Source organism: Brevundimonas sp. NPDC092305, assembly GCF_044755415.1.
Classification (GTDB): domain Bacteria; phylum Pseudomonadota; class Alphaproteobacteria; order Caulobacterales; family Caulobacteraceae; genus Brevundimonas.
This window is the reverse complement of the sequence record NZ_JBIVQY010000001.1, coordinates 1-54,348: the sequence shown is the minus strand read 5'-3', so window position 1 is coordinate 54,348 and position 54,348 is coordinate 1. Positions and strand designations below refer to the sequence as shown.

Here is a 54,348-nt window from a genome sequence, read left to right as displayed (position 1 = left end):
ATCCGCTCTCCGTCGGCGTCCGCGCCGTCCTGCGGCACGGCCTCGCTCTTGCCCAGCGTCAGCAACCGGCACAGCCGTCCGTAGGCGGCCCGATCGCGTGGGAAGACGATCAGCTCCGTCCCGTCGGTGAAGCGCAAGCGGGAGCCGACGACCAGAGGCATGTCCACCTCCTCCGCCCCCATCAGCGCCCGCACCATACCCGCCATCGTGTTCCGGTCCGCCACGCCCACGGCGGCCAGACCCAGCGATCTGGCCTGATGCATCAGCTCGGCCGGATGGGACGCCCCCTCCAGAAAGCTGAAGTTGGTCATGGCTCCCAGCTCGGCGTACCGGCCCGACCACACGCTCACGGCAGCATCCCGTGCATCCACCACGACGGCGCGCGTTCGTCGGGCTGGCCTGTGTAATCCCAGCCGTACAGGCCCTCGCGGAACAGCCAGTAGCGGGCGCCGTCGGCGTCCTCGACACGGTAGTAGTCGCGCGTGCGGGCCAGTCGATCATCGGGTCGGGGCCGCCACCACTCCGGCGACAGACGCTCCGGCCCGTCCGAGCGCACCACCCGCCGCGACAGCCGCCGCCAGGTGAAGCGAGCGGGCGCGCCATCAGGCAGTTCGGCGATGGCCTCCACAGGTTCCGGCGGGTCCAGCATCAGAATGGGGCGGCGGCCGACACCGGTCCGGTCAGGCGCAGGCTGGCGACCCAGAGCCGGCGTCAGTCGCTCCGCCCGCTCAGGGATCCATGTGTCCACCGGCTCCGGCGTCAGAACCCGCGCCTCGCCCAGACGGGCGGTCAGGCGGTCGATCAGGTCGGCCAGACTTTCCGCCTGACGCGCCTCGGCCTGGTTGGCCATCGTCGCCTGTCGCGCCGCCAGCGGCTCCGCCTCGTCCGCGGTGAGCATCAGGGCGTCCAGACCGAAGCCCAGCTCCAGCCGCCCCAGTCCCGCCTCGCGGAACAGCCGCAGCCACGGCTTCATCTCCCGCCCCGGCCGACCCATCCGCACCGACAGCCGCGTCGCCCCGCCGTCCGTGCGGAAGCCGGTCAGGGTCAGAGCGGTCGCGCCATGGCCGTCGCGCTCCAGCGGCCGGATAAGCTGGTCCGCCAGCTCAGGCAGGCGGCTTTCGACGCCTTCGATGTCGCCGAGCGGTTCGGCGTAGGCCTCCCACGCCCGGTATTTCGGCAGGGGACGCAGGGGTGTCAGCGCTTCGCCGACGAAGCCGAGCGCCTGATCCAGCCGCCTGACCAGCCCGACCCCGTCCACTTCGCGGAAGCGTCGGGCCAGACCCCCGCGGGGCATGGGGTAGAGATCGCCGATGTGTTTGAGGCCGAACCGGCGGGCGGCCGTCAGGGTGCGGTCGTCGACCCGAAGCGCATCGACCGGCAGGTCCGCCAGCAGGTCGCGCACGGTCTCGTCCGCAGCGATGGAGGCATGGCCTTCGCCGTAGCGCGCAAGGGCCCATGCTGCGCCGGGCGTGGGCGCCATGGCCACCCGCGCCGTCGCCCCCGCCTCCGCCAGACGGGAGCGGATCTGTTCCAGAAGCTGCGCCTCGCCCCCGAACAGATGCGTCGCGCCGGTGACATCGAGGAACAGACCTTCCAGACCGTCGCCGGACGTATCGACGCTGACCGACGGCGACCAGCGCTCGGCCCACTCCGCCAGCGCCGTCAGCGCGCGCAGGTCGGCGGCGGGATCGGCCGGCTGGGCGATCAGATGGGGGATCATGGCGCGGGCGTCGGCCTGGGCCTGACCGCGCGACAGGCCCGCCACCCGCGCAGCAGGATTCAGGGCATGCAGGATCGCCGCGCCCCGGCTGTTCTTCAGGATCAGGGCGAAGGGATTACGAGGGTCGAGCGCGGGGTCAGGCGGCGAGGCCGGACGCCGCACCCGTTCCAGCGATCGGCGGCGGACCGAAATCGGCCAGTCGATCAGCCAGACGGAGACGATGCGTCTCATCATCCTGCTCCAGCATCCATGCGCCGGGCCGTTCTGCCCGGGCGCGTACAAGGTCCGCGATCAGCCGCACCGGGCCGGGCGCGCGCGGATCGTCAGGGTCGACTGCGCTGGGCGCCGTCGCGATCCGCCAACGTCGGCTGGCGGCGCTGAGCCCGTCCAGCGTCCGGGGGATCAACAACCCTGTCGCTTCTCCCTGTGTCGCCGCAAAGCCCAGCCGACGGGTCTGGGTCAGGGAAGCCCCATCCACCGCCCCGAGGGCCAGCGACACGGCACCGGACCGCAGCCCCTGTTCCAGCACCCACAGCGCCTCCGCCGGTGTGGCCGTCGGGGTCAGCACGAAGGCGATGTCCGGCAGACCCGGACCATAAGGCCGGCCATGCTCGATGAACCATGCGCGCGGGGCCGCCATAAGCACGGGCCGGTCATCGCCTTCCCGTCTTCGGGACAAGGCGAACAACAGCATGGCCGCCACGTCTCCCGGTCCCGCCACACAGGCTTCCTCCAGCGCCGCAGGGGCGTCGGGAAATGGAGCTTTGGAAAGGGCGGGAATGGAGGTCATGAGAGTCTGGGAAACGCAGTTGTTCCTTGTTTGTTCTCACCGTTTGAAAGAGTCAAATCACGAGCCGCGACTCTCCGGATCACGGCGTTCGGCTGGCCCGTCTTCTGCATCGCGGGCTCGCATTGGCGCGGAGCGGCCCGAAACGGCACGGAACCTTGACCGCATGAACCTCAGACCTGTCCTGCTATCGGACCTTGCAGGCGTTCAGGCCCTGCACCGTCAGGTCGGCTGGCCGGCACGGTCGCCGGCCGGGTGGCGCTGGCTTTTCGACAATCCGGCGCGGACGGAATTGGGCGCGCCGGCGGGCTGGGTCGTCGAGACCGGAGACGGAGCCCTGACCGCCCACGTCGGCAATCTGGTTCACCGGTTCCGGCTGGGAGAGCGGACCCTGCACGGCGCCACCGGCTTCTCGATCATCGTCTCGCCCGCCGCCAAGGGGGCCAGCCGAAAACTGATCCGGACCTTCCTGAGCCAGCCGGGCGTGTTCGCGGCCTACACCCTGAACGCCAACGCCCTGTCCCAACCCATCTATCCGCTGTTCGGCATGCAAGCCTGGCCGGCGGAGACCCATGCCCTGAAGCTGAGCTGGCCAGTCGATCTGGCGCCGCTGGCCGTCAGTCGGGCGCTGAAGCTGGCCCTGAAGATCGCGCCCGGCCCGGTGTCGGGAATGGGCGAGCAGTTGATGAACGGAAGGCTGGGGCGAGAAGCCCGGTTCTCCCTGCCCGAAGGCGTCACCCGCCTCGACCGGCCGCACGAGAGCTCCCGGTACGCAGCCTTCTGGGAAGCGCTGGCCGCCGACGGAGCCCTGCTGGCCGACCGCAGTCCGGCGGCCCTTGCATGGCGGCTGGCCGATCCCGACCAGACCCTGCCGCCACTTGTGCTGGCTTTCGAACGGGCGGGCCGGATCACCGGCTACGCCATGGCCATGCTGGCCAAGACCAACATCCTTGAGCCGCCGGTGCTGGAGATTCTCGACCTTCAGGCGCTGGCGGACGAGCCCGACGCCATTCCGACCCTGATGACGGCGCTAACCGGCGCCGCCCGGCCGCTGGGCGCGGCCAAGGTGCGGCTGCAGGTCATGTCGCCCCGTCTGCTGGAGCGGCTGGGCCCATGGACCGAAACTGCACGGCGTGAGGGCGGCTGGGGGCACTGCCATGTTCAGTTCGCCCCCGATGCACCGGTGAATCTGTGGTCGCCCACGCCTTGGGACGGCGACTATGCGGCCTGCCTCCGTCCCGTGCCGATCGGCGAACAGGTCCGGGCGAGACGCGGCGAACGCGTCCAGCCCTCGATGGCCAAGGCGTGAGCCCTCAGGGGCGTTTTTTCAGCTCGTCCCGGATTTCGGCCAGCAGGGCCTCGGTCGCGGTCGGCGCGGCCGGTTCCGCCGGGCTTTCCGCCTGCTGACGGCGCAGCTTGTTGATCGCCTTCACGACCATGAAGATCACGAAGGCCACGATCAGGAACTGGATCAGGGTGTTGATGAAGGCGCCGTACTGGATCGCGACCTTCTCGACGACATCCGCGGTCGCCGGATTCTCGGGCACCAGAACCCATTCCAGATGCGCGAAATCGACCCGCCCCAGCAGGAGACCGATCGGCGGCATCACCACCTGTTCGACCAGGCTGGTGACGATCTTGCCGAAGGCCGCGCCGATGATGACGCCGACCGCCAGGTCGATGACATTGCCGCGTGAAATGAATTCCTTGAACTCGGTCGCCAGACCCATGCGGAGCCTCCTTGTCTTCAGCCGTCGGCGTTCAGTCGCTCGCGCAACTCCTTGCCGCTCTTGAAGAAAGGCACCGATTTCGCGGGTACGTCAACCGTCTCGCCGGTGCGCGGATTGCGTCCCGCGCGCGCCGGACGGCCCCGTACCGAGAAGGCTCCGAAGCCGCGCAGTTCGACCCGGCCGCCCTCGCCAAGCGCATCGACCATCTGGCCCAGCACGATATTGACCACGCGTTCGACCTCGGCATGGGTCAGGTGCGTGTTCTCCGCAGCCAGCCTGTCGATCAGTTCCGACTTGATCATCCCAAGGCCCCCGCCCTGTCAAAAACCCAGACCCTGAAGCCCATTGGTGCGCATCCCCATGGCTGCCCGGACACCCTAACCCCCGGCGTCGTCGGGAAAAAGAGTTAACGGCGAAAATTACGCTGACGGACGTTCGCTGAACAGTTTGACGCACGAAAAAGGCGGCCGGATCGCTCCGGCCGCCTTCTTTTTGTTGCGCTATCGCGGGACGCCGGTGTCCCGCTACTTCAGCGCCTACTCCTTGGCGGCGTTCTTCAGGGCTGCGCCCAGAATGTCGCCCAGCGAGGCTCCGGAGTCCGACGAACCGAACTGTTCGATGGCCTCGGCCTCGTCCTTCATCTCCAGGGCCTTGATCGACACCGAGACGCGGCGCGAGGCCTTGTCGATGCCGGTGACCATGGCGTCGACGCGGTCGCCGACCGAGAAGCGCTCGGTGCGCTGCTCGTTGCGGTCGCGCGACAGGTCCGACTTGCGGATGAAGGCGGTCGCCGGAGCGTCGTCTTCACCGAACTTGACCTCGATGCCGCCGGTCTCGATCGCCGTCACGGTGACGGTGATCTGCTGACCCTTCTTGAAGGTATCGCCTTCCATCGGATCGCCGCCCAGCTGCTTGATACCCAGCGAGACGCGTTCCTTCTCGACGTCGACGTCCAGCACCTTGGCCTTGACGGTTTCGCCCTTGCGGTAACGTTGGATCGCCTCTTCGCCCGACACGTTCCAGTCGAGGTCCGACAGGTGGACCATGCCGTCGATGTCGTTGTCCAGGCCGATGAACAGGCCGAACTCGGTGGCGTTCTTGACTTCGCCCTCGACGGTCGAGCCAATCGGGTTGTTGGCGACGAAGGCGTCCCACGGATTGTCCTGGGCCTGCTTCAGGCCCAGCGAGATGCGGCGCTTGGAGGCGTCGACATCCAGCACGACCACGTCGACTTCCTGCGAGGTCGAGACGATCTTGCCGGGGTGGACGTTCTTCTTGGTCCACGACATTTCCGAGACGTGGACTAGGCCTTCAACGCCGGCTTCCAGCTCAACAAACGCGCCGTAGTCGGTGATGTTGGTGATACGGCCCGACATCTTGGCGCCGACCGGATACTTGGCTTCCACGCCGTCCCACGGATCGGCCTGCAGCTGCTTCATGCCCAGCGAGATGCGCTGGGTGTCCGGGTTGATCTTGACGATCTGGACCTTGACGGTGTCGCCGACGGCGAGAACCTGCGACGGGTGCGAGACGCGCTTCCACGACATGTCGGTGACGTGCAGCAGGCCATCGATGCCGCCCAGATCCACGAACGCGCCGTAGTCGGTGATGTTCTTGACCACGCCTTCGCGGACTTCACCCTCTTGCAGCTGGCCGACCAGCTCGGTGCGCTGTTCGGCGCGGGCTTCTTCCAGAATGGCGCGACGCGAGACGACGATGTTGCCGCGCGGACGGTCCATTTTCAGGATGGCGAAGGGCTGTTCCTTGCCCATCAGCGGAGCGACGTCGCGCACCGGACGGATGTCGACCTGCGAGCCCGGCAGGAAGGCCGAGGCGCCGCCGAGGTCGACAGTGAAGCCGCCCTTGACGCGACCGACGATGGTGCCGTTGACCGGTTGGCCGTCGGCGAACACGACTTCCAGACGGGTCCAAGCTTCTTCGCGGCGAGCCTTGTCGCGGCTGATGACCGCTTCACCCAGGGCGTTCTCGACGCGCTCGAGGAAGACTTCGACGTTGTCGCCGATGGTCGGAACCTTGGCGTTGTCGCCGGCGGTGAACTCGCGAACCGGGATCCGGCCCTCGGTCTTCAGACCGACGTCGATGATCAGGATGTCCTTTTCGATGCCGACGACGCGGCCGTGGACAACCTGGCCTTCGCCGAGGTCGCGGGTGCCGAGGGTTTCGTCGAGAAGCGCCGAGAAGTCGTCGCGCGAGGGGGTCAGGGTATCGGTCATGTAACTCTTGGGTTGGAGGAAAGGCTGTGGCGCGCGACCGGACGGCCCCGCGCGAGGTGGTTTGAAAGGAGAGTCAGGTCGTCGGGATGCGAGGCGAAATCGGCCAGGGCGCCCGCGGAAGCCGAGGATGGGAGCGTTGGATTTGCGAAGACGATCTCAGAGACCGTTTTTCGCGCGCGCCGCCTCGACGATACGGCGGGCCGCATCGAAGGCGGCGTCTATAGACAAATCGGTGGTGTCCAGCAAGACCGCGTCGTCGGCCTGCACCATGGGGGCGGCGCCGCGCCCGGCGTCGCGCTCGTCGCGGCGGATGATGTCGGCCAGCATATCCTCGTAGGCGATGGTCTCGCCTCGCCCGGTCAGCTGCTTCCAGCGACGGGTCGCGCGGACCTCGGGGGTGGCCGTGATGAACAGCTTGGCCGCGGCGTCAGGAGCGATGATGGTGCCGATGTCGCGGCCGTCCAGCACCGCGCCGCCGGGCTGTGAGGCGAAGGCCTGCTGCAGCTCCAGCAGGGCGGCGCGCACTCCCGGATAGCCTGCGACCCTGCTGGCGGCCTCGCCGGCCTCGCCGTTTGTCAGCCGCTCGTCAGCCGTGATCGATGCGGCGTCGAGCGCCCGGGCGACGGCTTCAGCCGCCTGCTGGTCATCCAGCGATCCGCCCTGCTCCAGCACCCCAACGCCCACCGCGCGATACAGAAGCCCGGTGTCGAGATGCGGCAGGCCGTAATGGTTCGCCAATCGCGCTGCGATGGTGCCCTTGCCCGACGCGGCGGGGCCATCGACGGCGATGATCAGGGCGCGCGTCATGCGATCTCCGCCCCCAGACCGCGCATCATCTCCACGAAGCCGGGGAAGCTGGTGGCGATCATGCCGGGCTCGTCGACCCGGACCGGCTGATCGGCCGCGAGACCCAGCACCAGATGGCTCATGGCGATGCGGTGGTCATGGGCGGTGTGCACCGTTGCGCCGCCGGCGACCGGACCGCCCGAGACGATGAAGCCCTCCGGCTCCTCTTCCACCGCGACGCCACAGGCGCGCAGGCCCGCGACCATCAAGGCGATGCGGTCGCTCTCCTTGACCCGCATCTCGCCAACGCCGCGCATAACTGTCTCACCGGAGGCGAAGGCGGCGGTGGCGGCGAGTATCGGATATTCGTCAATCATCGAGGCGGCACGGGCTTCTGGCACGACGATGCCTATCAGGGTCGAGTGGCGGGCGGTGACGTCGCCGACCTCTTCGCCGCCCGACTGACGCCGGTTCGTGATGGTCAGGTCCGCGCCCATCTCAAGCCACGTCTCGAACAGGCCCGTGCGCAGCGGATTGAGCATGACGCCCTCGACCGTCACTTCCGAGCCCGGAACGATGAGGCCCGCAGCCAGCGGGAACGCCGCAGACGACGGGTCCCCCGGCACCGCCACGAACGTCCCGGTCAACGGCTGCCCGCCCTTCACCATGACGCGCCAGCCTTCGCCGACATCCTCGACCCCGACCTCGGCCCCGAAGGCGCGCAACATGCGCTCGGTGTGGTCGCGGCTCTTCTCGCGTTCGGTGACGGCGGTCACGCCCCCGGCGTTCAGACCCGCCAGCAGGATGGCGGACTTCACCTGCGCCGAGGCGACCGTCTGCTCATAATCAATCGCCCTGAGCGCGCCTCCGGTGATTTCGACCGGCAGCCGGTCCTCATCGGCCAGCCAGCCAAACCCCGCGCCCATCTGCGCCAGCGGGCCGGTGACCCGCTTCATCGGCCGCTTGCGCAGCGATCCGTCTCCATCAAACGTCGCCGTCAGCGGATAACCCGCCGCCGCGCCCATCAGCAGCCGCACGCCGGTGCCCGCGTTGCCGCAATCGATGACGCCGGACGGCGTGCGCAACTCGCCCCGCCCCTTCACACGCCAGACGCCGTCGCCGGTACGCTCGACGACCGCACCGAACGCCTCGACGGCCCGGGCGGTGGCCAGAATGTCGTCGCCCTCCAGCAGCCCTTCGATGCGCGTCTCGCCCGTCGCCATCGCGCCCAGGATCAGGCTTCGGTGCGACATGCTCTTGTCGCCGGGAGCCCGCACGCGGCCGGACAGCGCGGGGCTTCGGCGGGCGGTCAGATGGGAGGGGGTCGTCACCCGGCGGTCTCCGAAGGCGAAATCTGGCGCGGGCGTCGCGGAGAACGCTTTTGACAGCGGCCCCATAGGGTGGCAAGGGAGCCGCCCGAATTCCCGACATCCGTGAGAGGCGCCCCCGTGGCCAATCCCGAACTGGGCCAAAAGCAGGTCTGCCCGAACTGCCAGGCCAAATTCTACGACCTGAACCGTCGTCCCGCCCACTGCCCCAAGTGCTCGACGGACTTCGATCCTGAAGAAGCCCTGAAGCTGCGCAACCGCCGCGGCCGCCCTGCCGGCTATCCGGCGGACGACGAGGCCGAGGATCAGGTCAAGGACAAGTCGGCCGACGGCGAGGACGAAGAGGAAGACGATACCGTCAAGACGCCGGAGATCGACGAGGAAGGCCATGAGCCGATCCTGACTCCGGACGACGAGGACGAGGCCGCTGTGGACCCGACCGAGGAGCCCGGCATGGGCGAGGCGGGCGAGGACGACGACGTGCTGGGCGACGACGACGAGGACGACGACTCCGTTCCCTTCATCGAGGACGAGGACGACGACGGCTTTGAAGAAGATCTCGTCAAGCCGGCCGGCGACGACGACTGATTTTCGGGGGTTCCCGGACCGTCTTCGGGCGGTTCGGGCGTCCTGAAAATAAATGGCTGAACCGGGCTTGATCGGGGAAATCCCCTGACATAGGTTCCGCCGCCTCGCCGGGGGCCGCATTCTCCGGTGACCGACCGAAAGGTTCGGGGCTTTAGCTCAGTTGGTAGAGCGCTTGCATGGCATGCAAGAGGTCAGCGGTTCGACTCCGCTAAGCTCCACCATCGAAGGCCTCGCGGGACCGCCCGCGGGGCCTTCGTCCTTTCCGGATGGCAGTTGAAGCTGACGCTCGAAGCCCCCATTTGACCCACTGGCCGACGCGTCGCCGATCACGGGGCGCGGGACGGCTCCATAGCCTGCCTCGGGGGCCATGACGTGACCACGCGCACCATCCTGTTCGACAGTCCCTTCCTGCTGGGCTTCGACCACACCCGCGCCCTCATCGATCGCGCGGCCCGCGCCGCCGCCGACAGCTATCCGCCCTACAATGTCGAGCAGGTCGGCGAACATGCCGTCCGCATCACCCTGGCCGTCGCCGGTTTCGGCCCCGATGACCTGACCGTGACGCTGGAAGGGCGACAGCTGACCATCCAGGGCAAGCGTGAACCGGTGGAGAAGGCCGACCAGGCCTTCCTGCACCGCGGGATCGCCGGGCGCGGCTTCGTCCGGTCCTTCGTGCTCGCGGACGGGCTGGAGGTGGATGCGGCCCGACTGGAGCACGGCCTGCTCCATGTCGAACTGACCCGGCCGGAAGACGCCGTCACGATCCGGCGCATCCCCATTACGACGGGCTGACAGCCGTCGTTTCCCCGACCGCGCCGCGGGCGGTCGAACCAAGAACGCCGTCGCGGCGTTAGTTGAAGTGTAAGGAGGCGGTCAGATGACGCCGACGATGATGATCATGACCAAGGAAGACCTGAAGGGGCTCGGCGCTCCGGATCTGGTCTATGTGCGCGAGATCCGGGCTTCGGACGTTCTCGCCGACGCGGAGGTGACGACCGCCCCCGGCTTCACCATCGACCCTGACTCCGTGCTCTACGCGGTGCATGGCGCGGACGGAGAGCGGCTGGCGGTCATGATGGATCGTGAGACGGCGTTTGCCGCGGCCGTGGCCCACGAGCTGGAGCCCGTGTCCGTTCACTGACCTAGGCGGCGGTGGCCGGCGCCTCGTCCTTGACGAACAGGGCGCGGATCGCATCGACCGTGCGGGCCTGACGAAGCTGTTCCCTGATCTCCGGATTGCGCATCGATCGCGACACCGCGGCGAGAGCACGCAGATGCTCGGCGCCGTCACGCGGCGGGGCGAAGAGGGCGAACAGCAGATCCACTGGACGGTCATCGACGGCGCCATAGGCGACCGGCGTATCCAGACGCACGAAGACCGCCGTCACACGATCGATGCCCTCGATCCGGGCATGAGGCGCGGCGACGCCTGAACCTAGCCCGGTCGAGCCAAGTGCCTCGCGTTCCAGCAAGGCCTCGAGCACGCGCCCTTCCGTCGCCCCCAGCAGGGGCGCGGCGGCTTCGGCGACCACATGGAGCGCCTGACGCTTAGATGACGCGCCGCTGCGCAGGACGACTTCGCCCTTCGCAAGCAGATCCGCGATGTCCATGGGTGATCCCCGACTCAATCCCGACCGGTCCGGTCAGGCGGGCGCCGTTTAGACGACCCGCCCTTCCGGGGGAAGCCTTATGCCGTAACCGTGTTCTTGGCCGACCCGTTCAGCGACTTTGTCGTCCGTTCCGGATCGATCCAGCCCACATTGCCGTCAGGTCGACGATAGACAACCGACACGCCGCCGTGGGCTGCGTTGCGGAAGACGACGACCGGGTAGCCGGTCATGTCCAGCTCCGCGACCGCACGGCCGACGGTGATGGTGCGGATCTCGGTTTCGGTCTCCGCGATGACCATGCCGACGGGCGGAGGCTCGTTCGGGTTGCCGGCGTCGCCGAAGGTGTCGTCCTCGACCTCGTCAGGGTTCCGCAACACGATGCTGCGGGCGACGTCGCGGGCGGCGTTTTCGGTCTTCTCGGGCGAGAGCCCCTTGGGACCGATGTGATGATCCTTAAGCCGGCGCTTGTAGCGACGCACCCGCTTCTCGAGCTTGTCGAGACTGTCGCTGAAGGCGGAATGGGCGTCACCGCCCAGTCCGGTGGTGACGAGGCTTTGCCCCGACGCCAGGCGGACCCAACAGTCCACCTTGAAGCCGTGGCCATCCTTGGACACCACGACCTCGGCGTCCTGGCCGCCGCGTTCGAAGTATTTTCCGACTCCGTCTTCGAGTTCCTGGGAGATGCGCGAGCCTAACGCTTCGCCGACATCTACGTGCTTGCCGCTCACTTGGACTTGCATGCTCATAGAACGCGACCGCATGCGTTTGGTGTCAACGCCGATCACCTATTTGTGGTGAAGCTGCCTGCGACAGATCAGCCGGTGCGCGCCATGCGCTTGCGCTCGACGGACGAGGGAATGCGCAAGGCTTCCCGATACTTGGCCACGGTGCGGCGGGCGATATCGATGCCGGCTTCCTGCAGCAGCTCAACGATGCGGTCGTCGGACAGGATGTCGCCGTCCCCGCCCTCGCCGTCGATCATCGTCTTGATCCGCCGCCGGACGGCTTCGGCCGAGTGGCTGGCGCCGCCGTCGGTCGCCTGGATGGCGGCGGTGAAGAAGAACTTCAGCTCGAACACGCCGCGGGGGGTGGAGACGTATTTGTTCGAGGTCACCCGGCTGACCGTCGACTCGTGCATGCCGATCGCGTCGGCGACGGTCTTCAGGTTCAGGGGGCGCAGGAACTCGACGCCGAAGGCGAGGAAGGCGTCCTGCTGGCGCACGATCTCGGACGAGACCTTGAGGATGGTCTTCGCCCGCTGGTCCAGCGACTTGACCAGCCAGCTGGCTTGGGCCGCGCATTCGGCGACGAAGGTCTTGTCGCCGTCCGTCCGCGCGCCGGTCGAGACGGCGGCGTGATAGCGCTTGTCCATGATCAGGCGCGGCAGGGTGTCGGCGTTCAACTCGACCTTCCAGCCGCCGGCCGGATCGGCGCGCACCTGCACGTCGGGGATGACGGTCTGCGCCGGCTCGCCGCCGAAGCCGGCGCCGGGGCGCGGCGTCAGGGCCTTCAGCTCGCCGATCATCTCGGCCAGATCCTCGCCGTCGACGCCGCAGACCTTGCGTAGCGCCGGCAGGTCGCGCCGGGCCAGCAGGTCGAGGTTGTCGAGCAAGGCCTCCATCGCCGGGTCGTACCGGTTTCGCTCCACCAGCTGCAGCTTCAGGCATTCCGGCACGGAGCGGGCCATGACGCCGGTCGGCTCAAAGCCCTGACAGACGGTCAGCACCCGTTCGACCCGCGCGAGGTCGACGCCGAGGCGTTCCGCCACCTCGGCCAGTTCGCCACGCAGATAGCCGCCCTCGTCCACCGCATCGATCAGGGTCAGGGCGATGCCGAGGTCGGCCGGAGAGAAGCCGGCCTGTGACGCCTGCAGCTGCAGATGTTCCCACAGGCTGAGCTCGCGCGTGTCGGGCTGTTCGCGGCCCTCACCATCGACCATGCCGGCGCCGGAGCCCGAGCGGGACCAGTCGTTGAGGCCCGGCTGGGCCCCGTCCTCGGCGCGGTCGGAGCTGCGCTCGCCCGGTGCGGCGTCGCCATAGATCTCGTCGGAGCGGGCGTCGACCGCGTCGGCCCCGTCGGAGGCGCGGCCGTCCTCGAAGGTCATCTCGGCGCGATCGGCCGGCGCGGCCTCGACCGGGGCGTCGCCCGCGTCGCCGCCGGGTTCGGCGTCCTCGCGGCTGAGCAGCGGATTGCGCTCCAGCTCGGCCTCGACGAAGGCTTCCAGCTCAAGGTTCGACAGTTGCAGCAGCTTGATCGCCTGCTGCAGCTGGGGCGTGATGACCAGCCCCTGCCCCTGTCTGAGCTCCTGCCTTTGTCCGAGCACGCGAGGTCCCCTCGTCCGGACCAACTGGCCCGAAACTTGCTACGGCCACTGTGTGGCCGAACCGGTTAACGGCGATTGAAGCGGTCGCAGCGACCGCGCATGGCCTGCTCAGGGCGGCCCGATGTCTTTCGACGGCGCGTCGAGACCTTCGTCCCGGTCATCATAAAAAAGCGAGTCCGGAGAGTCCGGATCAGGGGCGCCCGCCGCAACGACTGAACCGCCCACGCTCTCCGCACACCGGCGATTGAACGCCGACATCTCGTCGAAGCGGTCCTGGGACAGACCGCCGCCGGTCAAGGCCTGTTCCAGCGCGATCTGGGTCTTGGCGGCCGCGGCGAGAACCTTCATGCGCTGGACAGGATCGATCGCGACGGGCGTGGAGGCCGAGCCGCGCGCCTGATCGATCCGCTCGCGCCGCCGGACCCGCTCGCGCTGCGCCTCCAGCCGGTTCTCCAGTTTCTCGTGCAGCCGCATCCACGACGCCGCTTCGGTCGCCCGGCCCTTTCGCAGCGCCCGACGCACCCGCGTCAGCGCGTCGTCGGACAGGGCCTGGCAGTCGACGGGCTCGGCGTCATCGGGATCGTCGTGCTCGACAGGCGGCAGCGGCGGCTCGGGCTGATCCATCCGCCGCCATTTCTCCTTCCTCGCCCGGTCGCGGAAGGTCGTGATCGCCAGACCGTAGCGATCGCAGACCTGCTCGGCCGTGTCGCCCTGCAGATAGTCGTACTGCGCCACGGCCCAGATAGTCCGGGTGCGGAGGCGGTGACCCTCGGTGGTGTCGTCGGGCGGGATGTTGAGGGCGGGGTCGGGGGTTTCCAAGGCGCGGTCTCCGGTTCGGGCGGAGACTGGCACATGGGTGCGTCAGAATCGGTCGCACAAAACGGCTCTAGATTGCACTCAGTTTCCATCGCAGATTTGCTAACATCTACGAGCTGTCGTTGCGGGGGGATTTATAGGTGACTGCCGAACATAAATTTGGAGGCGCGTGGACTGAGCAGAAACTTTCTGCCGTTCAATATTATGCGGAGTTCTACACGGGCGCGTTGCGAGGCCGCCGAGACGCGCCTTACCAGTTTGACCTCTGGTACATCGATGCTTTCGCTGGAAGCGGAGAGCGCACGGAGACCGTCCTGACAGGAGGCCTGTTCGAAGGTACTCCAACATCTTGGGAAACAGTTCAACTTGACGGCTCAGCCAAACGAGCGATGGCGGTCAGTCCGCCATTCAAGCATTTGATATTTATGGAGCCTGATCCGAAACGCTTCGCAGCTCTAAAGGCTTTGGAAGCTGTGGATGCGCGTGTCAGCTGCGTTCAGGGTGACGCCAACATCGCCTTGCCGGAACTGTTCTCACGGCCGATCTGGCGAACAAGTGGTGCAGGGAAGGGCCTACAGCGCGGGCTAGTCTTCCTAGACCCGTATGGGATGCAAGTACCCTACACCACTCTCGAGTTACTTGCGTCCACAAAGCGTGTGGATGTGTTCTATCTCTTCCCGCTTGAGGCCGTCATCCGCCAACTAGCGCACGACTACGCGGCAGTTGATCAGTGGAAACAAGACGCTTTGGATGCTGTCTTGGGTGGCCCTGATTGGCGCGACCAATTTTATGAAGATCGTTTACAGCAAACCGTTTTTGGAGATCTCGAAACCATCAGAAACCGAACCGTTACCCGTCGGGATGTGGAATCTTGGTTTCAAAATCGCTTGTCGAAGACATTCGCATTCGTTTCGCCGCCACTGCCACTCGGTGATGGGAACTTGCAGAAATTCTCTCTTTTTCTAGCTGTAGCTAACGACAGTGCGAAGGCTGTGCAGCTCGCCAAATCTGGCGTTCGGGACATGCTTAAGCGGCAAGAGTACGCGGCATCTCGTCAAATGTCCGGCCTTTGAACGAACGCCCGGTGATCTTCTTGTTTCGACCACCCCATTGTTTGAAGAAGAATGCAGTATTTGCACCCAAACACGCATCGTAAATTTCTTCGACCCATTCCTCAGCGATTGGCCGCGCTTTTGGTCCGGACTCTCCACCGACTATTGCCCAATCAATTTCAGTCAGATCTGCTTGTGCGACAGACCCGATGAGTGGTTCGAACGAAACAAACCTCACCGCCGCCGGGGTCGCTCGAAGGTCGTCAAGCCGGGCAATCACTGCCGCGTTCTCGACACTTGTGCCGAGCCAAACGTTGCCTAGGACGGGAAAGTCGGGATGAGATAAAATCTCCGCCATCCTGTCGGGCCGCTTGGTCAATATTTGATACGTATGGCGGGGCGTGGCTTCCATCACTCCCCACACTCTGCGAATGAAGTCCGCAGGGACTTCGTCATGGAACATGTCCGACATCGAGTTTACGAATATTTTTCGTGGCTTTCGCCACTTTTCCGGAATAGCCAACGCCCTCTCATCCAAGGCAATTTTCCCGGTCCAAACGTATCGGTCGCCGCTTTTGCGTGTCAGGCCTCGATACTTCTCGACATCCATCGCTTGTAACCGCGCCGCCATCCGCATGGCGTAGCAGTTCGTGCAACCTGCACTAAGAACCTTGCAACCAGCTACCGGATTCCAGGTAGCGTCGGTCCACTCAATCGTCGTTTCAGCCATGCCAGCTCCTGCGCTGCCAATAACATGTGCAGCAATGGCGCCATCCCCGTTGCTCCAATACACAGGAAATAATTCCTTCGCAATCCTAGGTTCTCCAAGCTTACGGTCCGAGCGCGACCGGTTGGCTTGGGTCTTGCGAACACAGTCCATTGTTGGATGAGCGGTAGTGTGTCCGGACACCTTGCCCGCTCTGTCCGGACACAGAACTGTTTCAGCACCGGCACATTCGATGTCCATGCTTCGCGCATGATCCAGCCCTCCTCTCCCCCTCCCCGCAAATCCCTCGCCCGCGAGGCCGTCGAACTCCTCACCACCCTCGCCGTTGGCATGGTGATCGCCGGGAGCATCCACGCCGTGCTGTTCCAGCCCTTCACCATTCCCTCGTCGTCGATGGAGCCGGGGCTGGTGACGGGGGACTATGTGGTGACGTCGAAGTTTCCGTACGGCTGGAGCCGGGCGTCGTTGGCGTTCAATCCGCCGTTGCCGGGCGGGCGGCTGTTCGGGCGGGATCCGGCGCGGGGGGATGTGGTGGTGTTCCGCCTGCCGCGCGATCCGCAGCAGATCTGGGTCAAGCGGGTGATTGGCCTGCCGGGGGATCGGGTGCGGGTCGAGGGCGGGGTGGTGTTCGTCAACGACCGGGCGCTGCCGCAGGTCGCGCTGGGCGAGGTCGCGGATCAAGACATGCCGGAGCGGCGGGTGATGCTGGCGCGCGAGACCCTGCCGAACGGGCGAGTGCATGAGATCTATGACGGCGGGCCTGGTCTGCCGGGGGACGATACGCGGACGCAGGTCGTGCCGGACGGCCACTATCTGATGATGGGCGACAACCGCGACAACTCGCTGGACAGCCGCTGGCCGGCGGCGACGGGGGTCGGGCTCTTGCCGGCGGAGAATGTGGTCGGGCGGGCGGAGCTGATCGTCGCGTCGTGGAAGCCGGGGGCGAGCCTGTTCAAGCCGTGGACCTGGCTGGACTTACAGCCGGGGCGGTTCCTGAAATGGGTGAGGTGACGCCTAGCGCCCGAACTCCGCGAAGGTGACGACGCCGTCGCGGTTCGCGTCCATCCGCTCGAACGCCGCGCGGTCGGCCGGGCGGGACTGGGCGAGCGAGGGGGCGGCGACGGCGCCGACGGCGAGGCCGGCGACCGCGGCGGCGAGCGCCTGCCACAGGCGGCCGCGGCGGGGCCGGGCCTGTCCGATCTCGGCCTCGATGAAGCCGCGCATGACGTCGCTGGCGGTCGCGCCGCGCGCCTGACACCGGGCCATAAAGGCGCGCTTGGCGTCGTAGGGCAGGCGGATCTCGAGGGTTTCGCTCTTCTTGGGCGGTCGGGTCATGGGTGGTCTCGCGGTGACGACCCGATGAAACGCCGGACGCCGAGCGGGCGCCAGTGAATAATCAGACATCCGGGTGTCGATGCGATCCCGTGAACGCGACGCCGGTTGCCTTGGCCCCGGCGCCCGTGGCACCAGCGAGCCTCACCGGAGCGCCGCCTTTTGTCCACCGCGAGATTTCATCTGAAGGCCGCGACCGCGGAGGCGCACGATCGGCTGGATGCCCTGTTCTCGCGTTTCGACCTCTCCCTGGCAGACGACTATGGCCGCTTCCTGCAGGCGCAGGCCGGGCCTTTCCTAGCGGTCGAGACGGCGCTGGACGCAGGCGGCGCCGGGCGCCTTCTGGCGGACTGGCCGGAGCGACGGCGAGCGGATGCGCTGCGTGACGATCTGGTCGCGCTGGGACTGCCGGTTTCGGAGCCGGTCGAGCGGCCCGTATACGACAGCGAGGCCGCCATGCTGGGTGCGATCTATGTGCTGGAGGGGTCGCGACTGGGCGGCGCCATGCTGGTCCGTCGGGTCCCTGACACAGCGCCGAAAAGATTTCTGACGCCCGGGAACCCGCTGCTTTGGCGGGAGTTCGTGTCAGTTCTGGACGAACGGCTCAGCTCGGAGGGGGCGCGTGCCGAGGCTGCCGCAGCCGCCTCTGTCGTGTTCGATCTCTTCACCCGCTCAGCCCGCGAACTGACTGGAGCCGACCGACCGTGAACGACGCTACGCCGGTCGACCTGACCAACTGCGACCGCGAGCCGATCCACATTCTCGGCGCCATCCAGCCCATCGGATTTCTGGTCGCCCTGACCGCCGACTGGCTGGTCGCGCGGGTCTCGGCCAATATCGAGCAGTTCATCGGTCAGGCGCCGAACGACCTGTTCGGTCGCCCGGCCCAGGACGTGTTCTCGCCCAAGGCCATTCACGACCTGCGAAATCGCGCCGCCATCCTGCGGGGGCCGGATGCGGTCGAGCGGTTGTTCGACTGCACCCTGATCGAGGGCAAGGCGCCGTTCGACGTCGCCATCCACTTCTCGGGCGGTCAGGTGGTGATCGAGGCGGAGCCGGCGTCGGGCGAGCATGGCGACGCGACCGGCATGGTCCGGTCGATGATCGCGCGGCTGGATCAGGCGCAGGATTTCGCGACCTTCTATCGCGAGGGCGCCCGTCAGGTGCGGGCCCTGATCGGCTTCGACCGGGTCATGGTCTATCGCTTCGCCGCCGACGGCTCGGGCGAGGTGGTGGCCGAGTCCGTGCGGTCGGGCATCGGACAGTTCATGGGGCTGCACTATCCGGCCTCGGACATTCCGGCCCAGGCGCGGGAGCTGTACCGGCGCAACCTGCTGCGCGTCATCACCGATGTGGACGCCGTGCCCGTGCCGATCATTCCGCAGCGGGATGAGGCGGGCCAACCACTGGATCTGTCGCTGTCGGTGCTGCGTTCGGTCTCGCCGATCCATATCGAGTATCTGAAGAACATGGGCGTCGGCGCCTCGCTGTCGATCTCGATCATCGTCGACGGGCGTCTGTGGGGGCTGTTCGCCTGCCACCACTATTCGGCGCGCTGTCCGACGTTCGAGCGGCGGTCGGTCTCGGAGCTGTTCGCCCAGATGTTCTCCATGCGGCTGGAAAGCCGCGAGCGGCAGGAGACGGTGGAGTATGAACGCCGGGCGCGGGACATCTCCGACCAGTTGCTGGGCGCGGTGGCGTCGGACGAGACCCTGCTGAAGGATCCGGACTGGCTGGGCGACATTCTGACCCATGCGATCCCGGCGGACGGCGTGGGGGTCTGGCTGGGCGGCAAGTACGCCTTTTCCGGCACGACACCGCCCATGGAGGCTTTCCGTCAGATCGTCCGGGCTCTGAACGGGACGGCGGCGGGCAAGGTGTTCGCCACGGACAATATCGGGTCGATCGTCCCCGATGCGACGGAGTTCGCGTCGGAAGCCGCCGGGATGCTGGCGATCCCCATTTCCCGGGCTCCACGGGACTACGTCGTGCTTTTCCGGAAGGAGCTGATCCATTCGGTGCGCTGGGCCGGCGATCCGCACAAGCCGGTGACCTACGGTCCCAATGGTCCGCGCCTGACGCCCCGCGAGAGTTTTCAGGAATGGAAGCAGCTGGTGGAGGGTCACTCGAAGGCCTTCACCAGCTCTGAAATCCGTGTCGCCGAGACCCTGCGAGCCACCCTGATCGAGGTCGTGTTGCGGCTGGCGGACGAGGCGTCGGCGGAACGGCAGCAGGCCGGCGCCCGGCAGGAACTGCTGATCGCCGAACTGAACCACCGGGTCCGCAACATTCTTGGCCTCATCCGCGGACTGATCAGGCAGTCGCAGCCGGGGGACGGCGACATCGCGGACTTCGTGAAGATCGTCGACGGGCGGATCCATGCGCTGGCGCGGGCGCATAACCAGATCACGGACGATCACTGGGGGCCGGCGCCGTTCCAGGCCCTGATCGACGCCGAGACCGCCGCCTTCGTCGACGAGCAGGAACGGGTGGTGACGCAGGGCGAGCCGATTCACCTGAACCCCAACGCCTATTCGACCATGGCGCTGGTGGTGCACGAACTGATCACCAACTCGAACAAATACGGCAGCCTGTCCGCGCCCGGAGGTCAGGTGACGGTGGGATGGCATCGCGCGCCCAGCGGCGATCTGGTCATCGAATGGCGGGAGACGGGCGGGCCGACCGTGACCGCGCCCCAGCGCAAGGGCTTCGGCACCACCATTATCCAGCGCTCGGTCCCCTACGACCTCGGCGGCTCGGCCAAGGTCGACTACGACCCCAAGGGCATGCACGCCATGTTCCGCATCCCCGCGCGCCATCTGTCCGAGCCCAGAAACCCGGCCGGGACAACGACTGTCAAATACCCCCGACCCGCCGTCGGCCACCCCCAGCCGACGCCGGAGGCGGTGCTGGCCGGCCACGACATCCTGCTGGTCGAGGACAGTCTGATCATCGCGCTGGACGCGGAGGATATCGCGACGCGTCTGGGGGCTTCGACCGTCGTCACCGCCGCCACGGTGGACGGCGCGCTGGACCTGATCGAGACCGCGCGGCCGACCGTCGCCATGCTGGACATCAATCTGGGCGACCGCACCTCGTATGCGATTGCTGACCGGCTGGTGGAGCTGGGCGTGCCCTTCCTGTTCGCCACCGGATACGGAGAACAGGCCAACCCGCCAACGGAGCATCGCGGCAGGCTGGTGGTGCAGAAACCCTATACGCTCGAGAACATCGCCCGCGCGATTGACGCCCTGCTGGGATCGCCCGCCTAGATCTTGCCATGCGGCCTATAGATAACTACGAAGCATATACAAAACATATATGCTCGGAGGACAGTCATGGGCATCGTCAACATCGAGGACGAGCTGCACGAGCAGCTGCGTCGGGCCAGTCGGGCGTCGTGCCGGTCGATCAACGGGCAGGCGGCCTTCTGGATCAGGATCGGCATGCTGGGTGAGCTGAACCCCGGCATGACCTTTCAGGACCTGGCGGCGCGCGAGCTTAAGGCGGCGGGCGTCGAGGCGCCGGGACTGGTGGCGGCATGACCAAGATGCCGGCCGAGGTCGAGCTGATGGCGGAGTCGGGGCGACTCCTGGCCTCGGTCTTCGAGCATCTGGACAGGCTGCCGCTGCAGGGCATGAGCACGCTGGAGATCAACGACCGGGTCGAGGCCTTCATCGTCGACGACCTGAAGGCGCGGCCGGCCAGCAAGGGTCAGTACGGCTACGGCTTCGTGCTGAACAGCTCACGCAATGAAGTGGTTTGTCACGGCGTGCCGTCGGCGGACGAGGTCCTGCAGGACGGCGACATCGTCAATCTGGACATCACACTGGAGAAGAACGGCTTCATCGCCGACTCCAGCAAGACGTATCTGATCGGCGCGCCGCCGGCGCCGGCGAAGCGGCTGGTGCGGACGACCTATGAGGCGATGTGGAAGGGCATCCGGGCGGTGCGGCCGGGCGCGACGCTGGGCGATGTCGGCCACGCGATCGAGAGCCATGCGAAGAAGGCCGGCTATTCGGTGGTGCGCGACTATTGCGGCCACGGGATCGGGCGCGAGATGCACGAGGCGCCGCAGGTGCTTCACTATGGCAAGCCGGGGCGTGGGCTGACGCTGAAGGAAGGCATGGTCTTCACCATCGAGCCGATGTTGAATCAGGGCCGCCGCGAGGTGGCCGAGGGCGAGGACGGCTGGACGGTGGTGACCGCCGACGGGAAGCTGTCGGCCCAGTTCGAGCACACGGTGGCGGTGACGAAGGACGGGGTGCGGGTGCTGACCTTGAGAGCCGAGGAAAAGAAGGCGGCCTGAGATCGCAAAAAGGCCCGCCGGCGCGAACCGGCGGGCCTTTCAGTCGGATTGGCGTTGGCTCAATCGCTGTCGGAGTCGTCGTCCTGGCCAACGACCACGAAGGCGATGGCGCCGGCGGTCAGAAGGATGGCGGCGAGCGGGACGCCGGCGAATTCACTGGACTCGCCAGCGGGTGCGCCGATGCGGTCGCTGACGCGGGTGACGGCGCTGTTGTTCTGGGCGGCGGCGGCCTGACCGGCCACGAGCAGCAGACCAGCCGTGACGGCTGCGATGGTCTTCTTCATGGGGTGACTCCTGATCGTCGTCGTGCGGAAGGGTCGCGACGCGGAGGGCGGCGCACCAAGGGAATGCGTCCGGCCGCCCTAAGTTGCCTCAGGGTTGTTATAAAACCCGCGTTCCGGGAGACTGGCCCCTCCCCATCGTCCGCCAGCGGACACAGGAACCTTTGCCGGCAGCCGGTCTTGTTGGGGAAACAGCAGGGAAATAGATGAGCCTGATCCTCGAACGCATTGTCTACGTCAGCGACGCGACACGACCCGACCCCGCCCTGCTAACCCTCGCAGACATTCTGGCCGTGTCGGACAGAAACAACCAGCGCGATGGATTGACGGGCGGTCTTCTGGTGACCACGACACAGTTTCTTCAGGTGCTTGAGGGCGCACGTCAGGACCTCGACCGGACGCTGGCCCGGATTGAGAAAGATCCGCGGCATCAGAACCTGCGCATCCTGAACCGGCATGCGATCGAGACTCGCCTCTTCGGCAACTGGACCATGGTCGCCGCCCGCATCACGCCCACCCAGGCCGGCGTCATGAACGAAATCGTCGATCTGTCTGCGGACAATCCGAACGCGGCGTGCGGTCGGGTCCTCCAGCTTGTGCAGGATCAGTTGCGGGCGGCCTGACGGCGCGAAGGAGATCAGGCCCGGAGGATCTTCTCCATCGGCCGGCCCTTGGCCAGTTCGTCGATCAGCTTGTCGAGGTAGCGAAGCTCCTGCATCAGGCCGGGCTCCATGGCCTCGACCCGGATGCCGCAGATCGTGCCGGTGATCTGCTGGCGCGCGGGGTTCAGCCGCGGCGCCTGATCGAAGAAGTCCTCGAAGGTCGTCTTGTCGGCCAGATGGCGCTCGAGCTCGGGCTGGCTGTAGCCGGTCAGCCAGCGGATGACCTCGTCGACCTCGGCCGGGGTGCGGCCTTTGTGCTTCGCGGCCTTGGCGATGTAGTGGACGTAGACGCTGGCGACGCTGGTCTGGAAGATGCGGTGGCCGGCCATCGGGTCCTCAGCCGTACATGTCGCCGAGGTAGACGCGGCGGACCTCGGGGTCGCGGATCACGTCCTCGGCCTTGCCCTCGAACAGGACCGAGCCGCCCGAGATGATGGAGGCGTGGTCGATGATCTCCAGCGTCTCGCGGACGTTGTGATCGGTGATCAGGACGCCGATGCCCTGGCTGGCCAGATAGCGGATCACCTGCCGGATGTCGGCGATGGCCAGCGGATCGATGCCGGCGAAGGGTTCGTCCAGCAGCATGAAGGACGGACGGCCGGCGAGCGCGCGGGCGATCTCGCAGCGACGACGCTCACCGCCGGACAGGCCGGATGCGGGCGCGTGACGCAGGTGGTCGATGCGGAGCTCTTCCAGCAGGCGTGAGGTCTCCTCTGCGACGGCCTTGCCCTCGTAATGCAGCTCGACCACCGCCTTGACGTTCTGCTCGACCGTCATCCCGCGGAAGATGGAGGCTTCCTGCGCGAGGTATCCCAGACCCATGCGGGCGCGCTGGTACATGGGCTGGGCGGTGATGTCCTCGCCGTCCAGCCAGATGGAGCCGGTGTCCGGCGGGATCAGGCCGGTGATCATGTAAAAGCAGGTGGTCTTGCCGGCGCCGTTCGGGCCCAGCAGGCCCGCGACCTGACCGCGCTGGACGGTCAGCGAGACGTCGCGAACCACCTGCCGCTGGCCGAAGGCGCGGGCCAAATGCTCGGCGCGCAGGCCCGTGGGACGCGCGGCCTCGACCGGCGCCGGGGCGGCGGCGTCATGGACGTTGAGGGCTGAGAGTTCCTTGCGGGCCAAGCGGCGGGCTCAGTTTCCGTTGCTCTGGGGGTAGAAGACGCCGCGGATGCGGCCGCCCTGCCCCGAGCCGCCCTCGATGCGGGCGGATTCGGTGCGGACATTGTAGGTCAGGCGCGAGCCGGTCAGGACATTCTGACCTTGGGTCAGGATTACGTCGCCAGTGACCACGATCTGGTCGTTTGCGGTGGTGTAGACGGCGTTGTCGCCCTTGATGGTCTGGGTGGGGGTGACGAAATAGACGTTGCCTCGCGCCTCGATCCGGCTGTCGCCGCCGCGGGTGTTCAGCCCCGAGATCTGGTCGGCGCGGAAACGGTTCTGGCCCTGGGTCAGTTCAGCCGCGCCGCGTAGGGTGACGGTGTCGCCCGCGTACTCGCCGCTGTTGGCGCCGAAGGAGATCGGAGCGTCAGCGCTGCCGCCGCGCGACTGGGCGTCGCCGCTTCCGGGGAAGGCGATCAGGGTCAGGGCTGCGAGGCCTGCCAGAAACGCTGTCTTGGTCATCCGTTCGATCCCGACGGGTTGATGGTCCCGCGCACCTTGTTGTCTGGCCCCGAGCCGCTGAACACGACCCGTTCGCCCTGTTCATAAATGGCATAGGACGATGCGTTGATGGTTCCAAGAGGGCCGGAGCCCTGAACCCCCTTGTTGCCCGTTACGATCCCCGTCTGGGTGTCGACCACCGCCTCGGGCGTGACGAGGGTGAAGCCGGAGCCGCCGTCCGAGATTTTCACGTTCGGACCGATCGTCACGGTGTTGGCGCTCTGGTTGAAGGTGCCGCCGTCGGCCGTCAGCTCGGTTACCTTGCGACCGCCGAGGTTCAGGCGCAGGGCGGGACCGACGAGGCGGAACAGGCCCGTCTCGGGGTCCCGGATCGCGCCCTTGGCCCCGATGACGAACTGGCGGCCCTGTGCGTCCTGTCCGGCGAAGCGGGCGTTGTCGAGCCGGATTTCGCGGCTGCTGTCGGCCTTGCGCTCGGCATCCGACAGGACGGTGCGCAGCACGACCCAAGTCACCGTGCCGCCCGCCAGCACGAGGATAACCGCTGGCAGCACGCGGCGCAGGAGCTGGACCCGCCGCGACCGCTCGCGGAAGGCCCGGGCCGTCGCGGCGACGCGGACCTGATCCTCTTCGTTGCGGACGTCGACGGGGTCGGTCATCAGGCGTGGGCGAAGATGTCGATCTCGTCCCAGCCGGCAAGGTCCAGCGCGGACCGGGTCGGCAGGAAGTCGAACAGTTTCGCCGCCAGCTCGGTGCGGCCCTCACGCTCCAGCATCTCGTCCAGCCGCGCCTTGACGGCGTGAAGGTAGAGGACGTCGGAGGCGGCGTATTCGAGTTGGGCCGGGGTCAGAACGGCGGCGCCCCAGTCGCTGGACTGCTGGGCCTTGCTGAGCTCAACGCCGACGCATTCGCGGACCACGTCCTTGAGGCCGTGACGGTCGGTGTAGGTACGCGCCAGCTTCGACGCGATCTTGGTGCAGTAGACCGGGCGGGTCTCGACGCCGAGGTGAAGCTGGAACATGCCGATGTCGAAGCGGCCGAAGTGGAACAGCTTCAGCACGTTCGGATCGGCCAGCAGGCGTTTCAGGTTCGGGCAGTCGTAGCCGGGACGGTTCAGGCGGACGACATGGGCGTCGCCATCACCGGACGACAGCTGGACCACGCACAGGGGATCGCGACGGAAGCGAAGGCCCATGGTCTCCGAATCGACCGCCACCACCGGGCCAAGGTCGAGATCGTCGGGCAGGTCGCCCTCGTGCAGGTGAACGGTCATGAGGGTGTCTTAGCTCAAACTTGGCCGCGTCAGTAGCCGGGCCGCCCAAATGAAAACGGCGCCGCTCCGGAGAGCGGCGCCGCCAAATCTGGTGCCCAGAAGAGGACTCGAACCTCCACGACCTTTCGATCACTGGCACCTGAAGCCAGCGCGTCTACCAATTCCGCCATCTGGGCCCGGACGATTTCCTGCTTGCGGCAGGTTCCCGTCTGGAAGGCGCGGACCCTTAAGGGAGCAGGCGGTGCGGGTCAACAGGGATTTGAGCGTTTCCGTTGCGGGCGCGAAGGCGTTCGTCTAATCCCCGCCGCAACACCTCCCTGGAGTCTGTCATGAGCGAGTTCGCCCCCGGCCTGGTCACCGTCTTCGGCGGTTCCGGTTTCGTCGGAGGACAGGTCGTCCGCGCCCTGGCCCGCAAGGGATGGCGCGTGCGCATCGCCTGCCGCCGTCCGGACCGGGCGTGGAAGCTTCAGACCTCGGGCGCCGTCGGCCAGATTCAGGCCGTGCGCTGCGACGCGACGCGGGATGAGGACGTCGCCAACGCCCTGACCGGCGCGGACGCGGCGGTGAACCTGATCGGCATCCTGTACGAGTCGGGCTCGCGCACCTTCAACGCCATGCATGTCGAGGCGTCGCGCCGGATCGCAGAGGCCGTCGCGGCGCGCGGTCTGGACCGTCTGGTTCAGGTCTCGGCCATCGGCGCCAATCCGGAAGGCGACAGCGACTACGCCCGCACCAAGGCCGCCGCCGAGATGGCGGTGCGCGAGGTCAAGCCGGACGCGGTGGTGGTCCGCCCGTCGGTGGTGTTCGGCGCCGGCGACGACTTCCTGAACAAGTTCGCCAAGATGGCCCAGCTGGCCCCCGCCCTGCCCCTGATCGGCGGCGGACAGACGAAGTTCCAGCCGGTCTATGTCGGCGACGTGGCGGAGGCGATCGCCCGCGCAGTGACCCTGCCGGAAGCATCAGGTCGGACCTTCGAACTGGGCGGACCTGCGGTGATGACCTTCGAGGACATCCTGAAGCTGGTTCTGCGCGAGACCCTGCGCACGCGTGGCCTCGTGCCCCTGCCGTGGTTCGCGGCGAAGGCGATCGGCGGTCTGGCGCAGCTGACGGCGCTGGTCGGGATCAAGCCGGTGCTGACACGGGATCAGGTGATTTCGCTGCAGACCGACAATGTGGCCTCGCCGGAGGCCGAAGGTCTGGCCGCGCTTGGCATCGAGCCCACGGGCGTCGAGGCGGTGGCCGAGAGCTATCTGTGGCGCTACCGCCGCGGCGGGCAGTTCGCGGAACAGACGGCCTAGGCCGTCCGCCCGACCGGGAGACAGGTCAGGCCACGTGTCCCGTGGCCACCAGCGCCAGACCGATCACGCCGACCACGATCCGCCACCAGGCAAAGGGGGCGAAGCCGTGGCGGGCGACGAAGTCGACCATGGCCTTGACCACGATCCAGCCCGAGATGAACGAGACGACGAAGCCGATGGCGATGATCTCGCCGAAGCCCCAGTCGATCGATGCGCCCGACTGGATGATGTCCCAGGTCGACGCCGCCACCATGGTGGGGATGGCGAGGAAGAAGCTGAACTCGGCCGCCGCCCGCTTGTCGAGGCCCAGCGTCAGGGCGCCGGCGATGGTCGCGCCCGAGCGGGACACGCCGGGGATGACCGAGATGCACTGGAACAGGCCGATGCCTACCGACCGCTTCCATGACAGGGCCATGGCGTCGTGCTCGCGTGGTTTCGGCGCGAACTTCTCGAGCGCCAGCAGGGCGAAGCCGCCGACGATCAGCGCCACGCAGATGATGGTCACGCTCTCGAACAGCACCGCCTTGATGAAGTCGTAGAGGAACAGGCCGACCAGCACCGAGGGGATGAAGGCGACCAGAATGCTGATGGCGAAGTGGCGCGACTTCGGATCGGTCGGCAGGGTGACCAGCACCTTCCACAACCGGGCGAAATAGAGGGCGACCACGGCGAGGATGGCGCCCAGCTGGATCAGGACGATGAAGGAGCTCCAGCGCGGATCCTCCAGCCCGAGCAACTGCTGGGTCAGCAGCAGGTGACCGGTCGAGGACACGGGAATGAACTCGGTCAGTCCCTCGACAAGGCCCAGGATGATCGCCGCCAGCCAGTCCGCCATGATGCTCCTCACAAGATGTTGGGCCTCCCTTAGAGCGATTTCCAGCAGGATGCGACGCGACTTGTGATCCGCGCCTTGGCTTCGCCACGGCGTGGCGTAAACAGGACGGCGATGACCTCCCCCGCCCTCGACGATGTGCACAAGGCCACCCGCGGCGTGACGCGCCTGTCGGTCGGCGTCGCGGTCGTGCTGATTCTGATGAAGACCTTCGCGCTGGGCGCGTCGGGGTCGGTGTCGATCCTCGCCTCGCTGGCGGATTCGGCGCTGGACCTCGTCGCCTCGCTGGCCACCTTCTTCGCTGTGCGTTGGGCTGCGGCGCCGGCGGACGACGACCATCGCTATGGCCACGGCAAGGGCGAGGGACTGGCCGCGCTGTTTCAGGCCGGGCTTGTGGTCGCCTCCAGCGTCTTCATCGGCTGGGAAGCGATCCAGCGGCTGGTCGATCCACGGCCGGTGACGGCGGGCCTCTGGAGCGTGGCCGTGGTGGTCGCGTCGATCGCCCTGACCGGCTGGCTGATCTGGATGCAGGACCGGGCGATCAAGGCCAGCGGCTCGCTGGCGGTCAAGGCGGATCGGGCGCACTACGCGGCCGATCTGGCGTCGAACTCGGTCGTGCTGATCGGCGTGATCTCCGGCGCCTTCCTCGGCGCGCCGGGACTGGATGCGGCGGCGGGCCTGATCGTGGCGATCTGGCTGTTCTGGGGCGCGACCGGCATGTTGCGCGACGCAGCGGATCATCTGCTGGACAAGGCCGCGTCGGATGAGGACAGGCAGGCCATCGCCCGCGCCGTCCTGTCGGATCCGCGCATCACCGGGGTGCATCAGCTACGCACCCGGATGGCCGGCCCCGTGCTGATGATCCAGATGCACGTGGATCTGGACCCAAAGCTGACCCTGCAGGCCGCCCATGACATCGTCGTGGGGGCCGAGACGCGGATTCTGGAGGCCTTTCCACGGGCCGACATCCTGATCCACCCCGATCCGCGCGGGGCGGTGCATCCGCAGGGCGAAGCCGACGTTCCCGCATAGATAACGCGCGCTTAACGCTCGCGGGCGCAGAGGGAGACGATGACGGCCTGCGCGCTCTACCACTTCGCCTTCGACCCCGGCTCACGCACGGTGCGGCTGGCGCTGGGCGAGGCGCGGATCGAGTTCAGCGAAACCCCGGTCAAGCCGTGGGAGCATGACAACCCGCTGGTGGGGCTGAACCCCTCGGGCATGCCGCCTGTGGTGCGGGTGACCGAACGTGACGGCCCGCTGACCCTGTGCGAGCCCGCGGCCATTCTGGGCTGGATAGAGGATCGGTCGCGCGATCCGGTGCTGATGTCGGTCGACCCGGCGGAGCGCGCCGAGACTCGCCGCCTGATCGGGTGGTTCGACCGCCGGTTCACCGACGAGGTCAACGCCGTGCTGCTGCATGAGCGGATGGAGAAACCGCTGCTGCGTCTCGGCTCGCCTGACGCCGTCGCCCTGCGCGAGGGCCGGGGCGCGCTGAAGATGCATCTGGACATGCTGGAGGCCCTGCTGGCCGAGCGCGACTGGCTGGCCGGACGGCGCATGGGGCAGGCCGACCTGACGGCGGCGGCCCACCTGTCGGTGCTGGACTACTTCGGCGAGATGCCGTGGAAGGCGTTCCCGGCGCTGAAGACCTGGTACATGAAGCTGAAGTCGCGACCCTGCTTCCGCCCGCTGCTGGCGGACCGGTTCCCGGGCGTGGCGCCCGCGGCCTGCTACGCGGATCTGGACTTCTGAGCTAAAGGGCCGCCATGGCGGCCGATCCCCGCATCTTCATTCGCGAGCGCGCCGGAGCCCTGGGCTTCGACGCCTGCCGCTTCGCGTCCGCGGCCGAGCCGTGGAGCGCGGGCGAGCGGCTGGCCCATTTCGTTGAGGCCGGACGGCATGGCGACATGGGCTGGATGGAGACCACGCTGGAGCGTCGGGCCCACCCCACCGCCATGTGGGACGGCGCGAAGACCGCGATCGTGCTGGGGCTGAACTACGGGCCGGAGCACGATCCCCTGCCGGAGATGAACGACCGGTCGGCCGGCTACATCAGCGTCTATGCCCGGGGCGACGACTATCACGAGGTGATCAAGGGGCGACTGAAGACGCTGGCGGGCCAGATCGCGGCGCGGACGGGCGAGGAGGTGAAGGTCTTCGTCGACACCGCTCCCCTGATGGAGAAGCCGCTGGCGCAGCGGGCCGGGCTGGGCTGGCAGGGCAAACACACCAACCTGCTGTCGCGGACGCATGGCAACTGGCTGTTCCTCGGCGTGATCCTGACGGCGGCGGACCTGGAGCCGGATGCACCGGAGGGGGAGCACTGCGGGACCTGCACGGCCTGTCTGGACGCCTGCCCGACGCAAGCCTTCCCGGCGCCGTTCCAGCTGGATGCGCGGCGGTGCCTGTCCTACCTGACCATCGAATTCGGCGGCGCGTGGCCGGAGGAGTTCCGCGTGGCGACAGGCAGCCGGATCTATGGCTGCGACGACTGTCTGGCGGTCTGTCCGTGGAACAAGTTCGCCGCGGAGGCGCGCGAGGCGCGGGTGCAGGCGCGGGACAATCTGGTCTCGCCGCGACTGGCCGATCTGGCCGCGCTGGACGATGCGGCGTTCCGGGCGCTGTTCTCGAAGAGCCCGATCAAGCGGATCGGCCGCAACCGGTTCGTGCGCAATGTGCTGTACGCGATAGGCAACAGCGGCGATCCGGCGCTGAGGGCCTCGGCGCTGGCGTTGATGGACGATCCCGATCCGGTGGTGGCCGACGCAGCCGGTTGGGCCGTGGCGCGGCTGGGCTAGAGCCGGCGGAAGATCGGGGCGGCGAAGCTGTCGGCGCGATAGCGGGCGTCGGCCTCGGCCAGGGTCTCGATGACGACCGCGCCCTTGTCGCCGGTCGCATGGATGAGGCGGTCGGCGTCGAGCATGAGGGCGGAGTGGCCGCTCCAGCCGGGGCCGCCCTCGCCGTGCAGCCAGATGACCAGATCGCCGCGGTGGGCCTCGGCGCGATCTACGGCGCGGCCCAATTCGGCTTGCTGATCGGCGTACCGCGGGCCCGGCAAGCCGCAGGCGTAAAGGGCCTGCTGCACCAGTCCGGCGCAGTCGGTGGAGATGGAGGAGCGGGCGCCGAGGCTGTGGGGCGTGCCCAGCAGACTCTCGGCCACGGCGACCGGATCGGCGGCGAACTCTCCGACCGGGGCGAAGCTGGCGTCCTCGCCACTGACGAAGGCGTTCAGCGGCAGGGCGGCATCGGTGCGGACCACGCAGTGGGTCGGCAGGGGCGCGCCCTCGGCCAGATCGGCGGCGGCCATCCAGCCCACCACGCCGTCGCGACGGGCCTGACCCCAGACCTGATCGCCCCGGCGCTCCAGTACGTCGAAAGCCTCGCCGGCCAGCAGCTGGTCGATGCGGGGAGAAGCAGCGTCGGCATCCGCCCGGATGTCGGCCACGGCGACCGCCCCGTGCATAGGCCGGGTGGCGCGCCAGGCCGAGGCGCGGACAATACCTTCCAGCGCCTGCGCGGCCAGATCGGGCCGGGCCAGGGTGGTGCGCGGGTCAGGCGTGGCGGCGGATGCGGTCAAACTGAACTCGTCCGGTTGGTCCGCCTTCATACCGCCTAAGCCCGAAAGGGCCGTTAACGAATTGGGGCGGCTTCGTGTCCGGACGACCTATTCGAAGCGGCGCGACAGCATCTCGAAACAGGCCCGGATCGCCTGCGCCTCGCCGCCTTCGGGCCACCCGGGACGGGCTCGGGGGTTCCAGGCGAAGATGTCCATGTGCGCCCATGCGCCCGTCGTGGGCGCGAACTTCTGCAGGAACAGTGCGGCGGTGACCGACCCGGCCTGCGCCCAGGCGGCGCTGTCGTTCCGGACGTCGGCGATCTCCGTATCCAGCGCGGCGCGGTAGCCGGGGTGCAGCGGCATCCGCCACAGGGGGTCGGCGACGGCCTTCGACGCGGCGAGCAACTCTGCGGCCAGTTGCTCGTCGTCCGTATAGAGCGGCGGCAGTTCCGGTCCCAGCGCGATGCGGGCGGCGCCGGTCAGGGTGGCGAAGTCCAGCGTCAGGTCGGGCTGGTGCTCTCCTGCCCGCGTCAGGACGTCAGCGAGGATCAGGCGGCCTTCGGCATCCGTATTGCCGATCTCGATGGTCAGGCCCTTGCGGCTGTTCAGGATGTCGCCCGGCCGGAAGGCGTCGGCCGACACCGCGTTCTCGACAGCGGCGACCAGCACCACCAGACGCACGGCCAGACCGGCCTGCATGACCATGCGACCCAGCGCCAGCGCATGGGCGGCGCCGCCCATGTCCTTCTTCATGTTGCGCATGCCGGCGGCGGGCTTGAGGTCCAGTCCGCCGGTATCGAAGACCACGCCCTTGCCGACGAGGGCGACCAGCGGCAGGTCGGTCCGGTTCAGGTTCCAGCCGATCTCGATGACCCGCGGCGCGCGGTGCGCCGTCGCGGCCCGGCCGACGGCGTGGACGGCGGGATAGTTGTCTTCCAGCAGGGCGTCGCCGGTCGTGACCGAGAGGGTCGCGCCGTGCGCCTCGGCGATCTCGCGGGCGATGGTCTCGATCTGCAGCGGGCCCATATCGGCGGCCGGCGTATCGACCATCTCGCGGGCGAGGGCGCAGGCGGCGGCGATGCGCGAGACGCGGTCGATGTCGACAGCCTCGTCCACGACCAGCCGGACTGGCGCGCGTTCCGGGCGGCGCTTGTAGCGGTCGAACACATAGGCCCCGAGCAGGAAGGCCAGCGCGGCCGGCTCGGCATGCTCGGGCGCGGTTTCCAGCCGGTAGGTTCCGCCGGGCAGGCGCACAGACAGGCCGCGCACAGACATCGGGTCGAAGGTCGGGCCGACGCTGACGATGACCTGCCCTACCCCGCCGTCGTCGCCGGGAACCGCCAGAACCTGTCCCGGCTTGCGGTCGAACCCGTTGGCGGCGGACCAGCGAGAGGCGGCGGCGTCCAGTGCGCCATCGGGGCCGACGAAGCGGACGGGCACGGCGTTTTGCGCGCCTTCAGCCGAGGCGGGGAGCAGGAGCGGATTGGGGATCGAGGACATCGCCGCCTTTCCGACCCACGCGGGGCCGATATTAACCAACAGTTGACGCGGAAAGCCGATTCTGGAGGCCTCGTTTTCCGGAGCGCCTTCCATGTCGCGCACGTCCGCCTGCATCGCAACCGCTGTCCTGCTCGCCCTCGCCTCTCCGGCGCTGGCGCAAACCGCGCGGTCGCAGCCCGCCGCTCCCGTCGCGGCGGCCCCCCGCACACCGGCCGACGCCCAGACGCGCGCCGCCTACGACCGCGCCGATCCGCTGGCCCGCTCGGTGTTCTGGAGCGACCAGGCCGAGATCAATCCCATGGATCCGATCGCCGGAGTAAAGGCCGCGCAAGCGCTTCGCGAGCTGGGCCGCAACGCCGAAGCGGCCGACATCGCCCAGCGGATCCTGCTGGTCCAGCCAAACAACTATGACGCCATGCTCGAGGTCGGTCGTGGTTATATTGCCCACGGACAGGCGTTCTACGGCATTGAGGCGCTTGAGCGGGCGCGGGATGCGCAGCCCGGCGACTGGCGGCCGTGGTCGCTGCTGGGCACAGCCTATGAGCAGGTCCGCCGCGCCGACGACGCGCAACAGGCGTGGGCGCAGGCGCTGGCCATCTCACCCGAGAACCCCGACGTGCTCGCCAATATGGCGGTCTCGGCGATGACGCAGGGCGACATGGCCGCCGCCGAGCCCCTGTTGCGCCGCGCCGCAGCCCAACCCACCGCCTCGCTGAAGGTGAAGCTGAACCTCGCCATGGCCGTTGGCCTGAACGGCAAGATGGGCGAGGCCGAACAGATGCTGCGCCGCGTCCTGCCTCCGGATCAGGCGGACCAGAATCTCGCCTGGCTGCGCGCGCGCGCCGAGGGCGGCCCCCGCGCGGTCGACAGCGCCAGAACGTGGAACTCGCTTCAGGGCGGGTGATCCCCTATCTTCACTGTCGATGATCGACGAGCTCTACAGCGCGCGCATTCTGAAGCTGGCGGCGAACCTGCCGCATAGCGGCCGGCTGCCCGCACCTGACGGCACTGCCGAGCGGGTCGCGAAGCTGTGCGGGTCCAAAGCCATCGTGGATGTGACGCTGGACGACACAGGCCGGATTGAGACCTTCGCGCAGGATGTGAAGGCCTGTGCGCTGGGTCAGGCTGCGGCCGGCGTGCTGGGCGAGAGCGTGATCGGCGCGACGGTCGAAGAGATCGAGACCGCGCGGGACGCCATGCTGGCCATGCTGAAGTCCGGCGGCGAGGGCCCTGAAGGCCGTTTCGAGGGACTGCGGGCGCTGAAACAGGTGGCCGACTATCCCGCGCGTCACGCCTCCACCATGGTGGCGATCGAGGCCACGCTGGACGCCGTGCGTCAGGCGCTGGGCCGCAAAACGCCGGACACCCGAACTCGCCTCGCCGGCTAGCCAGTTGCTCCAGCCCCTTTCGCAGGGGATAAGCGCGGCGACATGGCTTCCGGCGGAACTCTCTATGAACGCAGCGTCCGGCTGGCCCATCGCGGGTACAAGCTGACGCTGTCGCCCCTGATCGGGCAGCAGTGCCGGTTCGCGCCGACCTGCTCCGACTACGGGCGGGACGCGCTGATCCAGCATGGACCGCTGAAGGGGGGATGGCTCACGGTCAGACGCCTCTGTAAATGCCACCCATGGGGCGGATCGGGATACGATCCCGTGCCCCCGAAAAAGACAGTCTGATGATCGAACTCAAATTCCCCGACGGCGCCGTGCGCGAGTATCCGGCCGGATCCACCGGCCGCGACGTGGCCCAGTCCATCTCGCCGTCGCTGGCCAAGAAGGCCCTGCTGGCCGAACTCAATGGCGAGCAGCGCGACATGTCGCGCGTGCTGGAGACCGGCGGCGACTTCCGCCTGATCATGCGCGACGACCCTGAGGCGCTCTACACCATCCGCCACGACACCGCCCATGTGCTTGCGGAGGCGGTGCAGACGCTGTTCCCCGGTACGCAGGTCACCATCGGACCGGCGATCGACGACGGATTCTACTACGACTTCTTCCGCGACGAGCCCTTCTCGACCGACGACTTCGCGGCCATCGAGAAGCAGATGGCGAAGATCGTGGATCGCGACTCGAAGTTCGAGCGCGAGGTCTGGGACCGCGACGAAGCGATCCTGTTCTTCGAGGGCAAGGGCGAGAAGTTCAAGGCCGAGCTGATCCGCGACCTGCCCGCCGATCAGACGATCACCCTCTACAAGCAGGGCGACTGGGTCGATCTGTGCCGGGGTCCGCACTTCCCGTCGACGCGTCACGTCGGCAAGGCGTTCAAGCTGACCAAGCTGGCCGGCGCCTACTGGCGGGGCGACTCGAACCGCGAGCAGCTGCAGCGCATCTACGGCACGGCCTGGGCCTCGAAGGAGGATCTGGACGCCTATCTGCAGCGGCTCGAGGAAGCCGAGAAGCGCGACCATCGCAAGGTCGGCAAGGCGATGGAGCTCTTCCACATGCAGGAAGAGGGCCGGGGCATGGTCTTCTGGCATCCCAAGGGCTGGGTCCTGTGGCGCGTGCTGGAGGCCTATATGCGCCGCCGGCTGGACAAGGCTGGTTATGTCGAGGTGAAGACTCCGCAGGTGCTGGACCGCAAGTTCTGGGAACAGAGCGGCCACTGGGACAAATACCGGCCCAACATGTTCGTCTGCGAGACGGTCGAGGGCGAGGAGCTGTCCCTCAAGCCGATGAACTGCCCGGGCCACGTGCAGATCTTCGATCAGGGCCAGCGGTCGTACCGCGAGCTGCCGCTGCGCATGGCCGAGTTCGGTGCCTGTCACCGCTATGAGCCGTCCGGCTCGCTGCACGGCCTGATGCGCGTGCGCGGCTTCACCCAGGACGACGCCCACATCTTCTGCCGCGAGGACCAGATCGTCGAGGAGACGGCCGAGTTCATCAAGCTGGCCCGCAGCGTCCACGCCGATCTGGGCATGGAGACGGCCTACATCAGCCTGGGTACCCGCCCCGAAAACCGCGCCGGCACCGACGAGTTCTGGGACAAGGCCGAGGCCCTGATGGCCGAGGCCGCCCGCGCCGCCGGGACCGAACCGGTCGTGACCGAGGGCGACGGCGCCTTCTACGCGCCCAAGCTGGACTTCATCGTCAAGGACGCCATCGGCCGCGAATGGACCTGCGGCACGATCCAGCTGGACTACGTCCTGCCGGAAAGGCTCGATGCGACCTACATCGCCGAGGACGGGCAGAAGCATCGGCCCGTTATGCTGCACCGGGCGATCCTCGGATCGTTCGAGCGGTTCATCGGCATCATGATCGAGAACTACGCCGGGGCCTTCCCGCTGTGGCTGGCGCCGGTGCAGGCGGTGGTGGCGACGATCACCTCGGACGCCGACGCCTACGCCGAAGAGGTCACGGCGAAGTTCAGGGCGGCGGGCCTGCGGGTCGAGACCGATCTGCGCAACGAGAAGGTCGGCTACAAGGTGCGCGAGCACTCAGTCGGCAAGGTGCCGGTCATCGCCGTGGTCGGGCGTCAGGAAGCGGAAGAAGGCAAGGTCGCCATCCGCCGCTTGGGCTCGCAGGCGCAGACCGTGGTTTCCGTCGAGGAGGCCATCCGGATGCTGACCGAAGAAGCGACGCCGCCAGACCTCCGCACCGTCTGAGTCGGCTTTCAGACTTAGGAACATTACCGCCACGGATCGCTTGAGCGGGGGTGCGCAATCGCGCTCGCCCCCCATTCGGAGATTCCCCATGGCCGAGAAAACGCTCGAGACCCTGTTCCACGACACGCTCAAGGACATCTATTACGCCGAGCGCAAGATCCTGAAGTCCCTGCCCAAGATGAAACGCGCGGCCCAGTCGGCCGAGCTGAAGGCGGCGTTCGACAAGCATATCGGCCAGACCGAAGGCCAGATCGAACGCCTGCAGCAGGTGTTCGAAATCATCGGCAAGCCAGCCCGCGGCAAGACCTGCGACGCCATCGAGGGCATTCTCGCCGAGGGCGACGAGATCGCCGAGGAGTACAAGGACACGGCGGCGCTGGACGCAGGCCTGCTGGCCGCCGCACAGGCCGTCGAGCACTATGAGATCACGCGCTACGGCACGCTGAAGCGGTGGGCGCTGGTGCTGGGTCTGAACGACGCCGCCAAACTGCTGGACGAAACCCTGCAGGAAGAGTCGCAGACGGACGAAGACCTGACGGCGATCGCCGATGCGGCGGTCAACGCCGAGGCGATGCGTCCCGCGGCGTAACGGAAGAGGTCGCGGCCGCTTTGGCGGCCGCGACGCCCGTCGTCAGAGCAGACGCTTGCGCATGGCCTGCGACAGCATGTCGATCAGGGTCACCGCCACGACGATGATGATCGCGATGGTCGAGACCGTCCGGTACTCGAACGCCTGCAGGCTTTCGAACAGCGCCTGCCCAATGCCGCCGGCGCCGATCAGACCCAGCACGGTGGCCGCGCGGCTGTTCGACTCAAACCGGTACAGGGCGAAGCTGGTCCAGAGAGGCGCGACCTGCGGGATGACACCCCAGGCGATCTCGTGCAGGCGTCCGCCGCCGGTCGCCTTGACGCCCTCGATGGGCCCCTGGTCGATCGACTCGACGGCTTCCGAGAATAGCTTGGCCAGCACGCCCGCGGTGTTGAGCGCGATGGCGAGCACGCCGGCCAGCGGGCCGAGGCCCACGGCGACGATCACTTCGGACGCCGACGGCTGCGCCGAGGAGGTTACGGCGAAGCTCCGAGCGGCGGGGCTGCGGGTCGAGACCGATCTGCGCAAGGAGAATGTCGGCTACAAGGTGCGCGAGCACTCGGTCGGCAAGGTTCCGGTCATCGCTGTCGTCGGGCGTCAGGAAGCAGAAGACGGTAAGGTCGCCATCCATCGTCTGGGCCCGCAGGCGCAGACCGGAGTATCTGTCGAGGAAGCCATCCGGATGCTGACCGAAGAGGCGACGCCGCCGGGTTTGAAGCGGGGCTATGCCCCCCCGCTGGACGTCGGAAACGAAATAGCCCACCCCACGAAAGCGAGGCGGGCGTTTTTATTTCGGCCCAAGATGACATTGGTTCGAAAGAGAAAATTTCGTCGCTAAACGGCACAAAACCTAAAACTCGTCGTCGTTCCTGCCCCCGCCATGCCTATTCACGCAACTGTAGAACTCATCCCTAATGACGCCCATACATTGATTAAACAGGCCGGGATTAGGAGGAATGTTAGATCCATGATCGCCGTCGAAATGGTACTCGCAGAATGAGACACCAATCTCAGCGTTTCTATAGCAAACCTGCATACCAGGACTTTGTTGCGCACCGGTGCTGGTCGGAAGAGCGATCCCGACGACCAGAGCAACTAGCAATAACCGCATATGACAACCTCCCGCTTCATAAAATACCATCAATACACGAAAAGATTGCGTCGTCAATTACAAGAAACTTGCGCCGCCCTCAGGTCTATCCGAACGGCACCCACGTTGAGTGGTGACCAGACGTCAGCATGCCTGACGCGAGCCTAGAATGTTGGGCGAGACCCCAAACATTTCAACCACTACGAGCCGCGCTAAACTGGCTCCGAAAGCCTCGGGGTGACGAAATCTCTTTGTCTGGCGATCGGCTACAATGCTCTACCTACAGCAGCCGCTTGCGCATCGCTTGAGACAACATGTCGATCAGAGTCACTGCCACGACGATGATGATCGCGATGGTCGAGACCTTGGCGTAGTCGAAGGCTTGAAGGCTTTCAAAAAGGGTCTGGCCGATGCCGCCGGCACCGATCAGGCCCAGCACGGTAGCGGCGCGGCTGTTGGACTCGAAGCGATAGAGGGCGAAGGAGGTCCACAGCGGGGCCACCTGCGGGATGACGCCCCAAGAAATTTCGTGCAGGCCGCCGGCACCGGTCGCTTTGACGCCCTCGATCGGACCCTTGTCGATCGACTCAACGGCTTCCGAGAATAGTTTAGCCAGTACTCCAGCGGTGTTGAAGGCGATGGCGAGGACGCCCGCCAACGGCCCAAGACCGACCGCAACGATGAACAACGTAGCGACAACCAGATCCGGAACGGAGCGCAACAGATCCATGATCCGGCGCACTGGCCAAACAAGCCAGTTCGGCGACAGGTTACGCGAAGCCATCAGGCTGAGCGGCACAGCCAGGAACACAGCTAGGAATGTGCCCCACAAAGCAATCTGCACTGTCAACCACATCTGGCCAACCAACAGCCTCCACTCGCTCAGGTCTGGGTTCAGAAACTCGCGACCATATCGCTGCATCTTCTCTGGACTGGCGAAAAGGTTGCCGACATTTGGCAGGTCGACGCGATTGAAGGCGGCCAGCAGGATGATGGCGAAACCGCCCCACAGCAGGACATCCAGCGACCAGGCGGCCAGCGACTTCTTCGGCGGGGCCGGGATCTGGTCCACAGGCACCGTGGGGGCGGCCCGCTTGGGCAGCAGGTTCAGGCCGATTGCTACGAGCGCCAGCAGGCCGATGAGAATGAAGGGGGACCAGTGGGCGACGACGTCGGCCTTCGCCGGCGGCGCGACTTCCGGCGGACGGCCCTCGCGCCTAGCCTGATCGGCCTTCATCTCGCGGATGGGGTCCAGATAGCTGTTATCGGCGGCGCGGAACTGGGAATAGTTCAGCGTGGTCATCACCTGACGCTGACGCTCGGCGTCGGGCCCGTAGCCCTGGCCGTAGGTGGTGAAGAAGTGACGGATCTTCGCCTTGATGTCGGCCGGCAGGTCGCCGCGGATCAGGATGCCGGACTCCGGGATGGGCGGTGATTCCCAGATCACCTCGATCTGATCAGCAATCTCAGGGTTTTCGCGACGCAAAAAGACGGTGTTGACCGAGTTGGAGGTCGCGATATCGACTTGGTCATTGGCGATCGAGAACGAGTTCGCCTGATGGCTGGCGGAACGAACGGTCGAGAAGCAGGTGCGCGGGTCGATGTTCCGAGGGCCGAAGAAATAGGTCATCGGGGCGAGCGTGCCCGAGGTCGACTGTGCGTCGCCGATGCCGAAGCTGTAGCGCTTACCGCAGCGCTCTACGTCGGCTAGAGTGATGCCCGAGCCCTTCTTCACGATCAGGGACGAAACGTACGAATCCTTGCCCTCGACATCGACGGTGCGGGCGACGACTTCGGCGCCCGCACGGTCGATGGCCTGAACCGCCGGCAGCGCCGAGAACCAGCCGATCTGGGCCTGATCGGCGCTCATGGCCTCGACCAGAACGCTGTAGTTCGACCCGAAGATGGGCTCGACCGGAATGCCGACCTCGCGCTGCAGATCGTTCAGCAACGGCTGCCACATCGGGCCGGACGAGGCCTGTCCTTCGGCCGACAGGATGGTGAAGACCAGCTTGGTCGGGCGGTCCTGGGCGGACGCGGTCGAGGTCAATCCGGACAGGACGACGAACAGCGACAGGACGCCGGCGATGAAGGTGTTAAGGCGGCTCATGCCGTGGTTTCCCGGATCGCGCCCTGACGGGCGGGGAGGTCTCTGAAAATCGGGGACGCGACGGTCACGGCTGGACCTCGCGTTTCGCCCGAAGGCGTTGCAGTTCGCGCTCGGCCGCGGTCACGGCGGCGCGGTCGCCGCTGGCGCGGGCGGCGGTCAGGGCCTGATCGGCGATCATCTCGCGGACCGGGTCCAGATAGTCGTCGTCGGCGGCGCTGAACCGCGAATAGCGCAGGGTGGCCAGCACCTGACGCTGGCGCTCGGCCTCAACGCCCGAGCCCTGTCCGTAGGTCAGGAAGAAGCTCCGGACTTTTTCCTTCAGCGCGGGATCGAGATCGTCGCGGATCAGGATGCCGCTCTCGGGGATGGGCGGCGACTGCCAGATGGTCTCCAGCTGCTCGGCGATGGCCGGGCTCTGCACGCGCAGGGCGGCGGCGCTGACGCTGTTCGAAGTGGCGACATCCAGCGTGCCGGCGGCGACGGCGAAGGCGTTGGTCTCGTGATTGGCGGGGCGGACGCTGGCGAAGCACTGGTCCGGCTGGATGCGGCGCGGATTGAACAGGAAGGTCATGGGCGCCAGCGTGCCGGAGGTCGACTGCGCGTCGCCGATGCCGAAGTTCAGGCGGCCGCCGCACTCCAGAACCGAGGACAGGGTCAGTCCCGAGCCGCGCTTGACGATCAGGGTGGAGCGATAGCTGTCGGCGCCGTCGCGATCGACGGTGCGGGCGATGACCTCGGCGTCGGCGCGGTCGATGGCTTCGATGGCGGGCTGGGCCGAAAACCAGCCGACCTGGGTGCGCCCGGCCTCCATGTCCGCGACCAGACCGGCGTAGCTCTCGCCAAAATGGGGCTTAACCGGCACGCCCACGGCGCGGCTCATGTCGTCCAGCAGCGGCTGCCACAGGGGACCGGCCGAGGCCTGCCCCTGCGCCGAGAGAATGGAGAATTGGATCTCCTTCAGCGAACCCGCGGCAGGCGTGCTTTCACGCTGGCCGCAGGCGGCCAGACCCAGAACGGCGGCGATCAGGATTCCGGCGCCGAAAAGTCGTTGTGAGCCCCAAGGGCTCATGCCTTGGTTTCCCAGAAGGCGTCCTCGAACTCGGGTCCGTAGATTTCGACCAGACGCTTGGTGTCCAGACCGGTCGACGGTCCGTCGTAGACGATCTTGCCCTTCTGCAGGGCGATCACGCGCTCGCAGTAACGGATGGCGTAGTCGACCTGGTGCAGGGTGACGATCACACCCATGCCGTCGCGCTTGTTCAGCTCGACCAGCAGCTCCATCACCTTGCGGGCGGAAACGGGGTCCAGCGAGGCGACGGGCTCGTCGGCGAGGATGGCCTGGGCGCCCTGAACGATGGCGCGGGCGATGGCGCCGCGCTGCTGCTGGCCGCCCGACAGGGTGTTGGCGCGCTGGGCGGCGTAGTCGCTGACGCCGACGCGATGCAGGGCCGCCATGGCCTTGTCCTTGTCAGCCTTGGGCCAGACGCCGAACAGGCCCTGCCAGCCGGGGATGCGGCCCAGCGCGCCCAGCATGACGTTGGAGAACAGCGACAGCCGGCCGACCAGATTGAACTGCTGGAAGATCATGCCCAGCTTCTGGCGCGCGGTGCGGACGTGGCCGGTGATGCGGCCGTTCTTCTGCACCGTCTCGCCGAAGACGGCGATCGTGCCCGAACCCGGGTCGATGGTCTGCAGGCCGGTGATCGACCGCAGCAGCGTCGACTTGCCGGACCCGGACGGACCGATCAGGGCGACCATCTCGCCGGCTCCGACCTCGACGGACACGCCGTCGAGCGCCTTTCGGGCGCCGAAAGTCTTGGACACGTCACGGACGGACGCGACGGCTGCGGCGGCTGAGGTCATGGTCACGCTGGAAGCGATTGCAGGGGCGCGCCGCATGGCCCGATCGGGCCCGCGAGGCAAGTCTTAATGGCACGTCGGGCCGCTTTGCGTCCAGCGCGGCGACGGGCCGTGGCCCGCCCGCCTCACTGCGCCGCGCGCACCTCCACCGGCAGGCCCAGGCTTTCCAGTTGCGGACGCACGGTCGCCGCGTCGCCCACCACGACCCAGACGAACTTCGACCCGTCCAGAACCTGCCGCGCGGCCGCGTCCATCTGTCCCGGCGTCAGCGCCTCGTAGCGGGGCGCCAGCGTCTCCCAATAGTTGTCGGGCCGGCCGTACAGGGCGTTGGTGCGCAGCGCGTTCAACACCGCGCCGGAGGTTTCGAAGCTGCCCGGCAGCTGGCGGACGTTGCCGTTGACGATGCGCTCGCGCTCCGCCGGGCTGACGCCGCGGTCCGACAGGAAGGCGCGGTACTGGTCCATCAGGGCCGAGATGGACTCGCCCGTGCGGTTCGCCTGCACCGGGGCGTTGATCAGATAGGCCGACGGCCCGGCCAGCAGGTTCACCCGGCCGCTGAGGCCGTAGGACCAGCCGCGGGTCTCGCGGATGTCCTGATTGATGCGCGACAGGAAGCCGTTGCCGATCGCCTCGTTGGCGGCGTTCAGGGTCACGACATCGTCCTGGCCCGTCACCGGCAGGACGAAGCCGCCGAGGATCAGCGACTGAGGCGACTGTGGCCGGTCGATCAGGACGATGCGCGGCTGGCCGGACGCAGGAGCGGCGCTGATCGCCTTCGTCCCCTTCGCCGTCGACGGCGCGGCCCAGGCGCCCAGACGGGCCTCGAACAGCGGGGTCAGCTCGGACAGGGGCTTGTCGGAGACCACGAAGATGCGGGCGTTGTCGGGGCGGATCCAGCGCTGGTGGAAGGCGACCAGATCGTCCCGCGTCAGGGCCTGCACCGCGACGGTGTCGCCAAGCCCCGAGGCGGCGCGGCCATAGGGGTGCTCGGGGCCATAGAAGATCGCCGGCCAGGCGCGGGCGCCCATGCCGTTCGGCGAGCTTTGTTCCTGCGCGATAGACGCCAGTTGCTGCGCGCGATTGCGCTCGATGTCGGCGGGGTTGAAGGCCGGGTTGCGGATGACGTCGGCCAGCAGGTCCAGACCGGGCGCGAGATTGGGCGAGACAATGCCCAGCATCACCTGCGTCCGGTCCATTGTGGCGCTGGCGTTCAGGCTGGCGCCGAGGCGCTCGGTCTGTTCGGCGATCTGGACCACGTTGAGATGGGTCGTGCCCTCGGTCAGCAGATCCAGCATCAGCCGCTGGGTGCCCAGTGCGTTCGCGGGATCGGCGGCGACGCCGGCGTCGAACTCGACCATCACGGTCGTGACCGGAGCGGCCGTGGAGCGGGCGTAGACGATCTCCATCCCGTTCGACAGCGAGGCCCGCTCCACATCGGGGAAGTCGAGCGGCTTCATGGTCCCAACGGCGGGCATGGGCTCGCGCGGCGTGACGGCGAGAGGCTCGGCGGCGGCGGGAGCCGGCCGCGTGTCGGCGGCCTCCACATAGGCCTCGCGTTCGCCCGGATCGACCCGGATCGCCAGCACCGGCCGGGTCAGCCAGCGCTGCATCACCGCCTTGACCGAGGCCGGGGTCACCGCGCCGTAGGCGGCCAGCTGGCGACGATAGAAGCCGGGATCGTCGGCGTAGAGCTCGCCCTCGGCCAGCACGACGGCCTTGCCGCCGAACCCGCCGGTCGGCTCGAGCGCCTGCACGGTGCCGGCGATGCGGCGGGTGACGGCGCGCGCGACCTCGTCCTCGGTCGGGCCATTGGCGATATAGTCGGCCAGCAGCTGGTCCAGCTTGTCGGAGACCGCCTGCGCGTCGCCACCCGGCTTCACGTTCACATCAAGGTCGAACATGCCGAGCCGGTGGAAGGGCTGGTAGGAGGCGCTGACCCCGGTCGCCGTTTCGTCGCCGCGCACCAGAATATTGTCGAGCCGCGAGCTGGCCAGTCCGCCGAAGACGCTGGCCGCGACATCCAGCGCCGCCGCCTCTTCCGACAGCAGGCCGGGGACGATCCACGTGCGCGACAGCTGGGTGTTGGGCACGCGGTCGTGCATCAGCTTGTCGACCCGTGCCGGCAGGGTCGGGATGGCCGCCTCGGCCGGCGTATGCTGGGCGCCGCGCGGGATGTGGCCGAAATATTTCTCGACCAGCGGACGCGCCGTGGCCGTGTCGATGTCGCCGGCCAGAACCAGCACGGCGTTGTTGGGGCCGTAGTTGTCGCGGTGCCACTGCCGCAGGTCTTCCAGACTGGCCGCGTCCAGATCGGCCATCGAGCCGATGGTGGAGTGGCGATAGGGATGGCCCTCGGGGAACAGGGCCTCCAGCGCGGTGTAGTAGACGAGGCCGTAGGGCTGGTTATCGCCCTGTCGCTTCTCGTTCTGGACAACGCCCCGCTGGTTATCGAGCCGCTCCTGGTTAAGGGCGCCCAGCAGGTGCCCCATCCGGTCGCTCTCCATGTACATGGCCTGTTCGAGCGCGGAGGTCGGGACGGTCTGGAAGAAGTTGGTTCGGTCGAACCATGTCGTGCCGTTCCAGTCTGTGGCGCCCATGGCCCGCAGGGGCTCCATCAGGCCGCCGGGGACGTTCTCGGTCGGATTGAACAGGCCGATGTGTTCGAACAGGTGGGCGTAGCCGGTCTTGCCCGCCGGCTCGTCCTTCGAACCGACGTTGTACCAGGCGTGCAGGGCCACGACCGGCGCCTTGCGGTCGGTGTGGACCACCACCCGCAGACCGTTGTCGAGGGTGAACTCCTCGAAGGGAATCTCGACGCTGCGCGCCAGTTCGGAGGCGGGAACCTGGGCCAGAACCGGCGCAGCCCCCGCGGCGAGGGCAAGTGCGAGGACGGCGGTCAAGGTGGTGCGGCGCATGATGGTCTCCCCCCGATAATGCGAGGTCGAAACCGTATCAGCGGTCGGTCAGGCGACAAGTTACGGCTGAGTCATGAAACCGCGCCGGCCACTTGTTCCGGAACCGGACAATTTCCCTTGGGACTCAAGGCCTGCCTAGAAAAAACCGCTTTACATGACAGGCCCGTGACTGCATATCGCGCCTTCCGGCGGACCCCGTAGGTCTAACGTTGCGCTGCTAACGCCGGTCTGGGTTTAACAATTACAGGGGTTTACGTGAATTGCGCACGTATCCATTTCCCCTGGACCTGGTCCGCGAGCGGTCCCCTGAACGTCCCGTCGCCCTCGTGCGACCGCGTTCGGTTTCCGTAGCGGCGCGCTGGTTCCAGGACAATCTAAAGGCTGACGTCTTCTATGCGGTGAAGGCGAATCCCTCGCGTTGGGTCATCGAGACCCTGGTCGAGGCCGGCGTGAATGCGTTCGACGTGGCTTCGGTCGCGGAGATCGAGCTGGTGCGCTCGGTGAGCGCCGAGGCGCGTCTGGCCTTCATGCATCCGGTCAAGAGCCGGGGCGCGATCACCAGGGCCTATTTCGAGCACAACGTCCGCACCTTCTCGCTGGACAGCCATGACGAGCTGGAAAAGATCCTCGACGCCACCGGCGGCGCCTCGGACCTGAACCTGATCGTCCGCATGGCGGTCTCGGCCGACGGCGCCCAGTACACCCTGTCGGGCAAGTTCGGCGTCACCGCCGATCAGGCCCCCGCCCTGCTGCTGGCCACGCGTCAGGCGGTGAAGGACGGGCTGATGGGCGTGTCGTTCCACGTCGGTTCGCAGTGCATGCGCCCGTCGGCCTATGAGGCCGCCATGGCCCAGGTCGGTCGCGCCATCAGCCGCGCCGGCGTGTTCGTGGACATCGTCGATGTCGGCGGCGGCTTCCCCTCGGTCTATCCGGGCATGGTCCCGCCGGACATGAGCGAATACGCCGACGCCATCCATCGCGGCTTCAACGAGATGCCGGTGTCGGAAACGACCGAGCTTTGGTGCGAGCCCGGCCGGGCGCTGGTCGCCGAGTCGTCCTCGGTGCTGTGCCGCGTGGACCTGCGCAAGGGCGACGCCCTGTATCTGAACGACGGGTCGTACGGCTCGCTGTTCGACGCCACCCACTCGCGCTGGCCCTTCCCGACCAAGCTGGTCCGGGATGCGGACGCCTCGAACGAACTGAAGCCGTTCCGCTTCTATGGCCCGACCTGCGACAGCATCGACCATATGCCCGGCCCGTTCTGGCTGCCGGCCGATGTGCAGGAGGGCGACTTCATCGAGATCGGCATGCTCGGCGCCTACGGTGTTGCGATGTCGACCGGCTTCAACGGCTATGGCGAGCATGACATCGCCGTGGTCGAGGACGCCCCGATGGCCTCGCTCTACGGCCTGGCGCCCCGCTCCATCCCGACCGTGCGCACGACGGCGGAAGAGCAGGCCCGCAAGGTCGTGCGGTTGTCGCGTCCGAAGGGCAAGGCCGGTCAACGGCGCAAGCAGCGGCGCTAAACCGTCGCTTTCGCGTTCTATACAACAGCGGCCCGTCGCTCCGTCCGGGCCGCTGTTCTCTTTTGACGACGGGCGCTCAAATCAAAGGGAAACCCTTGCAATGAACGCTCCTGTTCAATCGAACCAGAAAGCCCAGCTGCTCCAGAACACGGTCGAGCACGTGGACATCACGTCCTTCGACGCCCGTCCGATCATCGACAGCATGCGCAAGATGTCGTTCTCGAGCCGCGACACCGCCCGCGCCGCCGACATCTTCAACATGGCCATCGAGGACAAGGACTGCTCGCCATGGCTGATCCTGGCCGGTTCGACCTCGGCCGGCGGCTGCATGCACGTGTACCGCGACATGGTGAAGTTCGGCATGATCGACGCCGTCGTCGCCACCGGCGCCTCGATCGTCGACATGGATTTCTTCGAGGCCCTCGGCTTCAAACACTATCAGGCCGCCGGCGAGGTGGACGACAACGTCCTGCGCGACAACTACATCGACCGGATCTACGACACCTATATCGACGAGGAAGAGCTTCAGGCTTGTGACCACACCATTCTGGAGATCTGCAACCGTCTGGAGCCGCGCGGCTATTCCTCGCGCGAGTTCATCTGGGAAATGGGCAAGTGGCTTTCGGAAGGCAACGCGAAGAAGCCCGGCTCGCTGATCCAGACCGCCTATGAAGAAGGCGTGCCGATCTTCTGTCCGGCCTTCGTCGACAGCTCGGCCGGCTTCGGTCTGGTCAAGCACCAGAAGGAGCGGATAGCCGATGGCAAACCCTATCTGATGATCGACGCGGTCGCTGATTTCCGCGAACTGACCGACATCAAGATCGCCGCCGGCGTCACCGGCCTGTTCATGGTCGGCGGCGGCGTGCCCAAGAACTTCGCCCAGGACACGGTCGTCTGCGCCGAGATCCTCGGCATCGAGGCCGAGATGCACCGCTATGCAGTCCAGATCACGGTCGCCGACGTTCGCGACGGCGCCTGCTCGTCCTCAACACTCAAGGAAGCCGCATCGTGGGGCAAGGTGCAGACCACGCATGAGCAGATGGTCTTCGCCGAGGCCACCACGGTCGTGCCGCTGATCGGCTCGGACGCCTATCATCGCGGGACGTGGAAGAACCGCGACAAACGCCGCTGGAACAAGCTGTTCGGCAAATAGGCCGCGTCGGGTCCGGATATCCCGAAGGGTCGACGACCGACCAAAGGAAATGAGAAGGCCGGGAGAGATCCCGGCCTTTTCCATATCCGGCTACTGGAAGTCTGCCCGTCGCCGGGACTCGGCTTCCCGCCGCCGCTCGGCCGAAGCGGCTTCACTGCGGTCCATCTGCTGCTCCATCGCCGTCTCCGCCGCTTTTTCAGACGGGCTGGACTCGGGCCTGAACACGTAGACCGCCAGCAGCACCACAACGGCGGCGACGAGACCGCCAAGGACGATCAGCCCGATTTTCGAATAGTCGCGGCGAGGTTGGTAGGGATTGCGCATGAACGGCCTTCGGCGAACATCATGCCCCCTTGCGCCCCCGTAGCATGCCGATGTCTTTCAAAGGAACCCGGATACGTCATCGCCGCTTCTGTTCCTGAAGGAGCTTCGCCATGACCCAGCAGCAGCAACCGCAGCAGACCGAAGACGCCCGTGAAGCCGATAACATGGGCGAGAAGCCCGATCTGGGTCGTACGCCGGACGCCCTGACGGACGCCCTCTCGGGTAGCGACATGGGCTCCGACACGCGCGCCGGCTCGCTGCAGGGCGGCGCCGCCAGCGGCTCGGACGACGATCCGGATCAGGACATGATCAACGAAAGTCTCGCCACCGAAGGCATGGCTTCCGCCGATCCACAGTCGCCCTCGGACGTCGAGCCCAACCCCGTGAACAATACGGGCAAGGACCGCGACGGCCCCGCCGCCGACCCCGCCGAAGGCAAGCGTGGCGAGGCCGACCCCGCGACCGGCTGAGCCTTTCATTTTCCGCCTCGCCTGTGGCGCGAACGCGCCTTGTCGCCGCCTCGTCGTTGCTCCACGGTGGCGCTAACCAACACGGTCTCTTTCAAGGACGGACACGGGATGAAGCGCGGATCCGCCGCCGCCCTGCTTGCGGCGTTGACTACCACGGGACTGCTCGCCGGCTGCGGCGACCGTGAAGAGACGAAGGCCGCTGCGCCGACTGCCGAGGTCGTTGCTCCGGCGACGACGCCTGCGCCTGCCACCCCGGCGACAGCCGTCGGCCCTGCCGCGCCGGCTGCCCCGGGCGCTCCTGCATTTGCTGTCATCTACCCCGGCGGCGCCGCGGACGGCGCTCCGGTTCTGGCCCAAAGCCCGTCGGGCCCCGGCGGCATGCTGACGTTCACGACCGACGCCGATCCGGAAGCCGTGGTCGCCTTCTACAAGGACCGGGCGGAAGCGTCGGGTCTGAAGTCGATCACCGCCATGAACCAGGGCGAAGCACGCGGCTATTCCGCCGGCGACGGCGCCGACGGACGCGGCCAGTTGCTCAGCGTCGTGGCCAACCCGGTCGAAGGCGGGCCGACCAGCGTGCAACTGAGCTGGAGCGCCGGCCGGTGAGACGGCTGGGCGCGCTCGCCGCGGGCGCGCTTCTGGCCTCCTGCGCCACACCGGGCGGTCCGACCGTGACGCCGATCACCGAAGGCTACCTCGCCGAAAGCCGGATTGACGCGCTGGCCGACACCCTGTCGCCGCCGGGCGACGCCGGATGGGCGGCCGAGGCGGCGGCGCTGGCGGGCGCGCCCGCGACGCCATACAACTACGACCGCTGGCAGCTGGCCATCGTTCACGCCGAGCTGCGCCCGCCCGAGGCCGCCCAGCATTTCGACTGCGTGCTTGGCGCGCGCTTCATGTCCGAACCGCGCCCTGCCCTGACGCGGCTGCTGGCGAGACTGTCCGTCGATGCGCAGAAGGTCAGTCTGAAGCTCGGCCAGAGAACGCCGCGTGACCGGCCCGGCGTTGCCGAGCCCGGACTGAAGCCCTGCCAGCGAACCAGCGACGAGATGCGCCGCAGCCCCTCATGGCCCGCGAGCGGCGCGGTCGTCGGAACGGCCTATGGCGAGGCTTTCGCCGCGCTCGCTCCTGACGCCGCCGACGGCGCCCGACGCACGGGCAGGGCTATCGGGGAAAGCCGGGTCGTCTGTCGCATGAACTGGCCCTCGGACGTCGAGGCTGGCGAGCGGCTGGGTGAGGCTCTCTATGCCGAGGCGGCCGTTACCCGAGAGTTCGCCGCCGATCTGGCCGAAGCCGGGCGCGAGGTGTCAGAGGCGCGCGCGGAGGGCCTCACCAACCCCGCCTGCGCCTTCGAACGCCGCGCCCTCAGGCCGGACGCGGGTTGACCAGCGAGCCGTAGAGGTCTGTCCGCCGGTCGCGGAAGAAGCCCCAGGCGGCGCGGTGACGGTCGACGTAGTCCAGATCGAATTCGTGGACCAGCACCCCCTCCTCGTCGCGGCCCAGGCTCTCGACCAGATCCCCTCGGTGATCGGCGATGAAGGACGAGCCGTAGAAGACCTGCCCCTGCGCCGTCACCTGCTCATGGCCGATGCGGTTGGCGCCGACGACCGGCACGACATTGGACACGGCATGTCCCTGCATGGCGCGACGCCACGGCTCGGCGGTGTCCAGTTCCTTGTCGTGCGGTTCTGACCCGATGGCGGTCGGGTAGAACAGCACCTCGGCGCCCTGCAGCATCATAGCCCGGGCGGTTTCCGGATACCACTGGTCCCAGCAGATGCCGATGCCGATGCGGCCATGCCGCGTGTCCCAGACCTTGAAGCCCGTGTCGCCGGGCCGGAAATAGTATTTCTCCTGATAGCCCGGGCCGTCGGGGATGTGGCTCTTGCGATAGACGCCCAGCGCCGAGCCGTCGGCGTCCAGCATGACCATGGAGTTGAAATAGTGCGGCCCCTCGCGCTCGAAGATCGAGACGGGGATGGCGACGCCCAATTCGGCCGCGACGGGCTGGAGTGCGGTCACGCAGGGATGCTCGCGCCACGGATACGCGGTGCCGAACCACTTCTCCTCCTGCGAGACGCAGAAGTACGGTCCCTGAAACAGCTCCGACGGCAGGATCACCTGGGCACCCTTGCCCGCGGCCTCGCGGATCAGTTCGATGGTCTTGCTGATGTTCGCCTGAATGTCCTCGGACCCGTAGGCGGTCTGCAGGGCGGCGACGGAGATCGTGCGGGCCATCAGGCGGGCTCCTGCTGGGAGATGCAGTGGAAAGAACCGCCGCCCGACAGGATGGCGTTCGACGACAGCGGAATGATCTCGCGATCCGGATAGACGATCGCCAGAGCCTCGCAGGCCAGACGGGCGGCCTCCTCGTTTCCGTAGGTCGGGACGACGACGGCGCCGTTGGCGATCAGGAAGTTCATGTGGCTGGCCGGGATGGGTTCCCCGTCCTCGTCTTCCAGCAACCCGGGCGACGGAATGCGCACCACCCTGAACCCGGCCTCAGCCAGATCGCGGGCGCAGGCGTCATAGACTGCTGCGTTCGGATCGTCGGTTCCGAAGGCGATCGGACAGGCGACCAGCGCCGGCCCGACGAAGCGGGCGAGATTGTCGACATGGCCGTCAGTGTGATCGTTCAGAAGGCCGTCGCCCAGCCATACGACCCGTTTTGCGCCCAGCGACTGCGCCAGCGCGGCCTCGGCCTTCGCCTCGGTCCAGTCGGCGTTGCGGTTGGGGTTCAGCAGGCACTGGCGCGTGGTGAGGATCACGCCCTCCCCGTCATGGTCCAACGCCCCGCCCTCGAGGATGAAGTCATTGCGGGTCAGCGGCACGACCGACGCCGCGCTGATCTGGGTCGCGACCGTGTCGTCATGCTCGAGCTCATACTTGCCGCCCCAGCCGTTGAAGCGGAAAGCGGCCGCGGACCGGGATCCCGAGCCGAAGATCGGCCCGGTGTCGCGCAGCCAGATATCGCCGAACCGGCCGTCGACGACCTCCACGCCGTCCACATCGGCGAAGCGCGCCCGCGCCTCCGCCAGAGCGTCGTTCTTGCCGACCAGCAGTTTCACCGTCTCCCGGCCCGGTCCGGCCAGAGCGCGCACCAGGGCCTCAACCTCGGCCTGGGCCGGTTCGAGGTTCTCCTCCCACAGCTCGGCATGGCTGGGCCAGCCGACCCACATGGCGCGGTGGGATGCCCATTCAGCGGGGATAGCGGTCGTCGTCATGTCGAGTGTCCTACTCGGGCGGGCGCGGGTGCGCCATATGGGCGTCGCCGACGGCCGATCAAGGCGCAACGAAAAAGGGCGGCCCTTTCGGGCCGCCCTTCGTTCGTCTCAGGTTCGGTTGAACCTTTAGAACTTCACGCCGAGCGAGATTTGCGCGGTGCGCGGCGAGCCGAGCGAGTAGGTGCGGAAGTTGCCGGTCCACAGCGGCACGGCCGGGTTCGGGTTCACCACGGTCGGCAGCGCGTTGTTGCCGGTCGAGATGTTGCCCAGATACTGCTCGTCGAACAGGTTGTTGACGTTCAGCTGGATGTAGGCGTCGCGGATGACAACGTTCGGCAGGGTGTAACGCAGGCTCATGTCCGTGACGATGTAGCTCGGGGCGACTTCGTCGTTCACATCCGTGGCGAAACGATCACCCGTGTACTTGGCCTGCAGGCCCAGCGACAGGTCCTGGGTGATGTCCCAGTCGATGCGGCCGCCGAAGGTCCAGTCCGGGGTCTCGACGATCGTCTTGCCCTTGGTCGGCAGGTTGCGGGCGTAGACCACGCCGCCGATGGTGGTGTTGTTCAGGAACAGGTCTTCCTGCAGTTCGCTCTCGTTATACGAGGCGGAGAGGTTCACCACGAAGGCGTCCGAGAAGGCGTAACCGACCTGGGCGTCGACACCCTGCTGCTTCACCGAGCCGACGTTGCGGTCGACGCTGAAGCCGAAGGTCGGCGAGTTGATGTCGTTGTCCGTCGACTGAACGATGCGGTTCTCAAAGTCCACGTGCCAGATGGCGACCTGGGCGATCGCTGCGCCCGAACGGAAGCGATAGCCGAGGTCATAGGCCTTGGTGCGTTCCGGCTGGACGGTCGAGAAGTCGATTTCGGTCGAACCGGTGTTGCGGACCGGCTGGTACAGGTTGTCCGTACGCGGAACCGACAGGCCTTCGGCGTAGCTCAGGTAGAAGCTGTGGCCGCCGTCCAGACGGTAGGTGATGCCGGCGTTCGGCAGCACGTCGTCGTAGGACAGGTTCGCCGAGTAAGGCGGGATATAGACGGTGGTGCCGGTCGAGGCGAACTGCACGTTGCCGTTGGCCAGCGTGGCCGACGGGGTTTCGGTGGTGCAGCGGACGGTCGACGAACCGTTCTGCGAGTAGCAGAACTGGTTCAGTTCGCGCTCGAACTTCGGCGCGCGGGCGCCGAGGTTGATGGTCAGCGCGTTGTCGAAGAAGTCGCCGATGTACTCGACGGCGAACTGGTTCAGTTCGGCGATCGAGGCGCGGTCGCGGAAGCGGTAAACCGAACCGTCGCGGCCCAGAACCGGTTGCGCGTCGCCGCTGCCCTTGGTGCTGAACACGTCGACCGGACGGGCGTCGCGGGTCATGAAGCTGCCTTCACCCGTCTGACGGTGACGGCCGTAGTCCAGCGAGTAGGCGACGCGAACGCGGTGATCTTCGTTGATGTCCCAGATCAGCGAGGAGCTGATGCCGTAGCGGTTGGTGTTGGTCACCGACGGCGCATAGACGTGAACGTTGTCGCAGGTGTCGCCGTCGCCGTTCAGGTCGACGCCCGTGGTGTTGAACGCAGCGGTCGCGCACTGGGCGTTGGTGATCGCGCTCAGGCCGGTGGCGCTGTTGTTGTTGGCGCGATTCTGGTCGAGACGGTCGTCACGCTCGTTCAGCAGGCTGAAGGTCGTGCCGCCGGTGGCCAGGGTGTACTGGTACGACGGGTCGAAGGTGAAGCGCAGGCTCGGGGTCAGGGCGTAGCTGAACTGACCGCGCAGGTTGCCCGTGTCCGACGGGTTGATACGCAGCGTCTGCGAGTTGGTGCAGCTGCCGAGGCCGGTCGTGCCGTCAAAACGCAGTTGTTGCGACGAGGTGTTTTCGTCCTGGACCGTGCCGCCCACGCCGACCGGGCGGATACAGCCGATGTCCTGCTCGGGGTAGATGCCGGCGTCGAACTGGGCGCGCGTCATCAGGTTGTTGTACGAGTCGTTGCGGTTGCGGTTGAAGTGACCCGCGAGGCTCACGAAGTTCCCGTCACCGCCGAGATCCTGATAGATCTTGCCGTTGATCTGACGCTTGTTCAGCGAGCCCGGGCCCTTGAACTTGTCGTAGTCCGTGACCGAGGCGGCGATCCAGGCGGTGGTGCCCCAAGGGCCGAACGCGCCGGTGTCGAAGCGGGCGAACGCGCGCTTGAAGTTGAACTCGCCGAGCGAGCCGACGAACTGGGCGCCCATCTCTTCCAGCGGGCGGACAGACAGGTAGTTGATGGTGCCGCCGGTGGCCGAAGCGGTCGGGCTGTCGACGTCGGTCGTGCCCTGGTTGACCGAGGCGCGCTGGATCAGTTCTGAGTCCAGCTGCTGGTTGGTGTAGGCGGCGTAGTTGCCGGTGTCGTTCGTGGGCATGCCGTCGAAGGTGATCGACACGCGGTTGCCGTCGAAGCCGCGGAGGCGGATGTTGCCGCCCGAGTTGCCGTAGGGGTCCGAGTTCACGAAGTTCAGGCCCGGAACCAGGTTCAGGGTCTGCATGATGGTCTGACCGGGGGTCTGGGTCTCGATGTACTCCTGACCGATGCTCGAACGGGTCTTGCCGACCGTCTCGGCGACGATCACACCCTCGAGGTTCGCCGGGGCGCGCGAGCCCGTGACGATAACAGTCTCGAGTTCGGTCGCACCTTCAGTGGCGACGGTGCCCGACGATTGCGCCGAGGCGGCGCCGGCGGCCAGGAAGCCGGTGAAGAGGGCGGTGGTCGCCCAGAACACGCGTTTGCGGTTCATCATTGTCATCTTGTCCCCGATGAGATGGGCGTGAGCGCCCGCACCGGCCCGATGGAGGCCGATCGAAATCACGGCCCGTTTAGGCCCGGGGTCGGAAGCTCAGGCGACACTAATATGACAGTGATATGACGACGCCCAAGGGTGGCGCGAACGCCACACCCCTGTGGACAGGCGGGCATCTCTTTCTTCGCGCAAAGCAAAACCGCCGGCCCCTCTCGGGACCGGCGGCTCTGTACTCGATACTGTCGGCTCCGACTTCTGCTTAGAAGTTGATGCCGATGGTGGCGCGACGGTTCAGAGGCTCGCGAACGCCGTCGGCGGTCGGGCGGGCCAGGGCGGTTTCACCCTTGCCGTCC

Annotated in this window: 58 protein-coding genes, 2 tRNA genes and 2 pseudogenes (1 of these 62 only partly in view); 27 read left to right on the top strand and 35 right to left on the bottom strand. The window is 67.1% G+C overall.

Annotated elements, in window-relative coordinates:
• The 3 genes in view from ACIQC9_RS00310 to ACIQC9_RS00300 are tightly spaced (at most 35 nt apart) and all read right to left on the bottom strand, a layout consistent with a single transcriptional unit that may run on beyond the window.
• Positions 1 to 311 carry the 5' end (the start) of an error-prone DNA polymerase gene (locus ACIQC9_RS00310; RefSeq protein WP_400615308.1) on the bottom strand. Its footprint begins 2,935 nt before the window's first position, so the window shows 311 of its 3,246 coding nt (coding positions 1–311); the start codon lies at positions 309 to 311; its stop codon lies beyond the left edge, outside the window.
• Between the two features lie 35 nt (positions 312 to 346).
• Positions 347 to 1,951 (bottom strand): Y-family DNA polymerase, encoded by a 1,605-nt coding sequence (locus ACIQC9_RS00305; RefSeq protein WP_400611509.1) that lies wholly within the window; start codon positions 1,949 to 1,951, stop codon positions 347 to 349.
• Positions 1,857 to 2,510 (bottom strand): ImuA family protein, encoded by a 654-nt coding sequence (locus ACIQC9_RS00300; protein ID WP_400611507.1) that lies wholly within the window; start codon positions 2,508 to 2,510, stop codon positions 1,857 to 1,859. The genes ACIQC9_RS00305 and ACIQC9_RS00300 overlap by 95 nt, the downstream gene beginning before the upstream one ends.
• A gap of 163 nt (positions 2,511 to 2,673) precedes the next feature.
• Here ACIQC9_RS00300 and ACIQC9_RS00295 point away from each other — a divergent pair, with 163 nt between their 5' ends.
• Positions 2,674 to 3,816 (top strand): N-acetyltransferase, encoded by a 1,143-nt coding sequence (locus ACIQC9_RS00295; protein ID WP_400611505.1) that lies wholly within the window; start codon positions 2,674 to 2,676, stop codon positions 3,814 to 3,816.
• 4 nt (positions 3,817 to 3,820) lie between these two features.
• Here the strand turns inward: ACIQC9_RS00295 and mscL are convergent, their stop codons facing one another.
• The 5 genes from mscL to aroA all read right to left on the bottom strand — a co-directional run bounded on the left by mscL (position 3,821) and on the right by aroA (position 8,570).
• Positions 3,821 to 4,237, bottom strand: a complete 417-nt coding sequence (mscL, locus tag ACIQC9_RS00290) for a large-conductance mechanosensitive channel protein MscL (RefSeq protein ID WP_400611503.1) — start codon at positions 4,235 to 4,237, stop codon at positions 3,821 to 3,823.
• A 17-nt stretch (positions 4,238 to 4,254) separates the two neighbouring features.
• Entirely contained in the window at positions 4,255 to 4,539 is a 285-nt protein-coding gene (locus ACIQC9_RS00285) for an integration host factor subunit beta (protein WP_400611501.1), read from the bottom strand.
• A gap of 234 nt (positions 4,540 to 4,773) precedes the next feature.
• Positions 4,774 to 6,471 carry a 30S ribosomal protein S1 gene (gene rpsA / locus ACIQC9_RS00280; RefSeq protein ID WP_400611498.1) on the bottom strand — a complete coding sequence of 566 codons (1,698 nt, stop codon included), beginning with the start codon at positions 6,469 to 6,471 and terminating at the stop codon, positions 4,774 to 4,776.
• 156 nt (positions 6,472 to 6,627) lie between these two features.
• A complete protein-coding gene (cmk, locus tag ACIQC9_RS00275) occupies positions 6,628 to 7,278 on the bottom strand; it encodes a (d)CMP kinase (protein ID WP_400611496.1) in 651 nt (216 codons plus the stop codon).
• The gene (gene aroA / locus ACIQC9_RS00270; RefSeq protein ID WP_400615306.1) at positions 7,275 to 8,570 is read right to left on the bottom strand and encodes a 3-phosphoshikimate 1-carboxyvinyltransferase; all 1,296 of its coding nucleotides are present in this window, start codon (positions 8,568 to 8,570) and stop codon (positions 7,275 to 7,277) included. The genes cmk and aroA overlap by 4 nt, the downstream gene beginning before the upstream one ends.
• A gap of 135 nt (positions 8,571 to 8,705) precedes the next feature.
• Between aroA and ACIQC9_RS00265 the strand changes: the two genes are divergently transcribed.
• The 4 genes from ACIQC9_RS00265 (at position 8,706) to ACIQC9_RS00250 (ending at position 10,314) form a co-directional block, all read left to right on the top strand.
• Complete coding sequence (locus tag ACIQC9_RS00265; RefSeq protein ID WP_400611494.1) at positions 8,706 to 9,173, top strand: TIGR02300 family protein; 468 nt, start codon at positions 8,706 to 8,708, stop codon at positions 9,171 to 9,173.
• A gap of 145 nt (positions 9,174 to 9,318) precedes the next feature.
• Positions 9,319 to 9,394 (top strand) — tRNA-Ala (locus ACIQC9_RS00260).
• Positions 9,395 to 9,545: 151 nt separating this feature from the next.
• Positions 9,546 to 9,965 carry an Hsp20 family protein gene (locus tag ACIQC9_RS00255; protein WP_400611492.1) on the top strand — a complete coding sequence of 140 codons (420 nt, stop codon included), beginning with the start codon at positions 9,546 to 9,548 and terminating at the stop codon, positions 9,963 to 9,965.
• Positions 9,966 to 10,050: 85 nt separating this feature from the next.
• A complete protein-coding gene (locus ACIQC9_RS00250) occupies positions 10,051 to 10,314 on the top strand; it encodes a DUF1150 family protein (RefSeq protein WP_400611490.1) in 264 nt (87 codons plus the stop codon).
• A gap of 1 nt (position 10,315) precedes the next feature.
• Here the strand turns inward: ACIQC9_RS00250 and ACIQC9_RS00245 are convergent, their stop codons facing one another.
• The 4 genes from ACIQC9_RS00245 to ACIQC9_RS00230 form a co-directional block, all read right to left on the bottom strand.
• Positions 10,316 to 10,783: a PTS sugar transporter subunit IIA gene (locus ACIQC9_RS00245; RefSeq protein ID WP_400611488.1), complete on the bottom strand. Its 468-nt coding sequence runs from the start codon at positions 10,781 to 10,783 to the stop codon at positions 10,316 to 10,318.
• Between the two features lie 77 nt (positions 10,784 to 10,860).
• A complete protein-coding gene (gene hpf / locus ACIQC9_RS00240) occupies positions 10,861 to 11,523 on the bottom strand; it encodes a ribosome hibernation-promoting factor, HPF/YfiA family (protein WP_400611486.1) in 663 nt (220 codons plus the stop codon).
• A 74-nt stretch (positions 11,524 to 11,597) separates the two neighbouring features.
• A complete protein-coding gene (gene rpoN, locus ACIQC9_RS00235) occupies positions 11,598 to 13,106 on the bottom strand; it encodes an RNA polymerase factor sigma-54 (protein WP_400611484.1) in 1,509 nt (502 codons plus the stop codon).
• Between the two features lie 108 nt (positions 13,107 to 13,214).
• Complete coding sequence (locus ACIQC9_RS00230; RefSeq protein ID WP_400611482.1) at positions 13,215 to 13,925, bottom strand: hypothetical protein; 711 nt, start codon at positions 13,923 to 13,925, stop codon at positions 13,215 to 13,217.
• Positions 13,926 to 14,062: 137 nt separating this feature from the next.
• Here ACIQC9_RS00230 and tcmP point away from each other — a divergent pair, with 137 nt between their 5' ends.
• Positions 14,063 to 14,995 (top strand): three-Cys-motif partner protein TcmP, encoded by a 933-nt coding sequence (tcmP, locus tag ACIQC9_RS00225; protein ID WP_400611480.1) that lies wholly within the window; start codon positions 14,063 to 14,065, stop codon positions 14,993 to 14,995.
• Here the strand turns inward: tcmP and ACIQC9_RS00220 are convergent.
• A complete protein-coding gene (locus ACIQC9_RS00220) occupies positions 14,949 to 15,704 on the bottom strand; it encodes a DUF5131 family protein (RefSeq protein ID WP_400611478.1) in 756 nt (251 codons plus the stop codon). The two genes, tcmP and ACIQC9_RS00220, sit on opposite strands and share 47 nt — an antisense overlap.
• A 246-nt stretch (positions 15,705 to 15,950) precedes the next feature.
• Here ACIQC9_RS00220 and lepB point away from each other — a divergent pair, with 246 nt between their 5' ends.
• A complete protein-coding gene (gene lepB, locus ACIQC9_RS00215; RefSeq protein WP_400611476.1) occupies positions 15,951 to 16,712 on the top strand; it encodes a signal peptidase I in 762 nt (253 codons plus the stop codon).
• 3 nt (positions 16,713 to 16,715) lie between these two features.
• On the opposite strand, the gene ACIQC9_RS00210 is transcribed toward lepB, so the two are convergent.
• Positions 16,716 to 17,036 (bottom strand): EF-hand domain-containing protein, encoded by a 321-nt coding sequence (locus ACIQC9_RS00210; protein WP_400611474.1) that lies wholly within the window; start codon positions 17,034 to 17,036, stop codon positions 16,716 to 16,718.
• A gap of 159 nt (positions 17,037 to 17,195) precedes the next feature.
• Between ACIQC9_RS00210 and ACIQC9_RS00205 the strand changes: the two genes are divergently transcribed.
• From ACIQC9_RS00205 to map, 4 genes are all read left to right on the top strand, one after another.
• Positions 17,196 to 17,741, top strand: coding sequence for a biliverdin-producing heme oxygenase (locus tag ACIQC9_RS00205; RefSeq protein ID WP_400611472.1), 546 nt, complete (start codon positions 17,196 to 17,198; stop codon positions 17,739 to 17,741).
• Complete coding sequence (locus tag ACIQC9_RS00200) at positions 17,738 to 20,305, top strand: HWE histidine kinase domain-containing protein (RefSeq protein WP_400611470.1); 2,568 nt, start codon at positions 17,738 to 17,740, stop codon at positions 20,303 to 20,305. Before ACIQC9_RS00205 ends, ACIQC9_RS00200 begins: the two co-directional genes overlap by 4 nt.
• A 66-nt stretch (positions 20,306 to 20,371) precedes the next feature.
• Positions 20,372 to 20,578 (top strand): ParD-like family protein, encoded by a 207-nt coding sequence (locus ACIQC9_RS00195; protein WP_400611468.1) that lies wholly within the window; start codon positions 20,372 to 20,374, stop codon positions 20,576 to 20,578.
• Entirely contained in the window at positions 20,575 to 21,342 is a 768-nt protein-coding gene (gene map / locus ACIQC9_RS00190) for a type I methionyl aminopeptidase (protein ID WP_400611466.1), read from the top strand. The genes ACIQC9_RS00195 and map overlap by 4 nt, the downstream gene beginning before the upstream one ends.
• A gap of 59 nt (positions 21,343 to 21,401) precedes the next feature.
• On the opposite strand, the gene ACIQC9_RS00185 is transcribed toward map, so the two are convergent.
• Positions 21,402 to 21,626: a hypothetical protein gene (locus tag ACIQC9_RS00185; protein ID WP_400611464.1), complete on the bottom strand. Its 225-nt coding sequence runs from the start codon at positions 21,624 to 21,626 to the stop codon at positions 21,402 to 21,404.
• Between the two features lie 203 nt (positions 21,627 to 21,829).
• Between ACIQC9_RS00185 and ACIQC9_RS00180 the strand changes: the two genes are divergently transcribed.
• Entirely contained in the window at positions 21,830 to 22,246 is a 417-nt protein-coding gene (locus ACIQC9_RS00180) for a BLUF domain-containing protein (protein ID WP_400611462.1), read from the top strand.
• A 14-nt stretch (positions 22,247 to 22,260) separates the two neighbouring features.
• On the opposite strand, the gene ACIQC9_RS00175 is transcribed toward ACIQC9_RS00180, so the two are convergent.
• From ACIQC9_RS00175 to ACIQC9_RS00150, 6 genes are all read right to left on the bottom strand, one after another.
• A complete protein-coding gene (locus ACIQC9_RS00175; protein WP_400611460.1) occupies positions 22,261 to 22,614 on the bottom strand; it encodes a DUF2200 domain-containing protein in 354 nt (117 codons plus the stop codon).
• A 7-nt stretch (positions 22,615 to 22,621) separates the two neighbouring features.
• Positions 22,622 to 23,410 carry an LPS export ABC transporter ATP-binding protein gene (gene lptB / locus ACIQC9_RS00170; RefSeq protein ID WP_400611458.1) on the bottom strand — a complete coding sequence of 263 codons (789 nt, stop codon included), beginning with the start codon at positions 23,408 to 23,410 and terminating at the stop codon, positions 22,622 to 22,624.
• A 9-nt stretch (positions 23,411 to 23,419) separates the two neighbouring features.
• Positions 23,420 to 23,908 carry an LptA/OstA family protein gene (locus ACIQC9_RS00165; protein ID WP_400611456.1) on the bottom strand — a complete coding sequence of 163 codons (489 nt, stop codon included), beginning with the start codon at positions 23,906 to 23,908 and terminating at the stop codon, positions 23,420 to 23,422.
• Complete coding sequence (lptC, locus tag ACIQC9_RS00160) at positions 23,905 to 24,564, bottom strand: LPS export ABC transporter periplasmic protein LptC (protein WP_400611455.1); 660 nt, start codon at positions 24,562 to 24,564, stop codon at positions 23,905 to 23,907. Before lptC ends, ACIQC9_RS00165 begins: the two co-directional genes overlap by 4 nt.
• Entirely contained in the window at positions 24,564 to 25,178 is a 615-nt protein-coding gene (locus ACIQC9_RS00155; protein ID WP_400611453.1) for a ribonuclease D, read from the bottom strand. Before ACIQC9_RS00155 ends, lptC begins: the two co-directional genes overlap by 1 nt.
• Positions 25,179 to 25,267: 89 nt before the next feature.
• Positions 25,268 to 25,354 (bottom strand) — tRNA-Leu (locus ACIQC9_RS00150).
• Between the two features lie 153 nt (positions 25,355 to 25,507).
• Here ACIQC9_RS00150 and ACIQC9_RS00145 point away from each other — a divergent pair.
• Entirely contained in the window at positions 25,508 to 26,476 is a 969-nt protein-coding gene (locus tag ACIQC9_RS00145; protein ID WP_400611451.1) for a complex I NDUFA9 subunit family protein, read from the top strand.
• Positions 26,477 to 26,501: 25 nt separating this feature from the next.
• On the opposite strand, the gene ACIQC9_RS00140 is transcribed toward ACIQC9_RS00145, so the two are convergent.
• Positions 26,502 to 27,311 (bottom strand): undecaprenyl-diphosphate phosphatase, encoded by an 810-nt coding sequence (locus tag ACIQC9_RS00140; RefSeq protein WP_400611449.1) that lies wholly within the window; start codon positions 27,309 to 27,311, stop codon positions 26,502 to 26,504.
• A 111-nt stretch (positions 27,312 to 27,422) separates the two neighbouring features.
• Between ACIQC9_RS00140 and ACIQC9_RS00135 the strand changes: the two genes are divergently transcribed.
• The 3 genes from ACIQC9_RS00135 to queG are packed head-to-tail and all read left to right on the top strand — an operon-like array spanning position 27,423 to position 30,109.
• Positions 27,423 to 28,340 carry a cation diffusion facilitator family transporter gene (locus tag ACIQC9_RS00135; protein ID WP_400611447.1) on the top strand — a complete coding sequence of 306 codons (918 nt, stop codon included), beginning with the start codon at positions 27,423 to 27,425 and terminating at the stop codon, positions 28,338 to 28,340.
• Between the two features lie 39 nt (positions 28,341 to 28,379).
• On the top strand, positions 28,380 to 29,063 hold the full coding sequence (locus ACIQC9_RS00130) for a glutathione S-transferase family protein (RefSeq protein ID WP_400611445.1): 684 nt from the start codon (positions 28,380 to 28,382) through the stop codon (positions 29,061 to 29,063).
• A 14-nt stretch (positions 29,064 to 29,077) separates the two neighbouring features.
• Positions 29,078 to 30,109, top strand: a complete 1,032-nt coding sequence (gene queG / locus ACIQC9_RS00125; RefSeq protein ID WP_400611443.1) for a tRNA epoxyqueuosine(34) reductase QueG — start codon at positions 29,078 to 29,080, stop codon at positions 30,107 to 30,109.
• On the opposite strand, the gene ACIQC9_RS00120 is transcribed toward queG, so the two are convergent.
• Together ACIQC9_RS00120 and ACIQC9_RS00115 are read right to left on the bottom strand one after the other, a co-directional pair.
• Entirely contained in the window at positions 30,106 to 30,888 is a 783-nt protein-coding gene (locus ACIQC9_RS00120) for an NlpC/P60 family protein (protein ID WP_400611441.1), read from the bottom strand. The genes queG and ACIQC9_RS00120 overlap by 4 nt on opposite strands.
• Positions 30,889 to 30,975: 87 nt before the next feature.
• The gene (locus ACIQC9_RS00115) at positions 30,976 to 32,367 is read right to left on the bottom strand and encodes a leucyl aminopeptidase family protein (RefSeq protein ID WP_400611439.1); all 1,392 of its coding nucleotides are present in this window, start codon (positions 32,365 to 32,367) and stop codon (positions 30,976 to 30,978) included.
• 91 nt (positions 32,368 to 32,458) lie between these two features.
• Here ACIQC9_RS00115 and ACIQC9_RS00110 point away from each other — a divergent pair, with 91 nt between their 5' ends.
• The 5 genes from ACIQC9_RS00110 to ACIQC9_RS00090 all read left to right on the top strand — a co-directional run bounded on the left by ACIQC9_RS00110 (position 32,459) and on the right by ACIQC9_RS00090 (position 36,557).
• Positions 32,459 to 33,271 (top strand): tetratricopeptide repeat protein, encoded by an 813-nt coding sequence (locus ACIQC9_RS00110; RefSeq protein WP_400611437.1) that lies wholly within the window; start codon positions 32,459 to 32,461, stop codon positions 33,269 to 33,271.
• A 19-nt stretch (positions 33,272 to 33,290) separates the two neighbouring features.
• Positions 33,291 to 33,755, top strand: a complete 465-nt coding sequence (locus tag ACIQC9_RS00105) for an iron-sulfur cluster assembly scaffold protein (protein WP_400611435.1) — start codon at positions 33,291 to 33,293, stop codon at positions 33,753 to 33,755.
• Positions 33,756 to 33,797: 42 nt separating this feature from the next.
• Positions 33,798 to 34,043 carry a membrane protein insertion efficiency factor YidD gene (gene yidD, locus ACIQC9_RS00100; protein ID WP_400611433.1) on the top strand — a complete coding sequence of 82 codons (246 nt, stop codon included), beginning with the start codon at positions 33,798 to 33,800 and terminating at the stop codon, positions 34,041 to 34,043.
• Positions 34,043 to 35,968 (top strand): threonine--tRNA ligase, encoded by a 1,926-nt coding sequence (thrS, locus tag ACIQC9_RS00095; protein ID WP_400611431.1) that lies wholly within the window; start codon positions 34,043 to 34,045, stop codon positions 35,966 to 35,968. The genes yidD and thrS overlap by 1 nt, the downstream gene beginning before the upstream one ends.
• An 88-nt stretch (positions 35,969 to 36,056) precedes the next feature.
• Complete coding sequence (locus tag ACIQC9_RS00090; RefSeq protein ID WP_400611429.1) at positions 36,057 to 36,557, top strand: ferritin-like domain-containing protein; 501 nt, start codon at positions 36,057 to 36,059, stop codon at positions 36,555 to 36,557.
• A gap of 42 nt (positions 36,558 to 36,599) precedes the next feature.
• Here ACIQC9_RS00090 and ACIQC9_RS00085 read toward each other — a convergent pair.
• Positions 36,600 to 37,001 (bottom strand): annotated as a pseudogene (locus ACIQC9_RS00085) (PhnE/PtxC family ABC transporter permease); the annotation flags it as partial.
• Between ACIQC9_RS00085 and ACIQC9_RS00080 the strand changes: the two are divergent.
• The gene (locus ACIQC9_RS00080; RefSeq protein ID WP_400611427.1) at positions 36,886 to 37,395 is read left to right on the top strand and encodes a His/Gly/Thr/Pro-type tRNA ligase C-terminal domain-containing protein; all 510 of its coding nucleotides are present in this window, start codon (positions 36,886 to 36,888) and stop codon (positions 37,393 to 37,395) included. The pseudogene ACIQC9_RS00085 and the gene ACIQC9_RS00080 overlap by 116 nt on opposite strands.
• 532 nt (positions 37,396 to 37,927) lie before the next feature.
• Here ACIQC9_RS00080 and phnE read toward each other — a convergent pair.
• The 5 genes and pseudogenes from phnE to ACIQC9_RS00055 form a co-directional block, all read right to left on the bottom strand.
• Positions 37,928 to 38,725, bottom strand: a complete 798-nt coding sequence (gene phnE / locus ACIQC9_RS00075) for a phosphonate ABC transporter, permease protein PhnE (RefSeq protein WP_400615303.1) — start codon at positions 38,723 to 38,725, stop codon at positions 37,928 to 37,930.
• 192 nt (positions 38,726 to 38,917) lie between these two features.
• A pseudogene (gene phnD, locus ACIQC9_RS00070) lies at positions 38,918 to 39,757 on the bottom strand (phosphate/phosphite/phosphonate ABC transporter substrate-binding protein); the annotation flags it as partial.
• 64 nt (positions 39,758 to 39,821) lie between these two features.
• Complete coding sequence (gene phnD / locus ACIQC9_RS00065) at positions 39,822 to 40,826, bottom strand: phosphate/phosphite/phosphonate ABC transporter substrate-binding protein (protein ID WP_400611425.1); 1,005 nt, start codon at positions 40,824 to 40,826, stop codon at positions 39,822 to 39,824.
• Positions 40,823 to 41,620 (bottom strand): phosphonate ABC transporter ATP-binding protein, encoded by a 798-nt coding sequence (gene phnC, locus ACIQC9_RS00060; protein ID WP_400615301.1) that lies wholly within the window; start codon positions 41,618 to 41,620, stop codon positions 40,823 to 40,825. Before phnC ends, phnD (ACIQC9_RS00065) begins: the two co-directional genes overlap by 4 nt.
• 122 nt (positions 41,621 to 41,742) lie before the next feature.
• Positions 41,743 to 44,532, bottom strand: a complete 2,790-nt coding sequence (locus ACIQC9_RS00055; RefSeq protein WP_400611423.1) for a M16 family metallopeptidase — start codon at positions 44,530 to 44,532, stop codon at positions 41,743 to 41,745.
• Positions 44,533 to 44,792: 260 nt separating this feature from the next.
• Between ACIQC9_RS00055 and ACIQC9_RS00050 the strand changes: the two genes are divergently transcribed.
• Complete coding sequence (locus tag ACIQC9_RS00050; protein ID WP_400611421.1) at positions 44,793 to 46,058, top strand: type III PLP-dependent enzyme; 1,266 nt, start codon at positions 44,793 to 44,795, stop codon at positions 46,056 to 46,058.
• 100 nt (positions 46,059 to 46,158) lie between these two features.
• A complete protein-coding gene (locus ACIQC9_RS00045; protein WP_400611419.1) occupies positions 46,159 to 47,211 on the top strand; it encodes a deoxyhypusine synthase in 1,053 nt (350 codons plus the stop codon).
• A gap of 90 nt (positions 47,212 to 47,301) precedes the next feature.
• On the opposite strand, the gene ACIQC9_RS00040 is transcribed toward ACIQC9_RS00045, so the two are convergent.
• Positions 47,302 to 47,535, bottom strand: coding sequence for a hypothetical protein (locus tag ACIQC9_RS00040; protein ID WP_400611417.1), 234 nt, complete (start codon positions 47,533 to 47,535; stop codon positions 47,302 to 47,304).
• Between the two features lie 110 nt (positions 47,536 to 47,645).
• On the opposite strand from ACIQC9_RS00040, the gene ACIQC9_RS00035 reads away from it, so the two are divergent.
• The 3 genes from ACIQC9_RS00035 (at position 47,646) to ACIQC9_RS00025 (ending at position 49,390) form a co-directional block, all read left to right on the top strand.
• Positions 47,646 to 48,005, top strand: coding sequence for a ribonuclease (locus ACIQC9_RS00035; protein ID WP_400611415.1), 360 nt, complete (start codon positions 47,646 to 47,648; stop codon positions 48,003 to 48,005).
• A gap of 108 nt (positions 48,006 to 48,113) precedes the next feature.
• Entirely contained in the window at positions 48,114 to 48,611 is a 498-nt protein-coding gene (locus ACIQC9_RS00030) for a hypothetical protein (protein WP_400611413.1), read from the top strand.
• Complete coding sequence (locus ACIQC9_RS00025; protein WP_400611411.1) at positions 48,608 to 49,390, top strand: PA-phosphatase; 783 nt, start codon at positions 48,608 to 48,610, stop codon at positions 49,388 to 49,390. The genes ACIQC9_RS00030 and ACIQC9_RS00025 overlap by 4 nt, the downstream gene beginning before the upstream one ends.
• Here the strand turns inward: ACIQC9_RS00025 and aguB are convergent.
• From aguB to ACIQC9_RS00005, 4 genes are all read right to left on the bottom strand, one after another.
• Positions 49,371 to 50,243 (bottom strand): N-carbamoylputrescine amidase, encoded by an 873-nt coding sequence (gene aguB, locus ACIQC9_RS00020; protein ID WP_400611409.1) that lies wholly within the window; start codon positions 50,241 to 50,243, stop codon positions 49,371 to 49,373. The genes ACIQC9_RS00025 and aguB overlap by 20 nt on opposite strands.
• Positions 50,243 to 51,229 carry an agmatine deiminase family protein gene (locus ACIQC9_RS00015; RefSeq protein WP_400611407.1) on the bottom strand — a complete coding sequence of 329 codons (987 nt, stop codon included), beginning with the start codon at positions 51,227 to 51,229 and terminating at the stop codon, positions 50,243 to 50,245. The genes aguB and ACIQC9_RS00015 overlap by 1 nt, the downstream gene beginning before the upstream one ends.
• Positions 51,230 to 51,355: 126 nt before the next feature.
• Entirely contained in the window at positions 51,356 to 53,992 is a 2,637-nt protein-coding gene (locus ACIQC9_RS00010) for a TonB-dependent receptor (protein ID WP_400611405.1), read from the bottom strand.
• 262 nt (positions 53,993 to 54,254) lie between these two features.
• The coding region (locus ACIQC9_RS00005; RefSeq protein ID WP_400615299.1) for a hypothetical protein at positions 54,255 to 54,348 on the bottom strand (94 nt) is incomplete at its 5' end.

Bases quoted from the DNA above. Each gene is read 5' to 3' on its own strand.
- ACIQC9_RS00305 (WP_400611509.1), bottom strand. From the start codon at position 1,951: ATGAGACGCATCGTCTCCGTCTGGCTGATCGACTGGCCGATTTCGGTC.
- ACIQC9_RS00300 (WP_400611507.1), bottom strand. From the start codon at position 2,510: ATGACCTCCATTCCCGCCCTTTCCAAAGCTCCATTTCCCGACGCCCCT.
- ACIQC9_RS00295 (WP_400611505.1), top strand. From the start codon at position 2,674: ATGAACCTCAGACCTGTCCTGCTATCGGACCTTGCAGGCGTTCAGGCC.
- mscL (WP_400611503.1), bottom strand. From the start codon at position 4,237: ATGGGTCTGGCGACCGAGTTCAAGGAATTCATTTCACGCGGCAATGTC.
- ACIQC9_RS00285 (WP_400611501.1), bottom strand. From the start codon at position 4,539: ATGATCAAGTCGGAACTGATCGACAGGCTGGCTGCGGAGAACACGCAC.
- rpsA (WP_400611498.1), bottom strand. From the start codon at position 6,471: ATGACCGATACCCTGACCCCCTCGCGCGACGACTTCTCGGCGCTTCTC.
- cmk (WP_400611496.1), bottom strand. From the start codon at position 7,278: ATGACGCGCGCCCTGATCATCGCCGTCGATGGCCCCGCCGCGTCGGGC.
- ACIQC9_RS00250 (WP_400611490.1), top strand. From the start codon at position 10,051: ATGACGCCGACGATGATGATCATGACCAAGGAAGACCTGAAGGGGCTC.
- ACIQC9_RS00245 (WP_400611488.1), bottom strand. From the start codon at position 10,783: ATGGACATCGCGGATCTGCTTGCGAAGGGCGAAGTCGTCCTGCGCAGC.
- hpf (WP_400611486.1), bottom strand. From the start codon at position 11,523: ATGCAAGTCCAAGTGAGCGGCAAGCACGTAGATGTCGGCGAAGCGTTA.
- ACIQC9_RS00220 (WP_400611478.1), bottom strand. From the start codon at position 15,704: ATGGCTGAAACGACGATTGAGTGGACCGACGCTACCTGGAATCCGGTA.
- lepB (WP_400611476.1), top strand. From the start codon at position 15,951: ATGATCCAGCCCTCCTCTCCCCCTCCCCGCAAATCCCTCGCCCGCGAG.
- ACIQC9_RS00210 (WP_400611474.1), bottom strand. From the start codon at position 17,036: ATGACCCGACCGCCCAAGAAGAGCGAAACCCTCGAGATCCGCCTGCCC.
- ACIQC9_RS00195 (WP_400611468.1), top strand. From the start codon at position 20,372: ATGGGCATCGTCAACATCGAGGACGAGCTGCACGAGCAGCTGCGTCGG.
- map (WP_400611466.1), top strand. From the start codon at position 20,575: ATGACCAAGATGCCGGCCGAGGTCGAGCTGATGGCGGAGTCGGGGCGA.
- ACIQC9_RS00185 (WP_400611464.1), bottom strand. From the start codon at position 21,626: ATGAAGAAGACCATCGCAGCCGTCACGGCTGGTCTGCTGCTCGTGGCC.
- ACIQC9_RS00180 (WP_400611462.1), top strand. From the start codon at position 21,830: ATGAGCCTGATCCTCGAACGCATTGTCTACGTCAGCGACGCGACACGA.
- ACIQC9_RS00175 (WP_400611460.1), bottom strand. From the start codon at position 22,614: ATGGCCGGCCACCGCATCTTCCAGACCAGCGTCGCCAGCGTCTACGTC.
- ACIQC9_RS00165 (WP_400611456.1), bottom strand. From the start codon at position 23,908: ATGACCAAGACAGCGTTTCTGGCAGGCCTCGCAGCCCTGACCCTGATC.
- lptC (WP_400611455.1), bottom strand. From the start codon at position 24,564: ATGACCGACCCCGTCGACGTCCGCAACGAAGAGGATCAGGTCCGCGTC.
- ACIQC9_RS00155 (WP_400611453.1), bottom strand. From the start codon at position 25,178: ATGACCGTTCACCTGCACGAGGGCGACCTGCCCGACGATCTCGACCTT.
- ACIQC9_RS00145 (WP_400611451.1), top strand. From the start codon at position 25,508: ATGAGCGAGTTCGCCCCCGGCCTGGTCACCGTCTTCGGCGGTTCCGGT.
- ACIQC9_RS00140 (WP_400611449.1), bottom strand. From the start codon at position 27,311: ATGGCGGACTGGCTGGCGGCGATCATCCTGGGCCTTGTCGAGGGACTG.
- ACIQC9_RS00135 (WP_400611447.1), top strand. From the start codon at position 27,423: ATGACCTCCCCCGCCCTCGACGATGTGCACAAGGCCACCCGCGGCGTG.
- ACIQC9_RS00130 (WP_400611445.1), top strand. From the start codon at position 28,380: ATGACGGCCTGCGCGCTCTACCACTTCGCCTTCGACCCCGGCTCACGC.
- queG (WP_400611443.1), top strand. From the start codon at position 29,078: ATGGCGGCCGATCCCCGCATCTTCATTCGCGAGCGCGCCGGAGCCCTG.
- ACIQC9_RS00115 (WP_400611439.1), bottom strand. From the start codon at position 32,367: ATGTCCTCGATCCCCAATCCGCTCCTGCTCCCCGCCTCGGCTGAAGGC.
- ACIQC9_RS00110 (WP_400611437.1), top strand. From the start codon at position 32,459: ATGTCGCGCACGTCCGCCTGCATCGCAACCGCTGTCCTGCTCGCCCTC.
- ACIQC9_RS00105 (WP_400611435.1), top strand. From the start codon at position 33,291: ATGATCGACGAGCTCTACAGCGCGCGCATTCTGAAGCTGGCGGCGAAC.
- yidD (WP_400611433.1), top strand. From the start codon at position 33,798: ATGGCTTCCGGCGGAACTCTCTATGAACGCAGCGTCCGGCTGGCCCAT.
- thrS (WP_400611431.1), top strand. From the start codon at position 34,043: ATGATCGAACTCAAATTCCCCGACGGCGCCGTGCGCGAGTATCCGGCC.
- ACIQC9_RS00090 (WP_400611429.1), top strand. From the start codon at position 36,057: ATGGCCGAGAAAACGCTCGAGACCCTGTTCCACGACACGCTCAAGGAC.
- ACIQC9_RS00080 (WP_400611427.1), top strand. From the start codon at position 36,886: ATGGGCCCCTGGTCGATCGACTCGACGGCTTCCGAGAATAGCTTGGCC.
- phnD (WP_400611425.1), bottom strand. From the start codon at position 40,826: ATGAGCCCTTGGGGCTCACAACGACTTTTCGGCGCCGGAATCCTGATC.
- phnC (WP_400615301.1), bottom strand. From the start codon at position 41,620: ATGACCTCAGCCGCCGCAGCCGTCGCGTCCGTCCGTGACGTGTCCAAG.
- ACIQC9_RS00055 (WP_400611423.1), bottom strand. From the start codon at position 44,532: ATGCGCCGCACCACCTTGACCGCCGTCCTCGCACTTGCCCTCGCCGCG.
- ACIQC9_RS00045 (WP_400611419.1), top strand. From the start codon at position 46,159: ATGAACGCTCCTGTTCAATCGAACCAGAAAGCCCAGCTGCTCCAGAAC.
- ACIQC9_RS00040 (WP_400611417.1), bottom strand. From the start codon at position 47,535: ATGCGCAATCCCTACCAACCTCGCCGCGACTATTCGAAAATCGGGCTG.
- ACIQC9_RS00035 (WP_400611415.1), top strand. From the start codon at position 47,646: ATGACCCAGCAGCAGCAACCGCAGCAGACCGAAGACGCCCGTGAAGCC.
- ACIQC9_RS00030 (WP_400611413.1), top strand. From the start codon at position 48,114: ATGAAGCGCGGATCCGCCGCCGCCCTGCTTGCGGCGTTGACTACCACG.
- aguB (WP_400611409.1), bottom strand. From the start codon at position 50,243: ATGGCCCGCACGATCTCCGTCGCCGCCCTGCAGACCGCCTACGGGTCC.
- ACIQC9_RS00015 (WP_400611407.1), bottom strand. From the start codon at position 51,229: ATGACGACGACCGCTATCCCCGCTGAATGGGCATCCCACCGCGCCATG.
- ACIQC9_RS00010 (WP_400611405.1), bottom strand. From the start codon at position 53,992: ATGAACCGCAAACGCGTGTTCTGGGCGACCACCGCCCTCTTCACCGGC.